Source organism: Jannaschia donghaensis (genome assembly GCF_001403795.1).
In the GTDB taxonomy this organism is placed as follows: domain Bacteria; phylum Pseudomonadota; class Alphaproteobacteria; order Rhodobacterales; family Rhodobacteraceae; genus Jannaschia; species Jannaschia donghaensis.
Map to the genome: position 1 here is coordinate 936,477 of NZ_CXSU01000012.1, position 55,076 is coordinate 991,552.

Genomic DNA, 55,076 nt, shown 5'->3' on the forward strand with positions numbered 1-55,076 from the left:
AAACCAACCCGGCCTGATCTTGTGACCAACCTCGTCATCAACACAGACCGGCGCACCTATCATCTCGAACTGCGCGCGACGCCGCAGGCCTATATGGCCTCGGTCTCTTGGCAGTACCCCGAAGACGAGTTGATTGCGCTGCGTCGCGAAAACGATCGCGCGGAGGCGAGCCTTCCGATCGGGCGCAATGTCGATCTCGACGATCTCAACTTCCGCTACCGGATCACCGGTGACCGCGCGCCCTGGCGACCGCGCCGCGCCTTCGATGACGGGCGGCAGGTCTTCATCGAGTTTCCGCGCGGGATCGGCCAGGGCGAGATGCCGCCGCTCTTCGTGATCGGACCGGAAGGGGACGGCCAGCTCGTCAATTACCGCATTCGGCGCAATTACATGATCGTCGACCGGCTCTTCGCCGCCGCCGAGCTGCGTCTTGGAGACCGCCAGCGGGTCGTCCGGATCGTGCGGACTGATGGGGTCCGGCGCAGCGAGCGAAGTGAGGAGCGCGTGGTTTCCGCGTGGCGGCCCGATGAGGACCGTTGAGCCATGACCGGGACCGAAAATCAGCAAACGGACGAACCCGCCGACAGTGTGTCTCGCACCGAACAGGACATCGCGAAAGAACTGCGCCTGCGACCCGATCCGCCTCGCGTCATGCGGCTTTCGCGCAAGGCCATTACGGTCCTGACCGTCGCAGGTGGGCTCGGCATCGGCGCGATCCTGATCGTCGCCTTGCAAGGTTCCGATCCGGGCGATGGGCCGTCAGAACTCTTCTCAACGGACCGGGTCCAGGAGGCCGAGGGTCTTTTGGGTCTGCCACGCGACTATGCGTCGGTCCCGCAGCTTGGGCCACCACTTCCGGGAGAACTGGGACGCCCGGTTCTGTCGGCGCAGCGTCGCGGTGAGCCAGTGCCCGTCGTGCCCGCGACCGGCCCCGCCGTCGATCCGGAAGTACAACTGCGCTTGCAGGAGGCGGAAGCCGCGCGGCTCGCAACGCTCTTTGCCGACGCGAGATCGAGTGGCGTGGGTGCTGCGCGCCCACAGGCAGTATCCGGAACATCTCCGGCGCCTGCGCTGCAAGGTCTGTTTCCGGCATCTGCCGGCCAGGCACGGCAACCGGACACGACGGAGCGACAGGAAGCCTTCTTGGATCGCGAGGTTGACCGAAGGACCACTGCGGCGGACCGGCTCCAATCGCTGCCGAGCCCTTACGTCCTGCAGGCCGGATCGGTCATCGAGGCAGCGCTCCTGACCGGTCTACGCTCCGATCTTCCCGGGCAGATCACGGCGCAGGTCACCGCGAATGTCTATGACAGCCCAACCGGTCAGTTCCTGTTGATCCCGCAAGGCGCGCGCCTCGTCGGTGAATATGATAGCCGCGTCGAAACCGGTCAGCGGCGCGTCCTCTTGGCGTGGACCCGATTGATCCTACCCGATGGACGCTCCGTCGTGCTCGAACGCCAGCTCGGCACCGATCAGGCGGGATATGCCGGGCTCGAAGACGGTGTCGATAATCACTGGGGCCAGTTGTTCCGTGCCGCCGGTCTCGCCACGATTCTCAATATCGGCCTCGAAACCGGCGAGGATGGCGGCGACGAGATCGCCGAAGCGATCCGAGACGGCACGCAAGACACGATCGGGCGCGCAGGCGAAGCCATCGTCCAGCGTCAGCTTAACATTCCGCCGACGCTGACGATCCGGCCAGGATTTCCAGTGCGGGTGATGGTCACGCGCGATTTGATCCTCGAACCGCAAGGAGATGACCAATGAGCAAGTTAAAGCTCGGCAACATCAGGGATGACAAGCCAGTCAAGCTCACTGTGGATCTGCCAGCGCAGGTGCATCGGGATCTCGCGGCTTATGCGGAGATCCTTGGACAGGAGAACGGGCAGAAGCTTGAACCTGCAAAGCTGATCGCACCTATGCTGGAGCGCTTCATGAAGACCGATCGAGGCTTCGCAAAGCTCAGGAAAGAACGCCGTTTCGCTTCGCCTCAATCCGCGCCAGAGAGATAAACCGACGGAGCGCTGGATTATCGTTTTCAGGACGCCAAGTCAGTGAAAAGGGAACTCGGTCATTCCCGTCGCCGATGGGTACGAGGGTTACATTGGGATATTTTGCGCCGGCTGCGTGATCGTCAACCACAGTTATGCCAAATCCAAGACCGACAAGATTCATAATTCCATCGCGACACAGATGATGTTGTGTGATCGACACGCCGCGACCGAAACCGGTGACTTGACGAACAATATAGTCACGAACGTCCGGGCCGGACTCGCGAGCGCTAATCAGGAACTCCTCCTCAGACACGTCTTGCCATTTCAATCGGTCATTGCTCGCCAAAGGCCCGTCGCTAGCAACCGCGAGATACACGGGCGCATATACCAAGACTAGGCTGTCGCCATTCTCTTTCCAGTTCTCACCAATGGTGATCACGACGTCTAGCGTCCGGTGTCCAAGCATGGTCATCATCTGGCGACGCTCGCATTCGAGAAAGTTCAAACGCACGGATGGATGACGTTCAACGAACGCCTTGATCAAGGCACGTTGAGGGCCATTGGAAAACGAAGACATCGTCCCTATTCGAAGTTCTCCTAGATCGGCGATAGCGCTGGATCGTGCCCGTGCGACCGCCGCATTCAAGTTCTCATAAACAGCGCTAGCACAGGCAATAAATTCCGCCCCAGCGACCGTCATGCGCGCTCCCGTGGGTCGGCGTCCAAATAGCGATACACCAAGTAACTCTTCGAGTTTCTGAATGCGCCGAGATACTGCTGACTGGCCAACATTGAGACGATCGCCAGCCTTGCGAAAACTGCAAGTCTCGGCGACCGTCAATAGGATCTCCAAATCGCGGACATCGATCTTCCGTGAGATATCTGTTGTTGGCGCTTTCATGGGAGATGCACGCTGATGAGGCCATACTGGGCGCAAGTTGGCGAACCCCTAGGATCTGTAGGTGTCAGACTCCTCCGAGATCACTGACCAGGAGGTGAGAAAAAGCCTCGGAGCAGGGTGATCTGACCATCTTCATTGAAGGTGAAATGGTTGATCCCCTCGAAAGTAATCTCCACGCCGTCGGGCGTCGTGCCGCGACCTTGCCATTTGGCGACGGCCTCATTTCCAACGACATGGACAAAGCTCTCGTAGAGACCAATCTCTTGGAAGGCGCTGACGAAGCCCTCGCCTTGCGCAAGGATTTCCTCGGGTGTGGTCTTCACCGGGACGCCGACTGGGTCGTCTAGAACCGCATTGGGTGCGAAGGCGGATGCCCATTGGCCAGCGTCCATGCTGCGGGTTCCCTCAAAGTAATCCTCAACCCAGCCATGGACCGTGGCGGCATCATAGGTGCTGCCTTCCGGAGAAATCTGTGTCTGTATGACCTCTTGGGCCTGAACGGCAGTTGCCATGGTGGCGATGGCTGCGGCTAAAATTGTCTTGCGCAAAATGATATGTCCTTTCTGTTTGCGATTGTGGGAAGTATTCAGTGGTTGTCAGCGAGGATCAGTTGACCACCGCCGGTATCGAAGCCGTTGATGGATGTGACGCGCAGGGTTCCCGTCGCGCCTTCGAAGCGACCGGTTCCGCCTACGAACGAGCCTTCGACGACGAAGCGCGTGCTGCTGCCCTCGAACTCAAGCTCTGTTGCGTCATAGGATAGGTACAACCACCCGGTTCCAGGTGCGCTGCCGTCGATCTCATGCATGTGAAACCGCATAATGCCGCTCAGGTTTGGACCGCTGGGTGTCAAGCGGAACAAGGTAGCTGCATCCAAATGAGCGTTGCCGCTTGGTCCCTCTTCGTCCTCAAAACGAAACTGCCAAGCGCCTGTTAGATGTCCCGCACGGGCGATCACGGACTGCTCTAAATCCATGATGTCATGCGTTTCTCCGAAGGCGTAGCCGCCTGATATTTCGAATTTCATCTCAGTTTCCTGTGCTGTGGCGGCGCTTGTCATAAGCGCCGTGGCTACAAGTGCTGTCGCAAGTCTCTTCATACGCACCTCTTTTTCGCAACGCTGCGTCTCGTATATAGGTGTCTCGCATGCCTTGTCAATACGCAACGTTGCGTTTATTAAATTGCGAAAGGAGAACGTCATGACCGACCAGACATCGAGCGCCAGAGGGCGGCCACGTGACACCAAGAGCCACACCGCCGTGTTAGACGCGGCGTTCCGAGTGCTTCAGCGAGAGGGATATGCGGCCGCTACGATAGAACGAATCGCCGCGGAAGCCGGGGTTGCTAAGCAGACCATTTATCGATGGTGGAAAGGTAAGGCGCCGCTGTTCATGGAGGTTCTTGCCCACAAAGCAGGTCAAGCGGTCGGCTTGCCGGATACGGGGACATTCGATGGAGACGTAGCGGCGCTATTGGGCGGCACTTTTTCCGCAGTATCTACAACCTTGAGGCCGCTTATGCGCGCTCTTGCCGTCGAGCTCTTACAAGACGAAGACTTTGCAGAGTCGATGCGTGAGGTCTTTGTGGAGCGTCGACGAGCAAACGTGAGATCTTTAATTCAGAAAGCTATCGGACGGGGTGAATTACCTATCGAAACAGATGTCGAACTAGTCTGTGACCTGTTATTCGGGCCAATGTGGTATCGGCTGATGTTTGACCATGCTCCTTTGGACAGAAGAGCAGCCGACGACCTGGCGAAAGTTGCGTTGCTAGCGGCTCAGAAACAGCATCTCCCCTAAGGAAACGTTCAGAGCGACGATGGCCTGTCGCCCACATCTTTGGGAAGGCATCGACACCTTGGTTGGGCGCGCAGCGCTTGCAGGCGCACCAAGCGTTCAATCGCAGCAAGATGCAATCGACGCCTTCGGACGCACGTCGTGCCAAACCCGATGCGCGCCGTAGGGTGGATCCGACTGATCGCGCCTCCTGGCATGACACTACCCTGCCAAATAGACTGCTTGCGTGACAAACCGCCCATCATTTTGAAAGCACTGAGATATTTCATCGCGACCGATGCGCAGCGCTTACGTCAGACTTTCGAATGACCACTGGTCGATTTCGATTTTTAGCACTATATAACTGATTTTATTGAATTAAATGGCGCACCCGAGAGGATTCGAACCTCTGGCCTCCGCCTTCGGAGGGCGGCGCTCTATCCAGCTGAGCTACGGGTGCATACCGTTCGCGAGATGCTTACGTCATGCTTACGCGAGATTTTCGACTTCTTGAAGAGCGAACCCGATATCCGCCCAAGCCGTTGTTTAGTCACTTCTTTCTTCCAGCACCTTTCGACATCGCCAGACTTGACATCCGCCTTCGGAGGGCAGCGCTCTATCCAGCTGAGCTATGGTTGCCTGCGGCTCGCAGATAGCTGCGAACCCGCAGCGCCGCAAGTCACTTCGGCATCTGCGCCAAGACGGATTTTGCGGCGCGCAGCCCCGGTGCTTCCCCCCCACGGCCCAACCGCTCCATGGTGCGCCCCAAGGCTTCGGCTTGCCGCTCGCGTTCGGACGGCACGGTCAACAGACGGGCAAAGGCGGTGCCGACCGGGCCGGGCCTGCAATCGGGACCAAGGAACTCCGGCACGACTTTCGCTTCGGCCACCAGATTGACCAGTGTCACGGTGTCGATCTTCATCATGCGGCTGATAATCTGCCAGCTTAGCCAGGACATGTCATAGGCGATGACCATAGGCGTGCCGCTGGCTGCCAGTTCCAGACTGACGGTGCCCGACGCGGCCAGCGCCGCCGTCGCCGCCCCAAAGGCGCATCGTTTCTCGGATGCATCCACCAACACCACCGGGTCGCCCGGCCAGCTTCGCACCATGTCGCGCACGGCATCGGCCAGATGCGGGACGGTCGGCACGACCACGCGGGCGTCGCGCGGAATACGGGCCAAGGCCTCGCCGAACATGGGCCCGAGGCGGGAAATCTCGCCCTGCCGCGATCCGGGAAGAACCAGCGCGATCTTGTCGCCGTGCTGCGTTTTGAACGCGGCGATCTCCGCAGCGGTCGCCTGCGGCTCTGCCACCACCGGGTGACCGACAAAATCGCAGGTCATTCCGGCGGCTTTCATATATGGCGGCTCGAACGGCAGCAGCGCCAAAACATGATCCACGCTGCGCGCCATTTTGGACGCGCGCCCTTCCCGCCAGGCCCAGACCGAGGGTGCCACGTAATGCACGACCTTCAACGTCGGATTTTCCGCCTTCGCCCGCGATGCGACGCGCAGACAGAAATCCGGGCTGTCGATCGTCACCAGGATGTCCGGCCCGGTCTGTGCGATGGCCGCGACCGCCTGATCGCGCCGTCGCAGAAGGTCGGGCAAGCGTGGCAGGACTTCCGTCAGTCCCATGACCGACAGGATTTCCATTTCGAACAAGCTGTCGAGGCCTTCAGCAATCATCTCCGCCCCGCCGATCCCGTCGATTGCGATGCCCGGCTCCAACTCTTGCAAGCCACGCATCAAGGCTGCGCCCAGACGGTCGCCCGACGGCTCCCCTGCGATGACGAAGATGCGGGTCATGCCGGCAGCGCGGTCAGGAACAGACCCGTTTTCTCCAACCGGGTGCGAACGACGTCAGGTTGCAGGACAAGAACCGCGTCCTGTACGACCGTGATGCCGTTCAATCCTACGGCCGCCGCCTGATCGACAGTCTCCGGTCCGATGGTTGCCATGTCGATCCGGCGGTCTTGTCCCGCCTTCGCCGCCTTGAAGAATACGCCGCCATCGGGTTTCGCATCGAAGTGGGTCAGACTGGCCAGCATCCACTGCGTTCCGGGCATTGCCTCAATCGCAAGGACCTGTCCGCGCGCCACGACACATCCCTGCCCCACGTCCATATTGGACAGCGCGGCGTGGACCATCTTGGCCCGTTCGATGTCGGCATAATCCCGGTCGGACGGCGCGCCGACTGTCGGCACCCGAAGCAGCGACGGTGCCACATCCTGCGCGGCGACGACATTCAGCCCCGCCTCCTCGAACAGCGACAGGACCAGGCGTAGGGCCGCGTCATCGCCAGCCTGCAACGCCTGCATCATCCGGGGCACCAGCGGCAGTGTCGCCGCGTCTATGGCGGTCGGGTCCAATTTGGGTCGGCCGATCGCGCCGGCGAAGCAGACATCGGTGATGCCCTGCGCCGTCAGCCCGGCGATAAAACTGCCCAGGTGTTCGACGCGAAACGGCTCCGACGTCTTATCGTCAGGCTCGAACCCCTTGAGGTGGAACGCTTTCCAATGTCGATCACCAATCTCCGAGACAACCGCTTGCGGTAATGCCCCCTGCCCGGCGATCAACGCCAAGGTCACTTGGGCACCAGGAAACTGCGATCGGATGCGCCGGTGATGAAGGTGACCATGCGATGCACATAATCGCTTTCGGTCTCATCCCCCAACCGCTTGGCCCGTTCCAGAAACGTGCCCTCGCCTTGCTTGAGCGTCAGGAGTGCGACGCGAAGCGCCTGAATATCCGATCGCGCCACGCCCTTGCGCTTGAGCCCGACGAGGTTGAGCCCGTCCAGCTCCGCCCTCGGCCCGGCGACCAGACCATAGGGGACCACATCGTTCGTCACCATCGACAGCGCGCCGATGATCGCGCCCTGCCCGATCCGCACCCATTGGTGAATGCCCGACAGGCCGCCGACGATCACGTCATCCTCGATCTGGCAATGGCCCGCGACGGCCGACTGGTTAACCACGATCACGCGGTTCCCGATGCGGCAATCATGCGCGATATGGCAGCCAGCCATGAACAACCCGTCGTCGCCGACGATCGTCTCGCCACCGCCTTGCGCGGTGCCCGTGTTCATCGTGACATGTTCGCGAATGCGATTGCGCGCGCCGATGGTCAATGACGTGTCCTCACCGCCGAACTTGAGATCCTGCGGCACCTCCCCGATGGAGGAAAACGGGAAAATCACCGTATCTTCGCCCACGCGGGTCCGACCGGTCAGCACGACATGGCTGCGAACGTCGACACCGGCGGCAAGGACGACATTTGGCCCGATCAGGGAAAAAGCACCGACCTTGGCACCCGGTCCAACGACGGCCCCGTCCTCCACCACGGCGGCAGGATGGATCGACGCGGTCGGATCGACGCTCATGCGTCGTCCTTCGACAAGTCCATCATTGCTGTGAAATCGGCTTCGGCGGCAACGTCCCCGCCGACGGTCGCGACGCCGTGAAACTTCCAGACTTTGGCACCGGGCTTGCCGCGCGTGACGTCGACCTTCAGCTCCAGAACGTCGCCGGGAACCACCTTTCGCCGGAACTTCGCGTTGTCGATGGCCATGAAATAGACGAGGAAATTCTTGTCGGCCAGATTGTTGGACACGCCCACCATGACCGCAGCCGTCTGGGCCATCGCCTCGACGATGGTGACGCCCGGCATGATCGGCGCGCCGGGAAAGTGACCCTGAAAATGCGGCTCGTTGAAGGTGACGTTCTTGATCCCGACGGCCGATACATTCGCCGCGATATCGCGAACCTTGTCGACCAGCAGGAACGGATAGCGGTGCGGAATGATCCGCTGGATCATGTGGATGTCGGCTTCGGTGGTCATGGCATTTCCTATCGTGTGCCCCGACTTAGCGTGCAGGCGCGGTGTGGGGCAAGCGCGGCTAGTCTTCGTCGGACCGTGTCCCGGATGATGGCGGGTCGGGTCGCGGCGCGGGCGGGCCCTGAAGCAGGCTGCCCCCGTCACCCAGAACCGCGTCGATCCGTTCCAGCGCCAAGTTCGTGATATCCACCTGATCGGCCGAGGCGATGACGATCCGACGGTCCAGAATGACCAGCGCCCCGGTGTCCCGGGCCAGTTGCACCAGCACCGGATTCGCCTGCTCCAGGAATATCTGCTGGGCGCGTTCGGTCTGTTGACTAATTGCGCGGGCTTTGGCGTCTTGCGTTTGCCGAATGCTGGTGACGCGATTGTCAAATTCCGCAGCCAGAACTCGGAAGTCCGCCATATCCATTGCATCGCGCCGTTCGGTCAGTGCCCGCTCCTCCGCCTCTAGATCGGCCTCGATCTGACGGTTTTCGGCGGCCAGGTCGGCGGATGCGGCCTCGATGTCGCGGGCGATCCGTTGTCCGAAAAGACTTCCCGTAAACAGAAGATCACGGTCCAGAACGACGACGGCAGACGTTGGAATTCCGACCGAAGGTTCGACAGGGGTCTGTTGTGCCATGGCGGGCGACGCCGCCAGGCAGGCGGCCAGGGCCACCAGGCGCATCCCCATCAGAAGCGCGTCTGGATCGTCAGGTCGAAATTCTGCTCGACATCGAAATCGCGCTTGTTGATCGGACGCGTGAAGTTGAAGCGCAGCGGGCCGATCGCAGTTTCCCACAAGAACCCGACGCCGACGGCAGAGTTGAGATAGAAATCATCGTCCACATTCGCATCCGCGCCGCCAACGCCCAATGTCGTCGATGTATCATCCAGGCCCCAGACGGAGCCGACGTCGAGGAAGGTCGCGGCGGTGATGCCGTATTCTTCGGGGATGAACCCCAGCGGGAACTGCGCCTCAAACCGCGCGGCCACGAAATAATTGCCGCCCAACGACGCATCGTCGAAGTTCAGGTCGCGCGGCCCGATGCCGCCCGCCTCGAACCCGCGGATGATGTTAGGGCGATTGAAGAACCGGTTCGACTGACGGGACGCATCATCGTTGAGTGTGTTGATGACGCCGCCTTCAAACGTCGCGTTCAGCGTAATCTCATCGTTGCGCACGGTCCGCTGCGCCGCGGCAAGGAAGGTGGTCTTGATGAATTCTTCGTCCCCGCCGACACCCGCAAACTGCTGACCGAAGCGCAGGCGCACGCCCCGCGTCGGGTCCAACCCGACCCCGATCGTGTTGTAATTGTACGTGTACCCGACGAACGACGTGATCGACTTGCCTTCGTCCGCAAGCAGAATCGGCGACAATTCGACATCGTCGCGCGCCTCCAGCTTGTCCTGACTGATACCGTAGAACAGCCCCAGACGGCTGTATTCGCCCGCCGGAAATTCAATCCCGGTCTGGAAGCCGACGCTTTGCGTGTTGAACGTAAACGTGTCTTCGGAACTTTCGCTCGCAAAGACCGAGAACGACAGCGCCAGGTCGCGGTTCAGGAAATAGGGTTCGACGAAGCTCAGACTGGTCGATCCCGTCTCGCTGCCGGTGTCGATCGAGAAATTCAGCGTCTGGCCACGACCCAGGAAGTTGCTCTCCGAGAAGCTGAGCGAAACGCCCACGCCGCTCTGGACGGAGTAGTTCACCCCGAAGCCAAGCGCGCCGGTCGGCTGCTCCTCTACGTCGACGTCGACGATGACTTGGTCGGCGGCCGTGCCTTCGCGGGCAGTGACTTCAGCCTCGCTGAAATAGCCCAACGCGCGGATACGTTCGGCCGCGGCGCGGATTTCGCGCGGGTTGAACGGGTCGCCTTCCACCGTGTCGAATTCGCGCCGGATAACGCGGTCAAGCGTGGTGCCGTTGCCTTCGATATCGATACGCTCGACGAAGAGACGCTCGCCGCGTTCCAGCACGAAATCCACGTCCAGTGTCAGGGTCGCATTGTTGCGACGGATCTGCGGCGTAACACGCACGAATGTCAGGCCCTGCCGCGTCGCCAGCAGTTCAAGACGACGGATCTGCCGCTCCAGCGTTTGCGGATTGAAGATATCGCCGGGGTCGATGCGGATCTCGGATTGATACGCCGCGACGTCGATTTCGGGCAGGGTCGAGACGGCGGCGGCCTGCCCAAAGCGGAACTGCTGACCTTCCTGCACGCGGAACGTCAGGAAATACGCATCGCGGTTCGGCGAAAGCTCCGGCGTGGCGGACAGCACCTGAATATCGGCATAGCCACGCGACAGATAGAAGTCGCGCAAAAGCTGCGTGTCGAGGGCGACGCGGTCGGCCACGAACGTATCCGACCCGACCAACGCCCGGAACAGACCGGCCTGCTTGGTCTCCAGAACACGGCGCAGGCGGCGGTCGGAATAGGCGCGATTGCCGACGAAGCTCAGCCGCTCAACCTCGGACACGCGGCCTTCCGCGACTTCGAACACCAGATCGACGCGGTTGTCGCTGCGGCGGATGATCTTGGGTTGCACCGTCGCTGCCAGACGACCCCCGGTCGCATATGCATCCGATATCGCGGCCGCATCGCTTTCGGCCTGCCGAGGGGAGTATACCCGGCGAACCTGGCTTCCGATCACGGTCTGCAGGTCATCGTCCGACAGCCGTGCATTGCCCTCGATCGAGATGCGGTTGATCGTCGGAAACTCGTTGACGATCACCAGCAGCTTGGACCCCTGCGGCACGATTTCCACGGTTTCAAACAGACCCGATGCCTGCAGGCGCTGGAACCCGTCGTTGAGCTGTCCCGCGCTGATCGTCTGACCGGGCGTGACGCCCAGCGTCGACAGGATCGATGCGGTTTCGATGCGGGTGTTGCCCTGCACCTCGAAGGTCTGGAACCGGAAACTCTGCGCCTCGGCAGACAGTGTCACACCCAGGCCAAGCGTGCCCGCGGCGGTCACGAGACCAAGGCGCAATCCAACAAATCCGGCAGCGATCAGGGTCTTTGCGCCCCGACCCGCCCGCGCGCCGTCGTGATCCATCATGTCCATCCGCCCCGTTTCGATCGTCTTTGATCGTCACTAGCGAACGGCATGAAGCATGTCAAAGCGGCAGACCCCCAAAATCTGGGGTCCGCCGCCTATAAAAATTGAAGGTGTAAAAGCCGCGGGGGCGGCTCAGAGAGACTGGATCCAGCTTGCCAGCAGGATCGCACCGCCGATCGAGAAGGCGGCCAAGAAACGGTCGATGTTCAGGCCCATGAAGACCGAAAGACCGCGATATCCATTCTGTACATGACGCATTGCAGAAACCTCACTAGTTCAAGTTCGGTAGATGCCGTCCGAATGGGGCGGGAATTGGGCGGTTATGCGACGATTCTGGACCGTTTCGCCCCCGCCGCGCAAACAGCCCCTCGCCCGGTCAGGTGCAGGTAACGTCGTTGAACAGCACGAAAATCATCAACGCGCCCATGATCGACAAACCGAAGATCATCAGGACCTTGACCGCCCCGTCCGACGGCGGCTTGCCGCGCACAGCCTCGTAGGCGTGAAACACCAGATGCCCCCCGTCCAGAACGGGGATCGGGAAAAGGTTGAGCAGACCAACGCCCGCCGACAGCAGCGCGATAAAGCCGACGAAGCTGGCCAAACCATGGCTGGCCGCGACCGCGCTGGTCTGTGCGATACCAATAGGGCCGGACATATTGCAGGTGCTGATCTGGCCGGTCGCGATGTATCCCAGCGTCGAGATCGACCGTCCCAAAATCGTCCAGAGCTGCGTCGCCCCGAAGGTCACGGCCTCGATCGGGCCAGACCGCTCGGTCGCCCCTTCGAACGCCAGGCTAGACGTGATGCCGATCAGGGGGCGCGTTTCGAACCCGCCGTCTGGCAGGGGAATGTCGCGCATCCGCGGCTGCAGGGCGAACTCCAGAACTTCTCCGTCACCGCCGCTGTCGCGCCAGACGGTCAGCGCGACCGTGCCGTCGCCCACCGCGGCCACGGCGGCCTGCAGATCGGCGAAGGAGTGCAGGTCTTCCCCGTCGGCGGTCAAAATGACATCACCGGGCCGCATTCCGATGTCCCAGGCCGCCGAACGCGGCTGCACGGTCGATGCGCGGGCGGGCACCGGCGCGATGGCGTCGACCTCGATCAGGTTGCCGTCGCGTTCGACTTCGTAGGGCAGCGTCGGGGCCGACGGCAGCTGATCGATCAGCGCGCCCAGATCGGCGATGTCCGTCACGTCGAAGCCCGCGACCGACACGATTTCGTCACCGGGTTGAAGCGTCTGCATATCCGCCGGCAGCGGCACCGGGTCCCCCACGGTCGGCGTGTCGGTGCCGCGACCCAAGATCATCGCAAGACCGGCATAGAGCACGATGGCCAGGATGAAGTTGAAGATCGGCCCCGCGGCGACGGTCGCCGCACGCCGCCAGAGCGAAGCCCCGGTCATCGTTTCGGCCCGCTCGGACGCGGTCATCTCGGCCACGGTCCCGTCATCGCCAACGGACGCGGCGTTGCCGTCGCCCCGGAACTTGACGTAGCCGCCCAAGGGCAACGCGGCGACCTGCCAACGGGTGCCGTGCCGGTCGACCTTGGACGCAAGGATCGGGCCGAACCCGATGGAGAAGACATCCGCCTTGATCCCGCACCAGCGGCCGACGATATAATGGCCGTATTCGTGGATGGCGACGATGATCGACAGCGCGATGACGAAGGCCAGGATCATCCAGGCGAAGCCGCCGAACTGCGTTGCGATATCTGCCATCGGGGATCTTTCCTTCTGCCTTCAGAGCGTGGGGGCGATGTCGCGCGCGACGTCGCGGGCCTGCCGGTCCGTTTGAAGCACCATATCGAGGTTCAACGTGGCGGCATCAAGGCATCCCGTCGCGTACATACCCTCCAGCGTCCGCTCCACCAGCGGGGCCATGTCGGTAAAGCGGATGTCGCGGTCCAGAAACAGGTCCAGCGCCGCCTCCTTGGCCGCGTTGAACACCGCCCCCGACAGGCCGCCCCGCTCCATCACGCCGCGCGCGATGGCCAGCGCCGGATAGCGCGCGGGGTCGGGCGCGTGGAAATCCAGTCGCGCCACTTCCGCCAGATCAAGTCGCGCCACCGGTACATGCGCGCGGTCGGGCCAGTTGAGCGCGTACCCGATGGCGTGGCGCATGTCGGGCGCGCCCAGATGCGCCATCAGCGCGCCATCGTCGAACTGCACCAGCGCGTGGATCAGGCTTTGCGGATGAATGACCGTGTCGATCTTCGACGCCGGCAGGCCGAAGAACTCCTTCGTCTCGATCAACTCCATCCCCTTGTTGAACATCGACGCGGAATCCACCGTGATCCGTGCGCCCATATCCCAGTTGGGGTGCGTGCCGGCCTGTTCGGGTGTGGCATCGTGCAGCCGGTCCAGCGGAACATCGCGCAGGCCGCCGCCCGATCCGGTGATGATGACCTTCTCGACCGCGCGCATATCCTCGCCCACCAGCGCTTGAAAGACGGCGGAATGTTCGCTGTCGACCGGCAGGATCGTCGTGCCATGGCGATGCGCCTCCGCCAACAACAGAGGGCCGGCACAGACCAGGCTTTCCTTGTTCGCCAACGCCAGCGTCGTGCCGTGACGCGCGGCGCGCAGGGAAGGGACCAGCCCCGCGCTGCCCACGATGGCCGACATGATCCAATCGGCGGGACAGTCTGCCGCGTCCGCCAATGCCCCCTGCCCCGCCGCCGCCTCGACCCCGCTGCCGGCAAGGGCCGCGCGCAGGTCTGCCAGCCGGTCGTCGAAGGCCGTCACCGCCAGGTCCGCGCCAAACCGGATCGCGTCTTCGGCAAGGCGCGCGATATTGGCCCCCCCCGTCAAAACGACGATCTTGACCGAGCCGGGCGTCAGCAGGTCCAGCGTGTTCTGCCCGATGGAGCCGGTGGCCCCGAAGATCGATATGCGTCGCATCAGACGCCTGGGATCGGTGGGAATTCCGACAGACTCTCAATGACCAGCAGCATCAGGGCCGCTCCCAGCATCGCATCGAACCGGTCGAACAGGCCACCGTGACCCGGCAGGAGGTTGGAGCTGTCCTTGACGCCCATCTTCCGTTTGACGGCCGATTCCGCGATATCGCCCATCTGCGCCATCATGGCGAGGGCGACGGAGATCCCGACCGTTTCCCACCCCGCATCCTGCCAGACGGTCCAGATCAAGCCGACGATGGCGGCCCCGATCCAACCCGCGATCGTTCCCGACCACGTCTTCTTGGGGCTGACGCGGGGCCAGAATTTCGGACCGCCCAACGTCCGACCGGCGAAATACCCGGCGACGTCGGACATGACGACGACCGCGATCAGCCAGATCATCCAAACCAGCCCGAAATTCGTCAGATGCTGCGTCAGGCTCAACCCCGCCAGCACAATCGCCGCGGTGAAGCCGACCATGATACGACGGTGTTTACGGATGAAGGCGATACCCGCCATCGGCACCAGCATCAGAAGCGGCAGCCCGAACCCGATGGGAAGCACGTTCGCCGCGAACAACGTCCCACCCCCCATGATCGCCATCAGCATCGCGCGCTTTGGCCCGGTGCGCAGCATCGTCGCCAACTCCCAAAGCATCAGACCGACGCAGACCGAAATCAGGGTGACGAACCAAAGCCCCCCGCCCCAAATCGCCACGCCGCCGATCACGAACAGGAAGACGGCCGTGCCCAGCCGCGGGGCAAGGTCTTGAAAGCGTCCCGCGACCTGCGGCTCGATCGGCGGGTCCATGGTGAAATCGAACAGGGGCGGTTCTTCTTCGTCCTGTTCGGGGGTGGGATCGGGCCGGTCGTTCATATCGTCACCCCACCAAACCGCCGCTCGCGTCCGCCATACCGCCCCAGTATTTCTTCCAGCTTTTCGCGGGTGAAATCAGGCCAGAGGGTGTCGACGAACTCGTATTCCGCGTATGCTGATTGCCACAACAGGAAATTGGAAATCCGCGCCTCCCCGCTGGTGCGGATCACCAGATCGGGGTCCGGCAGGACGTGCGTGTCAAGATAGCGCGGCAGCGTCTGGTCGGTGATCGCGTCGGGGTCCAGCCGCCCGTCGGCCACGTCGCGGGCCAGACGCTTGGTCGCGCGCGCCACCTCATCCCGACCCCCGTAATTGAGCGCGATCGTCAGATGGCAGCGGGTGTTATGGGCTGTCAGCGCCTCGATCATATCCATCAGGCCGCGCAGCTTGGCATCCAGCCGAAGCCTGTCGCCAATGAACCGCACCCGCGTCCCCTGCTTGAGCAGCGTCTGCGCTTCGGTCTGGATATAGCGCCGGAACAGCGACATCAGACCCGACACCTCTGCCTGTGTGCGTTTCCAGTTTTCCGTCGAGAAGGCGAAGATCGTGCAATATTCGACACCCAGATCGGGGCAGGATTCCACAATCTCGCGCACCCGCCGGGCCCCGGCGCGGTGACCCAGAAGACGCGGCCTGCCGCGCATTTCCGCCCAGCGGCCGTTGCCATCCATGATGAAGGCAACGTGGCGCGGGCCCGTCGTGTCGCTGCTCTTGGTGTCGGCTGGCATCTGCGCCTCTCCCCGGTCGGCGGCGGGCCGGTCCGGCCCGTCCCTCACGTCACCCGGCGGACCGGGCGCGCATTGCTCAGACTTGCATGATCTCGGCTTGTTTCTCTTCCAGCGCCTGATCGATCTTCTTGATATAGGCGTTGGTCATATCCTGGACCTCCGTCTCCCACATCTTGGCCTCGTCCTCGGCCAGGCCGTCGGCTTTCTTGATCTTGTCCATTCCGTCGCGTCGAATGTTGCGGATGGCGACGCGGGTGCCTTCGGCGTATTGCCCGGCGACTTTGGTCAGGTCACGGCGCCGTTCCTCGTTCAACTCGGGGATGGGCAGCATGATGATGGTGCCGTTCAGCTGCGGGTTGATGCCCAACCCGCTCTCGCGGATGGCCTTCTCGACCTTGCCGACCAGGCCCTTGTCCCAGACGTTGACGGTGACCATCCGCGGCTCGGGCACGTTGACGGTGCCGACCTGGTTGATCGGGGTGGGGCTGCCGTAGGCGTCGACCATCACCGGCTCCAACATCGAAGCGGAGGCGCGGCCCGTTCGCAGCGATCCGAATTCGGTGCGCAGGCTGGCCATCGCGCCATCCATCCGGCGTTCCAGGTCTTTGGTGTCGAGGTCGAATTCGTCGGCCATATCTTGTCTCCCGCAGGCTTTGGCCGGGGTATATCCGGGGTTTGCTCGCAGGGAAAGGCGGTTGGAGTGCAGGCGTCGCGCAGGTGTGGCCTCAGCCGTCGACCCGCGTGCAAACGCCCGTGCCGGCAAGGATGGACTTGAAGCCGCCTTCCGCATCCAGGGAGAACACGATGATCGGCAGCCCGTTCTCGCGCGCCAGCGCTATGGCCGACGCATCCATGACCTTCAGGTGTTTCTGCAGCACCTCGTCATAGGTGATCGTGTCGTATCGTACCGCGTCGTCGTGTTTTTCGGGGTCCTTGTCGTAAACCCCGTCGACCTTAGTGCCCTTGAAGATCGCCTGACACGACATCTCGCTTGCCCGCAGCGTTGCCGCCGTGTCGGTCGTGAAATAGGGGTTTCCCGTACCGGCTGCGAAGATGACGACGCGCTTTTTTTCAAGGTGCCGCACCGCACGGCGCCGGATATAGGGTTCGCAGACCTGATCCATCGGAATGGCGGAAATGACACGGGTGTGGATGCCGAGGCTCTCCATCGCGCCCTGCATCGCCAGCGCGTTCATCACCGTCGCCAGCATCCCCATGTAATCGGCCGTCGTCCGCTCCATCCCCTGCGCGCTGCCCTGCAACCCGCGGAAAATGTTGCCGCCACCGATCACCATGCAGATCTCGACGCCCATCTCATGGACCGACTGCACTTCGCGGGCGATCCGTTCGACGGTGGGGGGATGCAGGCCGAAGCCCTGGGGTCCCATCAGCGCCTCGCCCGAAATCTTCAGCATTACGCGTCTAAGGGGTTTGCCGCCACCAGTGTCCTGATCCTGCATCGTGCTGCCCCTCATGTCCGTTGCGGTGCCGGGTATGGCGGAATACTCCAAGACGGGCAACCGCGAAGGCCGGTTGCGGGGCACATGGGAAGAACACCGCGCAAGATGCTGGAAGCACTGGACAACCTGTTACCTCGAACCCCCGTCCTGATCGCCGGTCCGACGGCATCGGGCAAGTCGGCCCTGGCACTGAGCATCGCGGAGCGGTCGGGCGGCACGATCATCAACGCCGATGCGCTCCAGGTCTTCGCCGACTGGCGCAGCTTGACCGCGCGCCCATCCCCGGCCGAGACGGCGCGCGCGCGCCACGCGCTGTATGGTCACGTCGCTTGGACCCGATCCTATTCCGTCGGTGATTGGCTGCGTGACGTGACACCGCTGCTGACCGGTGCGCGCCCAATCATCGTCGGCGGCACCGGGCTCTATTTCCGCGCGCTGACCGAGGGGCTGGCCGATATTCCGACAACGCCCCCCGACATCCGGGCCGAAGCGACGGCGCGCTTGGAGGTCATCGGGCTTGACGCCCTGGCCGCGGAACTGACCGACGACGTGCGCGCCGACATCGATCTGGCCAACCCGATGCGCGTGATGCGCGCATGGGAGGTGGCGCGCCATACCGGCCGATCCATCCGCGATTGGCAGGCCGACACCCCACCCCCATTGGTTCCGCTCACCACCGCCCTGCCCCTGCGCATCGACGCGCCCAAAGACTGGCTGGATCCACGGATCGAGAGCCGCTTCGACCAAATGCTCGACGATGGTGCCTTGGAGGAGGCGCGGGCCGTCCTGCCACGGTGGGACCCGACATTGAATGCGGCGCAGGCCATCGGCGCGCCCGAGCTGATCGCCCATCTGCGCGGCGAGATGACGTTGGACCAGGCCCGCGCCGCCGCCATCGTCGCCACCCGCCGCTATGCCAAGCGTCAGCGCACGTGGTTCCGCGCCCGCATGGCGGGATGGAGGGGTGTCGACGCGGCAACGCTCTGACGCTTTGACAGGGGTGCGGCGCGCGTGGTCCGATGGCCCATGTCACGCATTCGCCTTTTCGAGTCGCAAGGCCTGTCGGAAGCGGAGCGCCTGACCGGCCTTCGGCTGGAGATGGTCACCCCCCTGATCCGTCATGGGCGTTGGCGGCGGTCGGTGCCGCATGTCGAATCCCTGCCCGTCGTGATCTGGATGCAGCGCGGCCAGGGGCGCATCACGATACTGGGCCGAACACGCGGGTTCCAACCGTTGACCGCCATCTGCATTCCGCCCGGAACGCCCTTCGCCATCGAACCCGGCGCGATGACCGAAGGCACGTTGTTGCGTCTTCCTGCCCTGTTCGAAGCCCCCCTGCCGGACGCCCCCCGGATCCTGCGCCTGTCCGACGTCTCAACACAGGCGGAGTTGTCGGGCCTGATCGACCGGCTGGGCCGGCATGGCGACCTGTCCAATCCTGCCGAAGGGCGCGGCGCATTGGGGCGCATCATTCTCGTCTCCGCGCTGATCGAACGGGTGGCCAGCGCGCAGCCCCCCACGCCCCTGCCCCGCGCCGCAGCGCTCGCCGCGCGGTTTACGCGCCGGGTGGAAGACCGCTTGGGCAGTGGCGCGACGCTGGAAGACATCGGCGCGGACCTTGGCGTGACACCGACCCATCTGACCCGAACCTTGCGCGGCACCGCCGGGATGACCGCCGCCGCTTATATGCAGGCGCGTCTGATGCACGAGGCACGCCGCCGATTGGCCGATAAAGACGACACTGCCGCGACCATTGCCACAGAGCTTGGCTACTCCTCCGCCGCCTATTTCTCACGCGCGTTTCGTCGCGAAACCGGCCACACACCGTCGGCCTTCCGCGCCGAAGCCCGCCGCGTCGCGCAGACCTAAGGGGAACCGCGCGGCCCTCCCACGGTTGACATGCCAACAACCGGAGAACCTGCATTATGGCCGATCTTAAATGGACTATCCCCGTGATGCGGGCCGGCTATGCCGGTCGCGGCGTCACTTATCTGGCCGTCGCGGGCCTATCGCTTTGGGGAATCTGGCAAGGCGGCCAGGCCCAGGGCACGAGTTCCGCGCTCAAATCGCTGTCCGAAAGCACCTGGGGCGTCGCGGTGCTCTGGCTCATCGCGATCGGTCTCTTCGCCTATTGTATCTGGCGCGGTATCGACGCGGCGGAGGATCTCGAAGATGAGGGGTCCGATGCCAAGGGTATGGTGGCCCGTACCGGAATGATCGTCACGGGCCTGATCCACGGCGCGCTCGGCGCGCTCGCCCTGTCGCTCGCGCTCGGCCTCGGCCTGTCGTCGGGTGGTGGTGAAAGCGGCGGCGGCGGTGGTGGCATTTCCGGCATCGTCAGCACCGTTCTCGGCTGGCCGGGTGGTGCCTGGATCATCGGGTTGGGCGGGCTGGCGACGATCGGCGCTGGCATCTACTACGTGATAAAAGGCTGGAAAGCGAAGTATCGCCAGAAGCTGCGCGCCAACCACTTCACCCAGAACTGGGACTGGGCGTTGCGCGCCGGCGTCATCGCACAGGGGATCCTGATCGTCATCGTCGGATGCTTCTTAGTGGCCGCCGGCCTCAACGGCAACCCCGAGGAAGCCGGCGGCATGGGCAAGGCCTTCGAATGGCTCTACACCCAACCATTCGGCAAATTCCTCGTCATCGCGATCTGTGTCGGCCTGCTGGGCTTCGCGTTCTTCTGCTTCGTGAACGCCGCCTACCGCATCATCCCGAAGGTCGCCGGCGACGACATCGAAACGTTGGGCAAGAAGATGAAGGCCAAAGCGAAAAGCGCCGCGGCGTGAAAGACGGGGCGGTGATTTACACCGCCCCGATCCCCACAATTATCGACAGATAATGCAGGTTACTTCGTGTTTGGTCGCTGCGTCAGCGCCGACGCGGCTGCGGTCTTTGCGGCTTAGCTGGACGTCGGATTGCGAATAACCTTCGATGTAACGCTGGCAGCTTTGGTGCCCGTAACTTCGCTATTGCGTCTTTTCAAAATCTCACCCCTTCCAAGGTTATCCCCAAGCTGTGAAACGCGGGGACAATTGGAAGGCACGCTTTCAGCTCACCCGCTATTATAACCAAAGAAGGTCATCGACCCTAAGGGGGCGAAATTGCTGACCTCTGATGTGCCAGATACTCAGGGCAAGGCTGGGGCGCGGTGGTAGGACACCGCGCCTCAACCCAAGTTTCTTCAGCTACACCCAGACGTCCCGCCGCAGGTGTTGCACTTCATGCAGGTTCCGTTGCGCACAAGGGTGTAGTTGCCGCACTCGCCGCAGGCCTCGCCCTCATAACCCTGCATCTTGGCCTTGACCCGCGCATCCATGCCCGTCGCTTGCGCGGCGACCGTCGTGGTCGTCGTCGCGGCATAGGTGGCTTGCGTGCCCTCGGCAAAGCCCGTGGGCATCGCCGTCGATCCGGCCAGTTCGGCGGCGACCTGATCCATCCCACCGCGCAGTGCGACAAGATCCTGAGGGAGGCGTTTGCGCAGGTAGCCCGAGGATGTCACCGATTTGATGACCTCCAGCGACTTCGACGCCGCCGACTGACCGATGGGTGCGACGTTGCCGTCGTCCCCGGTCGGGGCCTCCGCCTCACCGATGCTGTCGAACGTGGTGCCCTGCGGCTTCACGTGGGCCAGGTCCTCGCGATCCAGATAGCTGACGGCGAGCTCCCGGAAGATGTAGTCCAACACCGACGTGGCGTTCTTGATGCTGTCGTTGCCCTGCACCATGCCGGCCGGTTCGAACTTGGTGAAGGTGAAGGCATCCACGAACTCCTCCAGCGGCACGCCGTATTGCAGGCCGACGCTGATCGCGATGGCGAAGTTGTTCATCATCGCGCGGAAGCCGGCCCCCTCCTTGTGCATGTCGATGAAGATCTCGCCCAGGTTGCCGTCGGCATATTCGCCGGTGCGCAGGTACACCTTGTGCCCGCCGACGACGGCCTTCTGGGTATAACCCTTGCGCCGTTCCGGCAGCTTCTCTCGGGCGGCCTTCAGGTATTCCTTGACCACGATCTTCTCGACGATCTTTTCGGCCATGACGGTGGCCTTCTCGTGCGGCGTCCCCGTCTCCAGGATCTCGGCGGCGTCGTCGTCGTCTTCCACCAGCGACGCGGCCAGCGGCTGCGACAGCTTGGAGCCGTCACGATAGAGCGCGTTGGCCTTCACGCCCAGGGACCAGGACAGCTCATACGATGCCTTGCAGTCCTCGATCGTGGCCGAGTTCGGCATGTTGATCGTCTTGGAGATCGCGCCCGAGATGAACGATTGCGCGGCGGCCATCATGTGGATGTGGCTTTCCACCGACAGGAAGCGCTTGCCCTTCTTGCCGCAGGGGTTGGCGCAATCGAACACCACCAGATGCTCGTCCTTGAGCGCCGGGGCCCCTTCCAGCGTCATCGTTCCGCAAACGTGGTCGTTCGCGGCCTCGATGTCCTTCTTGGAATACCCAAGATGGCGCAGCAGATCGAAGGTCGGGTCGTTCAGCTTGGCCGCCGGAATGCCCAGCGTCTTGGTGCAGAACTCCTCGCCCAGGGTCCACTGGTTGAACACGAAGCGGATGTCGAAGGCCGACGGCAGCGCCGCTTCGACTTTCTTCAACTCCTCCTGACCGAAGCCATGCCCGATCAGCGAGGTGTGGTTGATGCCCGGCGCATTTCCAAGCGACCCGTGACCCACGGCGTAAGAGATGATCTCCCCGATCTGCGCCTCGCCGTAGCCCAACTTGCGCAGGGCAGCAGGCACCGACTGGTTGATGATCTTGAAGTAACCACCCCCGGCCAGTTTCTTGAACTTCACCAGCGCGAAGTCCGGCTCGATCCCCGTGGTGTCGCAATCCATGACCAGACCGATCGTGCCGGTGGGCGCGATAACGGTGGATTGCGCGTTGCGGAAACCGTGCTTCTCACCCAGCGAAACCACGTCGTCCCAGATAGAGGCCGACAGGTCGGTCAGCGTCTTGTCGGGGCAGCCTTCGATGTCGAGCGCGACCGGCTTCACGGCCAGTTTCTCATAGCCGTCCGTCTTGCCCAACGCGGCCTGACGGTGGTTCCGCATCACGCGCTGCATGTGCTTGGCGTTCTTCTTGTAGCCCGGGAACGGCCCCAGCTCGCCGGCCATTTCGGCCGACGTGGCATAGGACACGCCGGTCATTACCGCCGTCAGGGCACCGCACAAAGCACGACCCTCGCGGCTATCATACCCCAGTCCCATGTTCATCAGCAGACCGCCGATATTGGCATAGCCCAGACCCAGCGTGCGGAAATCATACGACCGCTGCGCGATTTCCTTGGACGGGAACTGCGCCATGGCGACCGAAATCTCCAACGTGATCGTCCAGAACCGCGCGGCGTGCATATAGCCGTCGTGATCGAAGCTGCCGTCCTCGTTCAGGAACTTCAGCAGGTTCATCGACGCCAGGTTACAGGCCGTGTCGTCCAGGAACATATATTCCGAACAGGGGTTCGACCCCCGGATCGCGCCGTCTTCGGGGCAGGTGTGCCAGTCGTTGACAGTGTCGTGAAACTGGATGCCCGGATCGGCGCAGGCCCAGGCCGCGTGGCCCACCTTGTCCCACAAATCGCGCGCCTTGATGGTTTTGGCGACCTTGCCGTCACGGCGGTTCGTCAGCTCCCAATCGGCGTCTTTTTCGACGGCGTGCAGGAAGGCGTTGGTCACACGGACCGAGTTGTTGGAGTTCTGGCCCGAGACCGAGTTGTAGGCCTCCGAATCCCAGTCGGTGTCATAGACCGGGAATTCGATGCTATCATAGCCCTGCTTGGCGTATTGCAGCACGCGCAGGATGTAGGCTTCGGGAATCATGTGCTTCTTGGCGGCACGGATCACGCCCTTGAGTGTGTCGTTCACTGCCGGGTCGGTGGCATCGGCCAGCGTTCCGTCCCAGGCGCGCACGGCGTCCATGACTTTCGTCAGCTGTGCCTGGTGCGCCTTGCTGCCGGCCACGATGGCCGCGACCTTCTGCTCCTCGATGACCTTCCAGTCGATGAAGGCTTCGATGTCGGGGTGATCCATATCCACGATGACCATCTTGGCCGCGCGCCGCGTGGTGCCGCCCGATTTGATGGCACCCGCCGCGCGGTCACCGATCTTCAGGAACCCCATCAGACCGGAGGACTTGCCCCCGCCCGAAAGCGATTCGCCCGCCCCGCGCAGGTGGCTGAAGTTGGTGCCGGTGCCGGAGCCGTATTTGAACAGGCGCGCTTCGCGAACCCAGAGATCCATGATGCCGCCGTCGTTCACCAGGTCATCGGCCACCGATTGAATGAAGCAGGCGTGCGGCTGCGGATGCTCGTAAGACGACTTGGAGCGGACCAACTTGCCAGACTTGGGGTCGACATAGTGATGGCCCTGCGCCGGACCGTCGATGCCGTAGGCCCAATGCAGACCGGTGTTGAACCACTGCGGTGAATTCGGTGCGGCCATCTGACGGGCCAGCATCACGCGCATTTCGTCGAAGTAGGTCTGAGCGTCCGACTCGGACGTGAAATACCCACCTTTCCAACCCCAGTAGGCCCAGGCCCCGGCCAAGCGGTCGAACACCTGCTTGGACGACGTTTCGCCGCCGAAACGCGCATCCTCGTCCATCTTGGCCAGCGCATCCTCATCGGGGACGGAGCGCCAAAGGAACTCGGGCACGCCCTTCTCCTTGACGCGCTTGAGTGCGGCAGGAACGCCGGCCTTGCGGAAGTATTTCTGCGCGATCACGTCGGATGCGACCTGGCTCCAACCTTCGGGGATTTCCACGGCGTCCAGCTTGAAGACGGTGGTGCCGTCCGGGTTGCGAATTTCCGACGTCGTCGTCGTGAAGTTCAGCGCCGCGTAGGCATCCTGGCCGTCCTTCGTGAATTTCCGCTCAAGCCGCATGGTAATGCTCCCGTTCATGCTAACCGGACGGCCCACGGGCCCATCCGTTCAAAAATCATCGTCCCTGGTCGGGGCCGCCATGTGAGCCGTCCTGTTGCCGGTAAGGCATAAGGATCGCGTTGGATGACTGCTGCCCGCTCGGCGGTGTGGCCACTATATGTGGTAGCCTTCGCCGCCAGTCACACCACTACCTGCGCCATCCGCGCTCGGTCAATGTGGATAAGGGCGAACTTTCGTAATTCTTTGGCTTGACCGGATCCTTCGCCGATCCGCCAGATTCGCGCCGCAGACGTCACATCCGGGAAAGCCCTGTATTTCCTTGCCCGACATCTGCGAGTGCCCGGAATTCAATCGCAGCGGCAGCGTGACCAAGGCGCCACGGTACCGGTCATACAGATCGATCCACAGGTTGTTCATGCTCCGCACCGGCCTTCCCTAGTGGCGACCGGCGATATTTAACACCACATCTGGTGGCCGCTGGGAATCGGCACGGGAATCACCGGCCGCCGAAAATCGTCGGCACCACGTCTGCGAAGACATCGGACTGTGGGAAAATCGCCGGGTGCCGACGACCGTTCATTCCGGCTGTGCCGAAAGAACGGATTGGTCGGGGCGAGAGGATTCGAACCTCCGACCCCCTGTACCCAAAACAGGTGCGCTACCAGGCTGCGCCACGCCCCGACCTGAGGCGCGCATAGCAGGGGATCGAACCGGGGAAAAGCCTCAGTTGCAGGGCCAGGCCGCTTTGTCTTGCGGCAACGCAGGGCTGCGCAGCTGATCGCCGGCATCGATGCCAAGGCGCGCGGCCAGGCCACCGTTGATTTCCAGCACCGCCAACGTTGGGGCACCTGCCGGAATCGGCGTCTCGTCCAGTGGAATGGCTTCGGAGTGTACGCGAACGATCGTGCCTGTCTGGTCCACGAAGATCATGTCCAGCGGGATCAGCGTATTGCGCATCCAGAACGACACCGACGATTCGCGCGGATAGACGAACAGCATTCCGGCCATGCGCGGCAGACTTTCGCGAAACATGAGGCCCTGCGCCTGTTCCTGCGGTGTCATCGCCAGTTCGACCTTGAACCGGACCGACCCGAAGTCCCCACGCACCTCCACCCGGTTTTCGTCGCAAATCGGCGAAGTGGTTTTCGCGCCGGCCACACCCGGCAGAAGCAGCAGGGCCGTCAGCGCCCCGATCAGGGCACGCCGCGTCAGTCGTCCGTGAAGAATTCCCATCTGCGCACCTCGACCGCCAGCTTGCCCCGCGCACCTTCCAGGACGCGAACGCAAAATGCCTCACCGGCAAGCACGTCCGCAAGTCCGAAGCGGCGCAGAACCTCGACGTGAACGAAGATGTCATCGGTGCTGCCGAAGACGTTCACGAAGCCGAAGCCTTTGCTCTTGTCGAACCATTTTACCCGCGCCGGCAGATAGGGCGCATCGGGTGGCGGGTCGCGCATGTATTCAGGCGTCGCTTGAAGCGGGTCGATTTCGGGCGGACGCACGTCCAGCACCTGAATCGCCTGCAGACCACGTTCGCTGGTCTGATACGTCAGGACGACACGGCTTCCATCGAGGATGGAGCTTTGGCCAAACGCGCGCAGCACATTGGCATGAAGCAGGATGTCACGATCCAGGCCATCGCAGACCACAAAGCCGAATCCGCGCGTTGCGTCGAACCATTTGACGGTCCCGACGATCTGAAGCGCCTGTTCCGCGTCACTTGCCACGGGAATGTCTTTATTCTGATACATATGCAAATGCGATAGTGCGCCAGCGGCTACACATTCAACCCCCTGACGAGCCCAGTCTTTCCTTACCGTAGTGTCACATACGGTTAACAAGTCGTTAACTATTAATATAAGATCTTGCTGGCATTACACTGTTGTCGCGTGACCGGCCCGACCGGAAGTTGTGCGGAAATCCGCCGTCCGCCAAAAAAGGCGATCAAGGGTTGAGCCGGGTGGCCGTCCATCCGCCCGATGTGTCCGCTGCCGGGGTAAATCGAAACCGATCATGAAGCCGGAATGCGCCATCGGCCCACAGCTCGATCTCGACCGGACGAATCCGGAACCCGCCCCAATGCGGCGGACGCGACGGCAATGGCCCCTTGGTCGCCGTGACCTTGGCGACCTTCGCCATCAGCGCCGCACGACTGTCCAGCGGGCGCGACTGATCCGACGCCCAGGCCCCCAACCGCGACTGCAACGAGCGGGAGGCGTAATAGGCGTCGGCCTGCGCGTCCGACACCCGCTCCACATGCCCGCGCACCCGCACCTGCCGGCGCAGGCTCTTCCAGTGCATGACGAAGGCGGCTTTCGGCGTGGCCGCCAGCTCCTGACCCTTCTGACCTTCGAAGTTGGTATAGAAGACGAACGCCCCCTCCCCGACTTCGATTTCCTTCAGCAGAACCATCCGAACATTCGGCATGCCGTCGGTGTCCACCGTGGCGATGGCGATCGCGTTGGGGTCTTCCGGCTCGCTCGCCGTCGCTTCCTCCAGCCACCGCGCGGCGATGGCCACCGGGTCGTCGCCTGCGAAGATTCCGTCCCGTTCGTCGCCCATCTAGGCCCCCGATCCTGTAAACCTTGCTGCACAATCGCCTTTCGCCTAAAGCCGATGCCAAGGCAAGTCGGAGGGGACCCCATGGCAGGTATCATGGCAGGCAAACGCGGACTCATCATGGGGCTCGCGAACGATAAATCCATCGCATGGGGCATCGCAAAGGCCTGCGCCGCACAAGGGGCCGACCTGGCCTACAGCTACCAGGGGGAGGCGTTGAAGAAACGCGTCGTGCCCCTGGCCGCCCAGACCGGCAGCGATATCGTCATCCCGTGCGACGTTGGCGAAGGCGCGTCCATCGACGCGATGTTCGACGAACTTCGGACCCATTGGGACACTCTGGATTTCGTCGTCCACGCCATCGGGTTCTCGGACAAAAACGAACTCCGGGGCCGCTATCTCGACACATCGCTCGATAACTTCCTGATGACGATGAACATTTCGGTCTATTCCTTCACGGCCGTGATGCAGCGGGCCGAAAAGATGATGACGAACGGCGGCTCGGCCCTGACCCTCTCCTACTACGGCGCGGAAAAGGTCATGCCGCATTACAACGTCATGGGGTTGGCGAAGGCGGCGCTCGAATCTTCCGTGCAATACCTGGCCGAAGACCTGGGCCGCGACGGCATCCGCGTGAACGCCATCTCTGCCGGTACGATCAAGACATTGGCCGCGTCGGGCATCGGCGACTTCCGCTACATCCTGAAATGGAACGAGTATAATTCCCCGCTGCGCCGCACAGTCACCACCGACGAGGTGGGGGCCTCGGCCATGTATCTGCTGTCCGACCTGTCGTCCGCCGTCACCGGCACGATCCACCACGTCGACGCAGGCTACCACGTCGTCGGCATGAAGAACGTCGACGCCCCCGACATGACGCTGGACAAGAAGGGCGAATGATCCGGGCTGCGCTCCTGACGGTCTGGCTCATATGCACCGCCGGGTTTGCCTTTGCGCAGGAAAGCCTGCGCGACCGGTTCCAATCGGCGTCTGCCAATACGGCCACGAGCCGCATTCCCGATCGCATGAAGGATGACAGCTTCTGCGATCGCACCGATCTTGACACGATATCGGACAGTCCATGGGAAACGTCGACCTTGCTGGGCGTGACCGGGCTGTCGGGCATGATGGGCGGCGCGGTGCGTTTCGACCCGTCGAGACCTGGTGGTTACGACATCTCCGCGCCGGATCCGTCCGGCACGCGGACATTGACGCACCGCGAGGTGGACGGGTTTCGCCGCATCCTGAGGCCGATGTCCTTTGCGGATTTGAACATGGAAGAGCAAATCGACGGCGGACAGACGCTCGGGTATCTACTGGGTGATCTGTCGATCGAGACCGCATCCGGGTGCCCGGCCAACCGTCTGCCGGTCTTCGAAATCCTCGACGGACGGGACGGCGTGCATCCGGGGCGGATTGGATACGTCTTCTTCCTGACCTCCACGCTTGGATACGAGCTGTCGGGGGCGAGTTCCAGATCCGACGGCAGCGGACCGCCGCTCTACAAAAGCAGCATCCTGATGCGGTGATGCCGACCCTGACCCTCGCGCAACTCCTGGCGTTCAACGTCGCGGTGTTCTTCGCCTCCATCGGCCCTGGCCCGGCCTTCCTCGTCTGCACGCAGGCCAGCCTCACGGGCGGGCGCCGCGCTGGCGTCATGACGGGCCTGGGCCTCGCCCTCGTCGCCGGTCTCTGGACGCTGGCCGCGCTCCTCGGGCTCGACGCGCTCTTCGACAACGTCCCGGGGTCCTACACGATGATGCGCATCGGCGGCGCGGGCCTCGTCCTCGCCATCGCCGTCGCCACCTGGATCAACGCCGAAAGCCCCATCGCCGATGTGCCGCGCGTGTCCCGGCGGCGGGCGTTCCTGCAGGGCGCCCTCCTCAACCTCGCCAATCCAAAGAGCATTATCTTCTCCGCGGGTGTCCTCTTGGTCATCTTCCCACCCGGCCTGAACGCGACCGAAATGGCCGTCATCACCGCCAATCACATCGCGTTGGAGGCCGTGGTCTACGCCACCCTCGCCTGGCTGTTGAACAGACCCTCGGTGCGCGCGCGATACCTCGCCCTGAAACCCCGGATCATGCGCGCGATGGCAATAGTGCTGGCGCTGCTCGGTCTGCGCCTGCTTCTCTTCGGCTGATGGGCGATGTTGACCCCGCCCCATTCCCCGTGATCTAGCCAAGGCCCCGATGATCCGCAAAGACACCGCTTCGACCATGCGCCACCCGCTTTCCAATCCTTTGCCAATCCGGCCTGTCGCATGACGGCGCTGGCCTTCGCCTCGGTCGCGCTCGTCCACCTGCTCGCCGCCATCTCGCCGGGTCCGTCTTTCGTTCTTTCGATCAAGACGGCAGCCGCCGAAGGGTTCCGTCCCGCACTGGGCCTGGCCCTCGGCTTCGGGATCGGCGCGGCGATCTGGGCGCTCTTGGCGCTCGTCGGGCTGTCGCTGTTGTTTCAGGTCGTCCCGGTCCTCTTCACCGTCCTCAAACTTGGCGGTGCCCTTTTCCTAATCTGGATCGCCATCCTGATGTGGCGCCACGCCCCCGATCCGATGCCGCAGGCCGCCGACATCGCGCCGCGCAGTATGGCGTCGGCGATCCGGCTGGGCATCGTCACGATGTTCGCCAACCCCAAGCCGGCCATCTTCTTCGGCGCGGTCTTCCTTAGCTTCGTCCCGGCCGAGACGACCGTCCTGGCCAAGGCGATCATCGTCTTCAACATCTTCTGGGTCGAGGCGGCGTGGTACATCCTCGTTGCGCGCCTCTTCTCCCTGCCCGCCGCCCGTGCTGGCTATGCCCGCTTCAAGACCAAAATGGACCGGACCCTCGGCGTCGCCCTCGGCGCGCTGGGTGTCCGCCTCGCCCTGCCCTAGGAGTTACCGATGTCCACGCAATTGCCCCACGAAAAAGGCTTCCACATCAGCTGGGACCAGATCCACCGCGACAGCCGCGCTCTGGCCTGGCGGCTGGACGGCAACGGCCCCGGCGACAATGGCACCTGGAAGGCGATCGTCGCAATCACCCGCGGCGGTATGGCACCGGCGATGATCATCGCGCGCGAACTCGACGTCAGGCTGGTCGATACGATTTCGATCAAATCCTACGACCACCAGTCACAAGGCGAGGCCCAGGTCCTCTCCCGGCCTGACCCCGAAATGATGGGCGACGGCACCGGCGTCCTCGTCATCGACGATTTGGTCGACTCCGGCAAAACGCTGGAAGTCGTGCGCAGTCTCTACCCCCAGGCACATTTTGCCACCGTCTACGCCAAGCCCAAAGGGGAGCCGATGGTCGACACTTTCATCACCGGTGTCAGCCAGGACACCTGGATCTTCTTTCCGTGGGACATGGCGCTGCAATACGTCGAACCCTACCGCGGCAAAGACTGAGCGCCGCGCGCGTCAAGCGAAACGACGTCGGACGTAGATCACCCGTAGATCACCCGTCGGTCACCCGTGAAATGAACCGCAGACGGATGCCATCCTTCGCGCGCACCGTCAGATGCGCCACGGGGACCGGGACATCGTCCGTCGTCTCGACGCGGAACGCGCCGATCAGGCGCGACAACAGCAAGACGCCTTCGGCCATCGCAAACCCCGCACCCGTGCACACGCGCGGCCCCGCGCTGAAGGGCATATAGGCCAAGCGACTGCTTTCCTTACCTTCTGTCGTCGTCCAGCGGTTTGGATCGAAGTGGTCCGGCCGGTCCCACATCCGCTCGTGACGGTGCAGGTGCCAAGGGCTCAGCACGATCTGCGCGCCCTTCGGGGCGTCGCGCTTGCGAAACGTCTCCGCCTGCACCGTCTCGCGAACCATCATCGGAACGGGCGGATACAGCCGCAGCGTCTCGCGAAAGACATCGCGCGTGAAGGTCATCCTTGAAAGGTCGGAAAACGCGAAGGTTTTCCAATTTTGCCTCGCTTCCGCAGCGACGCGGTCTTGTGCCTCGGGGCTTGCTGCCAGCAGATACAATCCCCATGCCAGCGCGGACGCGCTCGTCTCGTGACCGGCTAGAAAGAAGATCGCGACCTGATCGACCATTTCCTCCGGACTGAACCGGTGCCCCGTCTCGGGATCGGCAAATGTCATGATCTTCGTTGCCAGATCGTCGGGGGCGGTCCCCGCCGGGATCTCTTCGGCCCGCCGATTGACCAGCGCGGTGATCGCGGCCCGGATCGACCTCGCCGCGATCAAGGTGCGACGCCTGTGAAACCGGGGCATCCAACGCGGCAGCGGGATCAAGGCGGCAATGTTCAGAAGGGGTTGCGTGCGTTGATAGGCACGAAACTCATGGAAGACGTTCGCCGCCAGCGCATCCTCGATCGGGACGGAAAACAGGGTGCGAAAGATGACGTCGGCCGCCGCATAGCTCGCAATCTCCTCGACCTCCTGCTCCCCCTCCCGAATCCGCGCAACTATCGCCGCCGCCGCATCCAGCATCCCTGGAAAGGCATCGCGGAGACGACCACCGGCGAAGGCCGGGTCGATGATCCGGCGCTGTCGCTTCCATTCGGCCCCGTTCGTCACGAAGACGGAGCGCCCGAGCAGCGGGGCCAATCCTTCGCGGATGCGATCCGATTTCGGAAAATCGTCGGGACGGGTTTTGAGAACCAGGTCAATGAGTTTCGGGTCGTTCATCATGTAACTTTGGAAGAACGGCGTTCGGAACTCGGCCATCCAAGCATGGTAGAGCCGCGCCGGCTGCGCGCTCAGGATATCGGCCCGAAATCGCCGCGCGTATCCCAGTGGACCAACGTGTCCGTCGCGGGATGCGGGTTTGGGCGGGATCATGGCGTCATGTCGGTGAACCGATTCACCGCCGTCCGCTTCGTCGACGGGCTGTCCGCGCGATCCGCGAACCGCGTCGCAAGCCGTTGCGGACCTGCGGTGACGCGAAAGTAGTCGTAGTCTCCTGGCGTGCCCGGCAAGTTATCGAAGGCGCAGAGATACTGAAAATGCAGACGAAAATACCGACGCTTCAGCGCGGTCCAGGTTTGCGGCGTCAGGGTTTGCGTGAAGGCCGCTGACAAGATCAGCGGCCCTGTTCTAACCGGTGGTTCGACCCCGCTGACCGCCACAGGATCGCACAACGCGAAGGCGCATCCATCGCCGGGGGCCGTGACGTCGACCCAAGGCACGATCCCCTGCCCGCCCGTGACATGAAGATCGCCACGTAAGCGACTGGCACAGGGCAGAAAACTGACCATTGGAACCACGTGGCCCAGGGTCAGAAGGCTGCATCGTCTCTCAGGGATCCGGCCTGCGCGGATCATGTCCGCCAAGACGGATATCGCCAGATGCGCCCCCGACGAATGGCCGACGATCAGGACCTCGTCCGCCTCCGTCGCGAAGGCTTCGGCGATATGATCGGCGAATTCCTCCATCCGCCTTTCAAGCTCTGGCGGGTTGGCGCCGTTCCACCGGGCCGAGAAGGCATAATCGTGCATCAGATAATAGGCGAAGACCTTGGAATCCTTGGTTTTGAACCACCGAAGACACGCCCGCAATGTCGCCACCGCGAAAATGATCGACACGATGGTTGCAGTGACCTCCCCCGCCGGCCAAATCGCGCGCAGGCCCCATACCGTCAAGGCGGCCACGGCCCATCCGGCCAGCACAGCAACCCCAAGTTGCAGGAGCAGAAGCACGATCGGATACAGCGCGGCGATCACTGGACCCTGCCGCAGCCGCATCAGGCGAAACAAAGCACCCGATCCGATATAGGTCCACGCCGTTCGGACCAATTGGGCATAGGTCGCCGGGATCGATGCAGCCATCGACGATGACACGATGTCCGACCAGACCAGAACCTCGATCTCCGTTTCGACATCGACCCCTTCGATATGGGCCGAGACGTGCCAGGAATAGGCACTGTCGCCCTTGGTCTGCGCAATTTCGAAGCCCGATAATTCAGCCTGTTGCAGGCTTTCCTTGCGGTACAGCTCGCGATAGCGCCGGGGGTGGAACGGATCGTATCCCGGAATATAAAGGACGCGGCGGCGCGTCACGGCATGTGTCATCTTGGCGCTCGCAGCTTCCGGTCGTTCAGGGCAGGATGACAGAAAGCTCGGGCAAGATTAAGGACGTTGCATGAATATCGACCTGGAGATCGACGCCCGCGGCCTGCTGTGCCCCCTGCCGGTGCTGCGCATGAAGAAGCGGATGCAGGCGCTGCCGGCCGGTGCGATCGTCCGTCTGCTGGCCGACGACCCGGCGGCGCATGTCGACGTGCCGCATTTCTGCGCCGAGGCCGGGCATGATTTCATCGGTGCGCGAGATTCTGCGTTCACGGTGCGCAAGGGCTGATCACTCGGCCGCCTGCGACAGGCTGGGCCCGCCGGATCGGATCGTTGCCAGCAATTCCTCGCGCCGCTTGGCGGCCTTTCGTTCGTTCGCTTCCTTCACAGGCCCGAAGCCCCGGATCGTAAGGGGCAACTCTGCCAGTGCCACGACGGCATCGCGGGTGGCGTCGTTCAGCAGCGGCAGGGCCTCGCCCAGGTCGGCCTCGTATTGCTTGATCAAGCCGCGCTCCATCCGCCGCTCGGCGGTGCGGCCGAAGGGATCGAAAAATGTGCCGCGCAGCCGCTTTCCCATAGCAAGAAGCGGATAGGCCCGCTCGATCCAAGAGCCGAAATCGCGTTTGCGCGGTCGGCCGTCCGGCCCGGTTTTCGACAGCATCGGCGGGGCAAGGTGATAGGTCAGTTTTAGATCGCCATCGAACGCTTCGGCCGCCTTGTCGCGCGTCGATTGCAGCAGCCGCGCAACCTCGTATTCGTCCTTATAGGTCAGTAATTTGTGATAGCCCTTTGCCACCGCCGCGCGAACGGTCGGCTCCTGAATGGTGTCGAGCATCCGCGTGTACCGCTTGGCATAGCGCTTCGACTGATAGGCCGTCAGATGCGCAGCTCTCGCAGCGATCCGCTGGTCAAGCGACTTGGGCAGGGACGTCACCGTATCGGTCAGCATCGCCTCGACCCGGTCGACGTTCATAACAGCCCAGCGACCCAGATCGAAGGCGCGCTGGTTCTTTTCCACCGCCGCGCCGTTCAACTCCACCGCTTTCAGGATCGCGTCGCGCGTCAGGGGGACCAACCCCTTCTGCCAGGCCGCCCCCATGATCATCATGTTCGAAAAAATCGTGTCGCCCAACAGCTTTTCGGCCAGACGCGATGCGTCGAATATCGTAAGCCGGTCGCGCAACCGGGCCTGCAGTGATAAAATCAGGCGGTCAACGGGCAGTTTGAAATCCGCGTTCAAGGTGAAGTCGCCGGTGACGATCTCGTGCCCATTGACGACCGCGCCGGTTCGACCCGAGGACGTCAAGGCCAAGGTTTTCGTATCCGCCGAGACGACCAGATCGCCGCCGATCAGGGCATCGGCTTCGCCCAATGCCACGCGGATCGCGCTGATATCGGACGGCGTGTCGGCAAGACGAACGTGCAACGCCACGGCGCCGCCCTTCTGCGCCAGGCCGGCCATTTCCATAAGGCCCGCGCCCTTGCCATCCAGATGGGCGGCCATCGCCATGACCGCCCCGATGGTCACGACACCCGTGCCGCCGACACCCGTGATGACGGTGTTCCATGTCCCATTGATCACCGGCAAAACCGGGTCGGGAAGGTGACCTATATCGACGTCCTGCGTGGCTTTCTTCTTCAACTGCGCCCCTTCCACGGACACGAAACTGGGGCAGAACCCCTTGATGCAGCTGAAATCCTTGTTGCACGACGATTGGTCGATCGCGCGCTTGGTGCCGAACTCCGTCTCGACGGGCACGAGGGAGACGCAGTTCGATTGCACCCCGCAATCGCCGCAGCCCTCGCAGACGTCGGTGTTTATGAAAATACGGCGGTCCGGGTCGGGGAACAGGCCGCGCTTGCGGCGGCGGCGTTTTTCGGCGGCGCAGGTCTGGATGAAGACGATGGCCGATACGCCCTCGATCTCGCGCATGCGTTTTTGAACCTGCTCCATCTCCTCACGCTCGTGCCATTGCAGGCCGGCGGGGAAACGTGATTTCTGCACGTCTTCTTTTTCATCGTAGACGACGGCAATTTCCTTGACGCCCATGGCCTGCAATTCGCGGGTGATCTGCTCGGGGGCCAAATCGCCCTCGTTGTGCTGTCCGCCGGTCATGGCGACGGCGTCGTTGTACAGGATCTTGTAGGTGATGTTGGTCTTGGCGGCCAAGGCGGCGCGAATGGCAAGAATACCGGAGTGGTTGTAGGTGCCTTCCCCAAGGTTCTGAAACACGTGCCTACGCTTGGAAAACTGGCTTTCGCCGACCCAGTTCACGCCTTCGGCCCCCATGTGGGTATAACCTTCGGTCGACCGATCCATCCACAGCGCCATGACGTGACACCCGATACCCGCCCCCGCGCGCGACCCTTCGGGCACCTTCGTCGACGCATTGTGAGGACAGCCCGAGCAGAACCAGGGCGTGCGCTTGGCGATGTCGGGGGCATTGTCGGCGCGCTTGGCCTCCTCGATCCGAGTCATGCCGGCCGTCATGCGGTCGGTGCCGCAGCCCTCGTCGGTCAGGATGACGCCCAGCTTCTGCGCGATGTCGGTCGGGTCCAGCGCATAGGCCTGCTGAAACAGGATCGGGCCGTTCGACCCCTTGCGATAGCCCCAGACGCGGCGACCGTGGCGATCGTCGAAAATCGCCTCCTTCACCTGCACTTCGATCAGCTTACGCTTCTCCTCGACGCAGACGATCAAATCCAGACCCTCGGCCCAGTCGTGCAGGCCCTTCATGTCCATCGGCCAGACCTGTCCGACCTTGTAGGTTGTGATGCCCAGCCGCTCGCATTCCGTCTCGTCCAGCCCCAGCAGGTTGAGCGCGTGAACCAGATCCAGCCAGTTCTTGCCCGCCGCGACGAAGCCGATCTTGGCACCCGCCTTTCCGTGCATCCGCCTGTCCATCTTGTTGGCATGGCTGAACGCCTCGGCCGCCCACCGCTTGTAGCCCAGAAGGCGATCCTCCTGCGGGATCCAATGGTCGTTGAGACGGATATTCAGCCCGCCCTCCGGCATGTCGAAGTCCGGTGTCACGAACTCCATCCGGTCGGGGCGGCCATCGACAACGCTCGTCACCTCGACGGTGTCCTTCATCGTCTTGAGCCCGACCCAGACACCCGCATACCGCGACAGCGCCCAGCCATAGAGACCGTAGTCCAGGATTTCCTGCACCCCCGCCGGGGCCAGCACAGGCATGTGCACGTCCACCAGCGCCCAATCGGTCTGGTGACATGTGGTCGAGGATTCGCCCGTGTGATCGTCGCCCATCGCCATCAACACGCCGCCATATTTCGCGGTGCCGGCCATGTTGGCATGGCGCATCGCGTCACCCGACCGGTCGATCCCCGGCCCCTTGCCGTACCACAGGCCGAAAACGCCATCATGCGTCCCCTCGCCGCGCAGTTCCGCCTGCTGGCTGCCCCACATCGCCGTCGCGGCAAGATCTTCGTTCAGGCCTGGTTGGAACGTGACATCATTGGCCGTCAGCACCTTCGATGCCTTCGCCATGTTCAGGTCGACCGCGCCCAATGGTGATCCGCGGTATCCGGTGACGTATCCGGCGGTGTTCAGCCCGGCGCGCCGGTCCCGCTCCTTCTGCATCAACATCAGACGAACGAGCGCCTGCGTGCCGTTGAGCAGGACGTCCTTTTTTTTAAGATCGAACCGGTCGGACAAAGAAACGTCGTGGCGCATGATGAGCTCTCCCTCGGTTCATTTATAGGTCAAATAGACTGACCTATAAAGCGAAATCTTCTTCACACTTTCCCATCACCCTACCGTATAGGATTGTGCGGGGAGCGGCTATTCTGACGCGGGTGATTCATGGACTGGGATAAACTACGGATTTTCCACGCGGTCGCCGACGCTGGTTCCCTCACGCATGCCGGCGACGTGTTGCACCTGTCGCAATCGGCGGTCAGCCGCCAGATCCGCGCGCTCGAAGACAGCCTCAGCACCACGTTGTTTCACCGCCATGCGCGCGGCCTGATCCTGACCGAACAAGGGGAGCTTTTGTTCGACGCGACCCAGGCGATGACCAAGCGGCTGGATACCGCCAGCGCGCGCATCCGCGATTCCGAGGAAGAGGTGTTCGGCAATCTGCGGGTGACGACGACGATCGGCTTTGGGTCCATTTGGCTGGCCCCGCGTCTGTCGAAACTCTACGCGAAATATCCCGATCTCAGCCTCGATCTTATGCTGGAAGAACGCGTTCTGGATTTGCCCATGCGGGAGGCGGATGTCGCCATCCGGATGAAGGAGCCGAGCCAGGCCGATCTTGTCCGCAAACGTCTGATGGACATACGCATGCAGCTTTTCGCCTCCCCCGCGTATCTGGAGGCGAATGGCACGCCGAAATCGCTGCACGATCTGGCGGCGCACCGTCTGTTGTGCCAGTCGCTCGACGTCACGCAGGTCAGTGCGGGGGCCACGCTGGTCCGGGAATTGATGACCTACGACGTGGGGCGGACGCTCAAGGTCAATAACTATTTCGGCGTGCTGCAGGGCGTGCTGTCGGATTTAGGGATCGGGGTTCTCCCCGATTATCTGAGCCAGGATTTCCCGCAATTGGTCCGGGTTCTGCCGGCGGTGGAATCGAACGAAGTGCCGGTGTTCCTCGCCTTCCCCGAAGAGCTTCGCGGCTCCAAACGGGTGGAAGCCTTCCGCGATTTCGTGGTGGAGGAGGTCGTGGCCTATCGCAAAGCCAGGCAAGACGCGGCCTAGGAAAGCAGGCCGCTTTTTTGCCCAGCCATGTGCCGAACGCATAGCGGGAATGCACCGATCGGTTCAGTTTCTGCCTTGTCGGAAGGCATCGTGCGTAATATTTATTCAGTCGAAGGACGACATCTGATGTCCCTTCACCTCCCTGTTGGACTTCGGACGAGCCTTGAGCTCGGCCTTTTTTTATTCCGCGTCGGCCAAGTGGGCCTGCAACGCGCCGTAATGTCCCAATCCAGGCATCTCGGTCAGGCCAGCATTCGGCAACGCGTCCAGCAAAGCATGGGCCATCGCGGGTGGAACCCAGGCATCTTCGGTTCCCTGCCGAATTTCGATACGACACTGCACATCGCGCAAGATCGGTCGCCAGTCTGAGACGTAAAGCCGAAGCCAGGCCGCATAGGCTGCCCGCTGTGTCAGGGCCTGGCGCAAACCGCGCGTGACGATCCGGCGTGCGGGATCGTTCCGAAACAGGGCGCGCTCCGCAGGCTGGGCCGTCGAGATCATCGCGCGGAGCACGATGCCGGGTGCCACACGTGTCGCAGCCGCCTGCATGGACAAAAGGAACCGCAGGCGCGCGGCGGAGGATCTGGCCACGCGGAACACCTGCGCGCCCGCCATGTCCGGCAGGAACTGCCCCAGGGTCAGCGGTGCGGCCGGCGCGATCAGATGCAGGTCAGTCACCATATCGGGCCGCCGCGCCGCCAGATGCAGCGCCGCCATTGCGCCCAGCGAAAACCCCGTCACGCGCATTAAGCCGGACGTGGCGCACTGCGCGTCGAACCTGTTCAGCAGATCGCCGATGGGGTCGCCGGGGTCGCAGCCAAGCAGATCAGCGCAGGCCCAGCCCTTTGGACGGTGCCCCGCAAGTTCGATTTCGCCCGGCCACCCCGGCAGTCCGTGACAGTAGAACGTGCCCAGGCTCACCCGGTGGCGGCCGTCGCAGTCGCCTGAATACGCTCCACCATCGCGCGCAATCCGTTGGACCGCTGCGACGACAGGTGATCGTTCAGGCCCAGCCGCGCCAGTTCCGCGCGCGCATCGACCTTAGTCACCTCGCCTACGCGCAAACCGCCATACAACTCGTGCAGGATGGCGATCAGGCCACGCACGATCATCGCGTCGGATTCTCCTGCAAAATCGAAGGTCGCGTCAGCCCCCTGCCCGTCGATACGCGGATGGATCCAGACCTGACTGGCGCAGCCATCCACCTTCGTCGCATCGACCTTCAACGCGTCGTCCAGCGGCGGAAACGCCTTGCCCAGCTCGATCACGTGGCGGTAGCGATCTTCCCAGTCGTCCAGAAACTCGAACGTCTCGACCAGATCTTCAAAGCGGTCCTGTGCCATCGAAAATTCCCTTCGTTGCCGATCACGTAGGCGCGCGACACCGCAAGGTCCAGCCCGCTTCCCAAAGGCGCGGCAATCGGCTAGCCCGTTGTCCAACGACGGTACGGGGGAATTCACCATGTTCGCACGCATCACCGCGGTTCTTGCAATCGGCGCGCTGTCGGCCTGTGGCGTGGGACAGACCCGTTTGAACCCGCTCAACTGGTTCGGATCGGATCGGGAGGAACGGATCGAACAGGTCCGCGCTGAAGCCGCGCGCCCCGTCGTCCAGCAGGTCGTGTCGCTCAAGGCGGAGCCGACGCCGGGCGGGGTGATCGTGACGGCCGTGGGCCTGCCGCCGACGCAAGGCTTCTGGGAGGCGGAGCTGGTGCGCGTCGCTTCCAGCGACCCGTCGGTCCTGGTCCTCGATTTCGGTATCCTGGACCCCCTCACGCCGGAACCCGTCGGGACGCAACCATCGCGTGAAGTGTTGGCCGGTGCCTTCTTCTCCACGCAGGATCTGGCGGGCATTCGAACGATCGCGGTGCAGGGCCTGACCAATCGCCGCTCCGTCAGTCGTCAGTAAAACTCTGAACCAACATGGCTTTGCGGTGCGACGTTAAACCCGTTCAGACCCGCGAGTTGGCCAGCGCCGCACCCTCAGACAAAGATCCCAACTTGGCGTAGGCGATCTCCGGGTCGACGGACCCGAAACCGGCGAAGGTGCCGAAGCCACAGTCGCTGCTGGCGATGACGCGGCCGGACCCGACGATACCCGCAAACCGGAGCAACCGTTCCGCCACGACTTCGGGGTGTTCGACGAAATTCGACGTGGTGTCGACGACCCCCGGCACCAGGATCTTTCGGTCGGGGATTTCGGCTTTTCGGTCACGGAACACCTGCCATTCGTGGGCGTGTCGCGGGTTCGACGTCTCGAACAGCAGCTGGTCGGCGTTCACCCCGAGAAAGGTGGAAAACACCGTATCCATCGGGATATCGCACACATGCGGGCCTTCGTAGTTGCCCCAGCAGATGTGAACCCGAATGCGTGACGGATCAATGCCTTGCAGGGCGTTGTTAAGTGCCTCCACATGACTGGCGGCGATCTTGAGGAATTCCGCGTCGCTCAGATCCGCGAACAGCATGTGCCGCGACAGCGCCAGATCGGGGCAATCCAACTGCAGGTAAAGACCGGCGTCCACGATGGTGCGGTATTCCGCGGCCATCGCATCCGACAGCGCCGCAAGGTATTCGTCACGGCTGCCATAGTGTTCGTTCTGCAGGAACAGGCTGATGACGCCGGGACTGGCCGCGTTCATGAAGCCTTGCGTCGCACCGTGATTGGCCATGGCGGCCTTCAGGTTGGCGATATCGGTCTTCAACTCGTCCTGCCCCTTGGACTTCACCGGGCCGGTGCACATGGGACGTGCGTATTTGGGCGTGCCGCCACCTTCTGCCAGACGTTTGAGAAAGCTGGGAAATTTCTTTAGATCCGCGGGGGCATTGCGCGGGGAGTCGCCCGAAAACCCGGTATAGCGATCCTTGACGTAGGTCGCATAGCTGATCTTCGACGTCTCCCCGTCCGACACGATGTCGATCCCGGCCTCCACCTGGCGGCGCACCACCTCGTCGCAGGCGGCGGTCATCTGGGCCGCGAATGCCTGTTCGTCGTAGGGCTCTTCTCGTTCGCGCGCGAAGATGAAATCGACGGTTTCCTGCGTGCGCGGAAGGCTTCCGACGTGGGTGACGCGAATGGTCATGGGCGGCTCCTCTCGGGTTCGTGATGGCGTGCCATGCGGCGGTGCCAAGGGCAAGGCAGGGGACGTGCGAAGCGCCGGCATCCGTTCCGGTCGCATCAGATCAATGGCGTCGAATGTGTCAGGAAGGACCGGGGTGATCGGCGTCCGCCAAATCGTACCCTAAGACCGCGAAACCGCTGGCCGCAGCGGGGCGTGCCTGCCCAGACCCCGCCAAAGGCCACGATCACCCTAACCAGCTGGCCCCCGGTGCATCCCCTGTGGCGACGATGTGGTACAGGCTGGCGTCGCCCGTCATCGACGGCACGGCGCTGTGCATCAGATCGGCGGGAACCGACATCGTATCGCCGGGGGCCAGGACGTCCGATCCACCGTCCCACTCCACGCGCCAGTGGCCGCGCATCGGCATCAGGACAGAAGGCCGATCATGGCAGTGCCTTGTATCCGTCGCCGACGCCCGGGTGATCAGGTCGACCTCGAACCCCGGCTTGTCCCGTATGATGCCGGTCTCCCCGATGACCTTGCAGGGTTTCGTCCCGGCCAATGCCACCATGTCGTTGTAGCGGCGCACGCCCCAACCCACGACCTGCATCGGCGTCATCTCGGGGTAGTTGGCCAACTCAATATCGGTCAGTTTGCGCATCGGCTTGACGCCTTCGGGCAAGGTCTGCCCCGCCTTCGTATCGTAAAGCGTGCCCGTTTCGGCCAGGACAAGACCGTGATCGGCGGCATCCTCGATAACCTCCGGGGCCCAGATCACGCCGCCGCCCGCATCGTCGCCGCCCAGGATCGCCATGATCATCCCATAGTCGGTCCCGATATTCTCGAACCCTCGGAAAATGCCGGTCGGGATGTCGATGATGTCGCCTTCCTCCAACACAACCTCCCCGGCGGTGCCGCGGCGCCCCCAGAAGAAACGCCAGCGTCCTTTGAGCACGAAGAACACCTCGGCTGTGCGGTGGGAATGCAGGGAGTTGCGGCATTTGGGCGGCTGGCCGGCCGCACCAATGTTAAAGCCGTGGGGGGTGGTGATGTGGACATGCTGATCGTGGCTTTCGGAAACGCCACCGCCGATGATGGTGAAATTCTCCTTCTGATCGCTGCCCGGCGTATGGGCGTCGATGAAGGCGGTCTTGCAGGGCTGGAGTTCGCCGTAGCGGACGATTTGCGGTGCATTGGTCCGGCCGTTCATTGCGTCAATCCTCTTGTGAAGTTCGTTCAAGTACCCCGGCGAAGCGATCCAGCATGTCGTCCCAGCCCCGCGCCACGTCAGCCTCGGTCGGCTGTTCGCCCAAGACAACCATCTGACTGGTGCCGGTGAAGGTGCAGCCGTCGCCGTCGGGCGTGACGTCGAATACATTCTGCATGGTCATCGCGGGGTTTCCGCCGAAGACGCCCCAGCCGTGCACGACCGCCAGACGTCCGGGTTGCAAAATGCGGATGGTATCGAACATGCGACCCACCTCCGTGTCGCCCGGCGCGATCAGGATTTCGCCGCTCTCGCCCTCCTGTGTCGCCAGGGTGACGTGAGACATGCCGGACCCTTCGGGCGTCTCGAACTGCGCGCGCAAAGCCGGGTCGAGCCAGGCATCGAAAACACGGGACGGACGCTGGGCGAACCGACGACTGCGGCGGACGGTGAAGACCTGCATCATGGTGCCCCTAGATGGATCTGCTTCCAGATCGCCGTCTCGTCGTAGACGGTCCATTCACGGCGGATGGACCAGCCGTTCGGCCCCCAGGGGCCGAATTCGGCGTGGGTGATGCCCATGACATAGACCATCGCCCCCGTAGGTGTGCCAAAGCCGCCCCACCCCTTGTGCCGCCCCCACAGCGACCAGCGGACGGCGGCGCGGGGTGGCATCATCGGGTCGTCCCGACCAATAACGTGATCGACGGTGAACTCCGCATCCGGGAACGCGGCGCGCAGTTGCATCCAGAAACGATCGGCGGCCCCATGACTGTGCCCCGTCACACCGCCAGGATATTCCAGCTGCGCGGCGCGGTCGTAGTTTTCGCGAATAACGCGCAGGTCGGCCCCCATGATCCGGGTCAGCGTTTCGGCCAGTCGCACGCCCCATTCGTTGTCGTTACCGCGTCCGCCGTAGGGCCCGCTGCGATCGGTTTCCGGCGTCAGGGGTCGGGTCGCCGTGTCCCGCCCGCCTTCGCGTTCGATCAGGTCGGCGGCATAGGCTTCGGGTGTCCAGCCCAATTGCCGCACGATGGCCCCCTGATCGCGGATCAGCCATTCGTCGTCGATGGTGATGCCCGTCGCGTGGCAATCGGCCATGATGCGATAGGTCAGCTTCTTGCCCGTCGCCTTGCCATAGACGCCGTCGCCCAGATGCGTCGCGGTCGACAGCAGGCGATGCGACGATAGAAGACCGGTCTCGCTGCTTTCCCCGCTCCAGATCACATCTTCGCCCAACAGGGTTCGGTCGGGAAACTCCGCCAAGGTCGCCATGGTCGCGCCGATCACCGACTGGTTGCCGATCACCACGCTGGCCGGCGACCGCACCACGATTTGCGGCGCGTAGTAATCGTGCAGGGTCGAGATGCCCCGATCCTCCCAGATCTCTTTGGTGATGCCGATGATGTAGTCGGGAAAATCGGACCAGCGGTCGTTGAAGGTCATGTCACGTATCCTTGGGGTATCCGGGCCGAGGATCGCACGACCAGGGGGCCGTCGATTTCGATTCGGCGGGCGGCGCGGGTCGGGTTTTCCAATTGTGCGAACAATTCTTCCACGGTGGCCTGTACCATGCGGCGGGTCGGTTGGCGCAGCGTGGTCAGATCATAGGCGGGCCAGGCGGCCATTGGTACGTCGTCGTACCCCAGGATGCTGACATCGCCCGGCACGTCCAGTTTCAGATCGAAGCGCAGCACATCCATCACCGCCAGCGCCATGTGGTCGTTCGCCACGAAGATCGCATCGGGCGGATCGGGCCTGTCCATCAGGCGGCGTGCGGCTTCGCAGGCGGTGGCACGGTCGTATTTGCCATCCTCGATCGCGTGGACGTCGTGACCCGCCTCTGCCAGCGCGGCGCGGAATCCTTCCAGCCGGTCCTGGCTGGTAGACGCATCGCGAAAGCCGCTGATGTGCGCCAAACGTTTGTGGCCGCCCGCCAGCAGGAACTCCGCCGCCTTGCGCCCGCCCGCCAGATTGTCGGAGGTGACGGCGGACAACCCCGATCCCGGTATGCCACGATTGAACAGGACCACCGGAATCCCGGCGGCCGCACAGCGTTTCGTCAGCTTGCCAGACAGGTTGATGGACGCGGTGATGATGCCGTCGACCTGATAATCCAGCAGCTCGGAGATCACCCGGTCTGTGTCGATACCATGCCGCCCGGTCGTGAAGATCAGCAGGTGATAGCCCTGTTTTTGCAGCGCGGTCGACAGTTTCTCGATCGCATCTGGATAGAACGGATTGTCCAGATACGCGACGACCAACCCGATGATCCGCGTGCGCCCCGTGATCAGACCACGGGCCAGCGCATTGGGCCGGTAGCCCAGGGTGTCGGCAGCGACGCGCACCCGTTCGGCCATGTCGGGGCTGACGGATGCCCCCTTGGTGAAGACGCGGCTGACGGCGGACTGGCTGACCCCCGCCAGCTTGGCCACATCCTGAGAGGTGATCTTGCGCGCCATCCGCCTACCCCGCCGTCCAGCCGCCATCGACCAGCAGATGCGTGCCGGTGACCATCGCCGACGCATCGCTGGCCAGGAACACGACGGCGCCCATCAGATCCTCCACCTCAGCCACGCGGGGCAGCTTGATCTTCTCGTCGATCCAGGCGCGGCGCATGGGGTCGTTGAACGTCGCTTCGGTCAGGGGCGTGCGCACGAAGGTCGGGCAGATCGTGTTGACGCGGATATTCATCGGCCCCCATTCGATCGCCATGGCCTTGGTCATGCCTTCGACCCCGTGCTTGGTCGCGCAATAAACGGCGCGGTCGATGCCGCCGACGTGGCCCATCTGGCTGCTGATCTGAAGGATCGAACCACCGTTCGTCATGCGTCGGGCCACCCCCTGCGCCATGAAATACGCGGCCCGCAGATTTAGTCCGGTCACGACGTCGAAATCCTGCGGCGTGGTGTCGAGCGATGGGCCGTGCCGGGCGACGCCCGCGGAATTGCACAGCACGTCGAACGGGGCCTGCGCGTCCAGAAAGGCGGTCAGCGCGTCCAGATCAGCCACGTCCAGCGCTTGCCCTTCGGCGGAAAACCCGGCTTGTCTCAGGTCCGCCACGGCCTGTTCGACCCCGTCGACCCCGCGCGCGACGATGACGACATGCGCCCCCGCCTCGGCAAGGGCCGTCGCGCAAGCCAAGCCGATCCCGCGCGATCCGCCGGGGACGAAGGCACGACGTCCGTCGAGGCGAAAGCTGGGGGTCCGGGGCAACGGCATGACGATCTCCGATGGCGTGCATAGGTATGCAAACACCCGTTGGTCCAATCGATCAAGGCGTTTTTATATGAACCGATCCGGGCCCACGCGCATTTGTCCCACAGCCACGGAGAGCGCGCATGACCAAACCGACCGAAATCGTCGAAGGATTGGAAGAGGCGGTCGAAGGGGATGACAAAGTCACCGTCGGCGAAGTCAACGAGGAGTTGGGCAATCGCGGGATCGGCGCGCTTCTGATGGTGCCCGCGTCGCTCGAACTGACGCCGGTCGGCGGGATCCCCGGTGTCCCAACCCTTCTAGCCGTGATCGTCGCGCTGGTCGCGGCACAGATCCTCTTTGGTCGCGATCGCATCTGGCTGCCGGATGTCCTGTCGCGTCGCAGCATCGAACAGGACAAGTTCACCACCGCCGTCGGCAAGTTGCGCCCGGCCGCCCGTTGGGCGGACGACCATCTGGGCCGGCATATTCCGCTTCTGGTCGACCCGCCGGCACCGCGCATCGTGTCGGTCGCGATTCTTCTGCTTTGCGCCACGGTGCCGGGGCTGGAATTGGTGCCCTTCGCCTCGTCGATCCCGATGGGCACGATCGTGCTTTTCGGACTGGCGCTCGTGACGCGGGACGGTCGGGTGATGGCGCTGGCCTGGGCGGCCTTCGCCGCTGCCTGCTTGGGTGTCTGGGCGCTCTGGCCCTAGGTCACTCCGCCGCGTCGCGGTACGGTGCCCCTTCGCCGTAGGGCACATTAATGCCGCCGTAACGCCGGACACGTACATTGCACTGCTCGGCGTGGCCCACGAACCCTTCCAGCATGCAAAGCCGCGAGCCGTATTCCCCGATCAGCGTCGCCGCCTCGTCCGTCGTGATCTTCTGATAGCTGTGGGTCTTGAGGAACTTACCCACCCAAAGCCCGCCGGTATAGCGCCCGGCCTTCCTCGTGGGCAGGGTGTGGTTGGTGCCGATCACCTTGTCGCCGTTGGCCACATTGGTGCGCGGCCCCAGGAACAATGCGCCGTAGCTGTGCATATGCTCCAGATACCAATCGTCACGGTCGGTCATCACCTGCACATGCTCGGACGCGATGTGGTTGGCCTGCGCCAGCATTTCGTCGTGGCCGTCGCACAGGATGATCTCGCCGTAATCCTCCCAGGATTTGCGGGCCGTGTCGGCAGTGGGCAGAATGGTCAGGATACGCTCGATCTCGGCCGTGGTATCGTCGGCCAGCTTGCGCGACGTGGTCAGCAGGACAGCCGGGGAATTATATCCATGCTCGGCCTGGCCCAGCAGATCGGTGGCCACCAATTCCCCGTCGACGGTATCGTCGGCGATGACCATCGTCTCCGTCGGACCGGCGAAGAGGTCGATCCCGACCCGTCCGTAAAGTTGCCGCTTGGCCTCTGCCACATAAGCGTTTCCGGGGCCGACCAGCATATCGACCGGCGTGATGGTCTGGGTGCCGATGGCCATGGCACCGACGGCCTGTATCCCGCCCATGACATAGATTTCATGCGCCCCGCCCAAGTGCATCGCGGCGATGACGGCGGCATTGGGCCGGCCTTTGAATGGTGGGGTGCAGGCGATGATGCGCGGCACGCCCGCAACGGACGCGGTGGCGACCGACATATGCGCGCTGGCGACCATCGGAAACTTGCCGCCGGGGACATAGCAGCCGACCGATTGGACCGGGATATTCTTGTGGCCCAGGATGACGCCGGGCATCGTCTCCACCTCGATATCCAGCATCGAGTCGCGCTGTGCCTGGGCGAAATTGCGGACCTGCTCCTGCGCGAACTTGATGTCCGCCAACTCCCTGTCGGACAGCTCCGCGACCAGGGCGTCGATCTGCGATTGGGTCAGGCGGAAGCTGTCGGGCGTGTAGCCATCGAATTTCTCCGACAGGTCGCGAACGGCCGCATCGCCCCGTTCCTCGATGTCGCGCAGGATCGCCTCGACCGAGGTGCGGACCTTGGCGTCGTCTTCGGCGCGCTCGGTCTCGGATTTCGCTGTTTTCAGATGCTTGGCCATGTCTGCCTCCGGATCCTGACGATTGGGTCTGCGGCGGGGCCGCCGGTTCGGATCAATAGAGCCGCGTTTGCATACGTTTGCAAGAACGGCGTCAGAGGGTGCGCAGCCAATCGGCCATCGCCTGGATCGCGGCGGCTGTGCCCGCCGGGCTGAGGATGTCGCCGGCGATGACGTGGAAATAGGGATCGTCCCCTTCCGGTACCTTCACCTCGACGATCGTGGCCTCCCCACCCCAGGTTTCCGCCACCGCCCGCGTCGCCGATGCGTCCACGACGCGGTCCTGCGGGGAATACCAGAAAAGCGCAGGAACATCGGGTCGCGCAAAGTCCAACGCGGCGGCGTGGTCGATGGTGGCCTGCATCGGCAGAAGCGCGATGGTCGGGTACCGCGTCGTCCAATGCCGCGCGTGGCGCGCGTTGACGGCTTCGAAGCTGCGGCTTTCGCCCGCCACCAAGGGGGCCCAGTACCGGGCCGCGGGCAGCGACAGCAATTTGGCCGCCGGGTTGGCCACGCGAAAATTCGGCGAGATGAAGATCAGCCCCGCCACGTCCGTCATCAGGTCCGCAAGGTCAGGATCGGCGGCCAGGATCGCGGCCAACGTCCCGCCGGTGGAGGTCCCGATGACGACGACGCAGTCGCCCAGCTTCAACGCCACCGCCATCGCTTCGGCCATGTCCTCGATCCAGTCGCCCGCCGTCGCCGTCGCCATGGCGGCCCCGTCCCGGCCGTGGCCCGTCAGCCGGGTGTAGAAGACATTCGCCCCCAGATCCGCGCCCAGCCGATCGACCAAGGGGCGTGTTTCCCAAAGGGTTGCCGAAAAGCCGTGAACATAGACGAGGACCAGATCGGTGCGCGTGCCCGGCGCCCCGGCCCAGACGACGCGCTTGGCGGCTTCGGGCGCGACATCCGGAACCTGACTTTCGCGGTCGGCCAGCCAACCGTCGATGTCGTCCGGTACAGCCGATGCATCGAAGGAAACATCGGTGTCCACCGGCTCGTAGGGTCCGAAAGTCCATAGCGCGGCCCCAACGACCACGACGATGCCAAACAGCCAGCCGAGACCCCTGAAAACTCTGCGCATCACATCCTCCCCAACGAACGCGATGAAGGACCCGAGTGGCGGATCAGGTCAAGGTTTCACGCGTTTGAGCACCTCGACGACACTGCGTCGGATAAGGGCAAGATCGTCCTTTTCCGAAAACCGATGATCCGCGCCGCGGACGAGTGTCAGGCGAATGTCGTCGCACGCCACGTGGTTCAGCAGACGCAGGGCGGTCGTGGTCGTGACCGACGCATCCTCGGTCCCCTGCACCATGCGGACGGGAAACGGCAGGGGCAGCGGCGCACGCAGGACCAGACGATCGCGCCCTTCCTCGATCAGGCGCCGCGTGATGACATAAGGCTCGCCATAGTCGGACGGCACCGCCGTTTGCCCCTGCTCCATCACTTCGGTCCGCCGGTCGTCGGTGAAATCGGTCCAGAACCCATCCTCGGTGAAGTCGGGCGCCGCAGCGATCGTGACAAGGCCCGCGACGCGGTCGGGATGGTCCCGCGCGATCAGCAGCGCGATCCAGCCGCCCATGGACGACCCGATCAGAACCTGCGGCCCGGTCGTCGCGGCGGCGATCACCGCCATTGCGTCCTCGAACCAGTCGCCGATGCAGCCATCGGTGAAATCACCGCCCGATTTGCCATGTCCCGAATAATCCAGGCGCAGAAAGGCGCGGCCCTGCTTGATGGCCCAGCGTTCCAGCTCCAGCGCCTTGGTTCCTTCCATGTCGGATTTGAACCCGCCCAGAAAGACGAGGCCCGGTCCCTGTCCCGGCGTGACGTGATAGGCCAGATCGTTGCCTGCGCGCGTGATGGTGTCCATATGCCCCCCTTGGTCCGCCCTGCCCTAGCGACAAGTGCAAAGGGACGCAAATAGGTGACCATCTGGTTACCTACCTTGACAGGTGACTTTATGGTCACCTAACGTTGATCCATGGATTCGGTCTTCAAGGCCCTTGCCGACCCTCATCGGCGCGATCTGCTGGACGCCCTGCGTCGGCAAGATGGACAGTCGCTGTCTGAGCTTCAGGCGGCCCTGCCCCTGTCGCGGTTCGGTGTGGCCAAGCATCTGGGGGTTCTGGAGGATGCCGGGCTGGTGACACGGGTGAAACGTGGGCGGTTCACGGACCACTACCTGAACGCCGTCCCCCTGACCGAGGCGCTGGCACGCTGGATCGAACCCTATGCTGTGGCCCCCGCTGTCCTGGGGGTCCTGGACCTCAAGGCTCGATTGGAGGGCACGAAGATGACCGATACGAAACCCGATTATGTCCTGCGGACCTATATCCGCTGCACGCAGGATGCGCTGTGGGAGGCGTTGACCGATGCGGATGCGGCCGCAAACTATCATCCGTTCACGCCAACGGCCGTCCGCGACGGCGATACGATCGTCTACAAGCTGCCCGATGGGGCAGACATGCTGATCTGTCGGGAAATGGCGAAGACCCCGAAAACCCGGATCGAAAGCGAATTCGTACCGAAATGGGCCCCGGACATCCCCGTGTCCCGCTTCGTCTGGACGATCGACCCGCAGGGCGATGCCTGTCGGCTGACGCTGGAACACTATGACATCCCGCCGGGCGGCGAAGGGTATGCCGAAGGGTGGGAACGCCTGACCGCGGGCCTCAAGACCTGGTTGGAGACGGGAACACCGACGCGCATCACCGCACCGCAGCCGGAGGAGGCACGATGACCCCCGAGCTGGGGTGGATGGCATGGACCGCCATTCTGGCCGGGTCGCTTTGGATTCCATATATCGTGGGGATCAACACCGCCGCCGATGGCACGTTGCCCGACGGGGCGGACCCGTTTCGGCGCCCCCAAGATCCTAACTTGCAACGGCCCTGGGTGGCCCGCGCGTTTCGGGCCCACCTGAACCTGTTGGAGCAGTTTCTGCCGATGCTTGCGCTGGTGCTGATTGCGGATGCCGCCGGGATCAAGTCGCCGGTGACGGTCTGGGCTACGGGTTTGTTTTTCGGATTGCGATTGATCCATGCGGTCGGAATGATCACCGGCACGGCCCGGATGCCGCTGCGCCCGCTGGTGTTCACGACAGGCTGGCTTTGCATCATGGCGGTGGGTGCGACCATCGTGACATCGGTATGAATGAAACCGTCGTGCGGTCGGGGCGTTGGGAGCTGACTCAAAGGAGACATCCCATGTCAAACGACCGCACGCCGAAATCCGATCCGCCGCACAGCGACCGCGACGCGCCCGTGCAGCCCATCCCCGAGCGTCCGCATCCGTCGGGCGACCCCAAGAGTGACAACTACGCCCCGGTCGACGTGGAGCCGAAGCCCGAGGGTGGCAAGACGAAGTACGACAAGCCGACCGACGGGGCGGATGATTTCGCCATCGACGAGCAGCGGGACAAGCGGATCCGGGGCAACGAGGCACCCAAGGATGTGGCCGACCCGCCGAAGCCCTAGACCCCGGGTGCCGCCCTGCCCTTGAACCCCTGGGCCACCACGAACTTCTCGGAGCTGTCGGAGCGGCTGGCCCCCGGCTTGAAGTTGGCGACCTTGGCGAAGTTGTTCTTGAGCTGCTTTTGCAGGTCGCCCTCCGCCCCGCCAGCAAGGACCTTGGCGACGAAGGTTCCACCAGGGGCCAGGATGTCGAAGGCCAGATGGGCCGCCGCTTCGCACAGCATCATGATCCGCAGGTGATCGGTCTGCTTGTGACCCGAACTTGCCGCGGCCATGTCGGACATCACGACATCCGCTTCGCCGTCCAGCCAGGTCTTGATGGCGTCGTCGGCCCCTTCGGACAGAAAGTCGAGAACGTGGATCTCCGACCCCGGGATCGGCTCCACGTCCTGCAGGTCGATGCCGATGATGCGCCCGACTTTCTTTTTCGGGTTCTCGCCCAGCGAGTTGATGCGCGGCACGGCAACCTGGATCCAGCCCCCGGGCGCACAGCCCAGATCGACAACCCGGGCACCGGGCGTCAGGAAGTGATACTTGTCGTCCAGATCCATGATCTTGAAGGCCGCGCGTCCGCGATAACCTTCGGCCTTGGCGCGCGCAACGTACGGATCGTTGAGCTGACGTTCCAGCCACAGCTTGGACGACATCGTGCGCCCCCGCGCCGTCTTCACCTTCACGGTGAGATCGCGGTAGCCGCGTCCCGACGCATTGCCGGACCCCAGACCTTTGACGGGTTTCTTGACCATATATTTGCCTTACGCCCCTTCGGACCGGATCGGAAGGCCCGCTAGAACGGGCCGTCGTCCAGCACACCATCCGCCGACATCTGCGCATAAAGCAGACCTTCCCGCAGGCCCCGGTCTGCGACCGACAGTCGGTCCGTCGGCCAGACCCGCAAAAGCGCCTGAAGAATCGCAGCCCCCGACATGATGAGCGCGTGGCGATCCCGCCCGATCCGCGGATCGTTGCGCCGACCGTCCGGCCCCTGCGCCAGATACCCCCGGATCACCCGGTCGATCTGCTGTGTCGTCATGCGCAGGCCGTCGACCTTGTTGCGATCGTAGCGGCGCAGGTTCAGGTGGGTGGCCGCCACGGTCGTGACCGTGCCTGACGTGCCGACGATCTGAAAACCGGGGTCTGCGTCGCCCTCGGCATCGGCGTAGGGGCTGAATTCCGCAAGGCATTCCTCGAAATGCCAGGACATCAGCGCAAAGCGGGCCGCATCATCCGTCACATCGCGGAACTGGTCCTTGAGGGTGGCGACGCCCAGCGGAATGCTGATCCAGTCAACCACCTTGGCGCGGGGGAACGGATCTTCGGCGGCCCCCTTGAACCCGGCGTGCAGGCGCATGATGGCGCGGGCGCGGTCGTGGCGGGGCACGCGGGTCAGATCGATCCAGACCAGCTCGGTCGATCCGCCGCCGATATCGACGACCAGAAGTTGTTCGGTCTTGGCCGACACCAGCGGCGCGCAGGACACGACGGCCAGCCGCGCCTCCTCCTCGGGCTGGATGATCTCCAACGGCAATTCAGTCTCGCGGTGGACGAGGTCGATGAACTCGGTCGCGTTGCTGGCGCGGCGGCAGGCTTCGGTCGCGACAAGGCGCATCCGGCGCACGTCATGCGTTTCCAGTTTGCGGCGGCAGATCTTGAGCGCCCCGATGGTGCGGGCCATGGACGACCGCGAAAGCCGCCCCGACTGCTCTAACCCGTTGCCCAGTTGGACGGACTTGGAAAAGCTGTCGACGACGTGCAACTGCGAGCCCTTGGGCTGTGCGATCAGCATCCGGCACGAATTCGTCCCCAGATCCAGCGCCGCATAAAGCTCCGCCGGGTCGGGTCGATTGTCAGCCACGCGTGCGTGGGGTGTCGGCCGTATCACGGGGGTTGGTCCGGCGATGCGCGTTGCACCGGCGTCGGACCTCGGCCCCCCGGCCGGGTCTTCCGGTGGCATCGCCGCCTCCGCATTCAGGGTTGGTCTCACGCTACAAGTCGGGGGGCCTTCGCACAAGCCGCGTTCATGTCCGTGTTGAAGGATTCGATGCTTTGCCCCCCTCGTGTCGGGTGACACGGACGGGTATCCCCGACGTGTGTCGCCATCGGAAGGTGCCGTGTCGCCATCGGGCCGTTTGCCCGACAAGGCCGCCCCTATATCTTGGGGGCAATGAGGGAGGGTCCCGATGGGTCAGATCACGGTCGTCTATTGGCGGGACATCCCCGCCCAGGTTATCGCGGGCAAGGGTCGCCGCGCCGCGAAGGTGCAGTTGTCGGAACGGTTCGAGCAGGCCATCGACCGCGCCGCCATGCGCTCGGGCGCGTCGGAGACCGACGCCTATCTGGCCGATTGGCGCAAGGTCCCCGAAGAAATGGAGGGCGAGGATGCAGACAACGCCGCCGCCCGCGCCGCCGCATTGGAAGATGCCTGGACGCCGGACCGTCTGAAGGCCGTCGCCCTGGCCGGAGGGCACGAGGCATGAGCATTCTGGGATTCCGCAAGACCGAGGCCCCCGCCCCGAAGAACGACGATCTGGCCGCATTCCTGCAAGGCGCGTCGATCGAGGTGATGCCGCGCACGGCCGAAAAGGTGGACGACTTCGCCGCGATCCTGCCGCGCGGCACACGCGTTTACGTCGCCCATATCGAAGGCACGCCGATCGAAGAGATGGTGGCCACCGCCGCGCGCCTGCGCCGCGACGGCATGGAGCCGATGCCCCATTTCCCCGCGCGCCTCATCGCGGATCGAACCACGCTGAACGATTGGATCGCGCGTTATCGCAATGACGCGGACGTCGATCAGGCGTTGATCCTGGCCGGGGGCGTGGCCGCACCGCACGGCGACTACGCCACCTCGATGCAGCTGCTGGAAAGCGGAGCCTTCGACGGGTTCAAGCGCCTACATGTCGCGGGTCACCCCGAAGGCAACCGCGACATCGACATGGACGGGAGCATGAAGAACGTCTCGGATGCCCTTGCCTGGAAACAGAAGTTTTCAGAGCGTACCGATGCGGACATGGCCATCGCCACGCAGTTCTGCTTCGACGCGGGGCCGGTCATCGACTGGGCCAATGGCATCAAGGCGGCGGGGATCGACCTGCCCGTCCACATCGGCATCGCCGGGCCGGCCAAGCTGCAGACACTCATCAAGTTCGCCATCGCCTGTGGCGTCGGACCGTCGCTGAAGGTGCTGCAGAAACGGGCGATGGATGTCACCAAATTGCTGCTGCCCTACGAGCCGACGGAGGTTCTGACGGCGCTGGCGGCGCACAAGGCCGCGCACCCGGATTTCAACATCGAAGCCGTCCATATCTTCCCACTGGGCGGGATCAAGACATCGGCCACTTGGCTGGCGACCCACGCAAAGGATGAAGAATGACCCGCACCGTATTGGAATCCAAGACAAAGACGGTCGTGATCGGCTTCGACGATCCGTTCTGCGTCATCGGAGAGCGGATCAATCCGACCGGCCGCAAAAAGCTGGCCGCCGAATTGGAGCTCGATGATTTCTCGACCGTGGAGCGTGATGCGTTGGAGCAGGTCGCCTGCGGTGCCATGGTTCTCGATATCAATTCGGGCGCGGTTTTCACCAACAAGATGGCCGACGATCCGCGGTATGCCGACAACAACTTCGTCGAGCCGGCGCTGATGAAATCGCTGGTAGAGCGGGTTCAGGCGCTGGTCGATGTGCCGCTCTGCATCGACAGCTCGGTCCCCGGCGCGTTGGAGAATGGTCTTATGGCCGCCGAAGGGCGCCCCCTGCTCAATTCCGTCACCGGAGAGGAAGAGCGGCTGGAACTGGTCCTGCCATTGGTCAAGAAATACAATGTGCCCGTCGTCGCCATTTCCAACGATGACACTGGCATCAGCGAAGACCCGGATGTGCGCTTCGCCGTGGCCAAGAAGATCGTGGAGCGCGCCGCCGAATTCGGCATCCCGGCCCATGACATCGTGGTCGACCCGCTGGTCATGCCAATCGGTGCGATGGCGACGGCGGGGCAGCAGGTCTTTACCCTGGTCCGGCGGTTGCGCGACGAGTTGGGCGTGAACACCACCTGCGGCGCGTCGAACGTCAGTTTCGGCCTGCCCAACCGGCACGGCGTCAACGCGGCTTTCCTGCCCATGGCCATCGGTGCCGGCATGACGTCGGCGATCATGAATCCCGTGCGGTCGGTCGAGATGGAGGCCATTCACGCGGCCAACATGCTGATGAACCACGACCCCAACGGCGGTAACTGGATCGGGTTCAGCCGTGTTCTGGATGCCGTGAAAGACGGCGCGACGTTCGCCGAAGCCGCGCAGGCCGCGGCCGCGTCGGGCGCACGGTCGGGCGGGCGGCGCGGCGGGCGTCGCCGCGCCTGACATGACCGACCATCACGTCATCTTCATGCC

59 protein-coding genes and 2 tRNA genes (1 of these 61 only partly in view) are annotated in these 55,076 nt (G+C 63.4%); 23 read left to right on the forward strand and 38 right to left on the reverse strand.

The window, feature by feature from the left end; all coding sequences use genetic code 11:
• From trbG to JDO7802_RS13795, 3 genes are all read left to right on the forward strand, one after another.
• On the forward strand, positions 1-540 hold a 540-nt coding region (gene trbG, locus JDO7802_RS13785; RefSeq protein WP_083481173.1), incomplete at its 5' end, for a P-type conjugative transfer protein TrbG.
• Between the two features lie 3 nt (positions 541-543).
• Positions 544-1,767, forward strand: a complete 1,224-nt coding sequence (locus tag JDO7802_RS13790) for a TraB/TrbI/VirB10 family type IV secretion system protein (protein ID WP_055086486.1) — start codon at positions 544-546, stop codon at positions 1,765-1,767.
• Positions 1,764-2,012, forward strand: a complete 249-nt coding sequence (locus tag JDO7802_RS13795; RefSeq protein WP_055086488.1) for a DUF2274 domain-containing protein — start codon at positions 1,764-1,766, stop codon at positions 2,010-2,012. Before JDO7802_RS13790 ends, JDO7802_RS13795 begins: the two co-directional genes overlap by 4 nt.
• On the opposite strand, the gene JDO7802_RS17720 is transcribed toward JDO7802_RS13795, so the two are convergent.
• The 3 genes from JDO7802_RS17720 to JDO7802_RS13805 form a co-directional block, all read right to left on the reverse strand.
• Positions 1,963-2,895, reverse strand: a complete 933-nt coding sequence (locus tag JDO7802_RS17720; RefSeq protein WP_083481174.1) for a LysR family transcriptional regulator — start codon at positions 2,893-2,895, stop codon at positions 1,963-1,965. The two genes, JDO7802_RS13795 and JDO7802_RS17720, sit on opposite strands and share 50 nt — an antisense overlap.
• 80 nt (positions 2,896-2,975) lie before the next feature.
• Positions 2,976-3,443, reverse strand: a complete 468-nt coding sequence (locus JDO7802_RS13800; protein WP_055086490.1) for a nuclear transport factor 2 family protein — start codon at positions 3,441-3,443, stop codon at positions 2,976-2,978.
• 38 nt (positions 3,444-3,481) lie between these two features.
• A complete protein-coding gene (locus JDO7802_RS13805) occupies positions 3,482-4,096 on the reverse strand; it encodes a hypothetical protein (RefSeq protein ID WP_144430622.1) in 615 nt (204 codons plus the stop codon).
• On the opposite strand from JDO7802_RS13805, the gene JDO7802_RS13810 reads away from it, so the two are divergent.
• Positions 4,095-4,694: a TetR/AcrR family transcriptional regulator gene (locus tag JDO7802_RS13810; RefSeq protein WP_055086494.1), complete on the forward strand. Its 600-nt coding sequence runs from the start codon at positions 4,095-4,097 to the stop codon at positions 4,692-4,694. The two genes, JDO7802_RS13805 and JDO7802_RS13810, sit on opposite strands and share 2 nt — an antisense overlap.
• 359 nt (positions 4,695-5,053) lie before the next feature.
• On the opposite strand, the gene JDO7802_RS13815 is transcribed toward JDO7802_RS13810, so the two are convergent.
• The 14 genes from JDO7802_RS13815 to pyrH form a co-directional block, all read right to left on the reverse strand.
• A tRNA-Arg gene (locus tag JDO7802_RS13815) sits at positions 5,054-5,130 on the reverse strand.
• 219 nt (positions 5,131-5,349) lie between these two features.
• Entirely contained in the window at positions 5,350-6,480 is a 1,131-nt protein-coding gene (gene lpxB, locus JDO7802_RS13820; protein WP_055086496.1) for a lipid-A-disaccharide synthase, read from the reverse strand.
• Positions 6,477-7,256: an LpxI family protein gene (locus JDO7802_RS13825; RefSeq protein WP_055087260.1), complete on the reverse strand. Its 780-nt coding sequence runs from the start codon at positions 7,254-7,256 to the stop codon at positions 6,477-6,479. The genes lpxB and JDO7802_RS13825 overlap by 4 nt, the downstream gene beginning before the upstream one ends.
• A gap of 2 nt (positions 7,257-7,258) precedes the next feature.
• On the reverse strand, positions 7,259-8,056 hold the full coding sequence (gene lpxA / locus JDO7802_RS13830) for an acyl-ACP--UDP-N-acetylglucosamine O-acyltransferase (RefSeq protein ID WP_055086498.1): 798 nt from the start codon (positions 8,054-8,056) through the stop codon (positions 7,259-7,261).
• The gene (gene fabZ, locus JDO7802_RS13835; protein ID WP_055086500.1) at positions 8,053-8,514 is read right to left on the reverse strand and encodes a 3-hydroxyacyl-ACP dehydratase FabZ; all 462 of its coding nucleotides are present in this window, start codon (positions 8,512-8,514) and stop codon (positions 8,053-8,055) included. The genes lpxA and fabZ overlap by 4 nt, the downstream gene beginning before the upstream one ends.
• Before the next feature lie 58 nt (positions 8,515-8,572).
• Complete coding sequence (locus JDO7802_RS13840; RefSeq protein ID WP_187298147.1) at positions 8,573-9,181, reverse strand: OmpH/Skp family outer membrane protein; 609 nt, start codon at positions 9,179-9,181, stop codon at positions 8,573-8,575.
• Positions 9,182-9,186: 5 nt separating this feature from the next.
• The gene (gene bamA, locus JDO7802_RS13845) at positions 9,187-11,556 is read right to left on the reverse strand and encodes an outer membrane protein assembly factor BamA (RefSeq protein WP_083481253.1); all 2,370 of its coding nucleotides are present in this window, start codon (positions 11,554-11,556) and stop codon (positions 9,187-9,189) included.
• A gap of 132 nt (positions 11,557-11,688) precedes the next feature.
• Entirely contained in the window at positions 11,689-11,814 is a 126-nt protein-coding gene (locus JDO7802_RS18720) for a hypothetical protein (RefSeq protein ID WP_275934861.1), read from the reverse strand.
• 118 nt (positions 11,815-11,932) lie between these two features.
• Positions 11,933-13,276: an RIP metalloprotease RseP gene (gene rseP, locus JDO7802_RS13850; protein ID WP_055086502.1), complete on the reverse strand. Its 1,344-nt coding sequence runs from the start codon at positions 13,274-13,276 to the stop codon at positions 11,933-11,935.
• A 21-nt stretch (positions 13,277-13,297) separates the two neighbouring features.
• A complete protein-coding gene (gene dxr / locus JDO7802_RS13855) occupies positions 13,298-14,458 on the reverse strand; it encodes a 1-deoxy-D-xylulose-5-phosphate reductoisomerase (protein ID WP_055086504.1) in 1,161 nt (386 codons plus the stop codon).
• Entirely contained in the window at positions 14,458-15,333 is an 876-nt protein-coding gene (locus JDO7802_RS13860) for a phosphatidate cytidylyltransferase (protein WP_245624197.1), read from the reverse strand. Before JDO7802_RS13860 ends, dxr begins: the two co-directional genes overlap by 1 nt.
• On the reverse strand, positions 15,330-16,061 hold the full coding sequence (gene uppS, locus JDO7802_RS13865) for a polyprenyl diphosphate synthase (RefSeq protein WP_055086506.1): 732 nt from the start codon (positions 16,059-16,061) through the stop codon (positions 15,330-15,332). Before uppS ends, JDO7802_RS13860 begins: the two co-directional genes overlap by 4 nt.
• Positions 16,062-16,137: 76 nt before the next feature.
• A complete protein-coding gene (gene frr, locus JDO7802_RS13870) occupies positions 16,138-16,695 on the reverse strand; it encodes a ribosome recycling factor (protein ID WP_055086508.1) in 558 nt (185 codons plus the stop codon).
• 91 nt (positions 16,696-16,786) lie between these two features.
• Positions 16,787-17,521, reverse strand: coding sequence for a UMP kinase (gene pyrH / locus JDO7802_RS13875; RefSeq protein ID WP_055086510.1), 735 nt, complete (start codon positions 17,519-17,521; stop codon positions 16,787-16,789).
• An 84-nt stretch (positions 17,522-17,605) separates the two neighbouring features.
• Here pyrH and miaA point away from each other — a divergent pair, with 84 nt between their 5' ends.
• From miaA to JDO7802_RS13890, 3 genes are read left to right on the forward strand one after another with little or no spacing between them, the layout of a single operon-like run.
• On the forward strand, positions 17,606-18,508 hold the full coding sequence (gene miaA / locus JDO7802_RS13880) for a tRNA (adenosine(37)-N6)-dimethylallyltransferase MiaA (RefSeq protein WP_055086512.1): 903 nt from the start codon (positions 17,606-17,608) through the stop codon (positions 18,506-18,508).
• Between the two features lie 39 nt (positions 18,509-18,547).
• The gene (locus JDO7802_RS13885; RefSeq protein WP_055086514.1) at positions 18,548-19,390 is read left to right on the forward strand and encodes an AraC family transcriptional regulator; all 843 of its coding nucleotides are present in this window, start codon (positions 18,548-18,550) and stop codon (positions 19,388-19,390) included.
• A gap of 56 nt (positions 19,391-19,446) precedes the next feature.
• A complete protein-coding gene (locus tag JDO7802_RS13890) occupies positions 19,447-20,313 on the forward strand; it encodes a DUF1206 domain-containing protein (protein WP_055086516.1) in 867 nt (288 codons plus the stop codon).
• 395 nt (positions 20,314-20,708) lie between these two features.
• Here JDO7802_RS13890 and JDO7802_RS13895 read toward each other — a convergent pair whose 3' ends face one another.
• The 5 genes from JDO7802_RS13895 to pdxH all read right to left on the reverse strand — a co-directional run bounded on the left by JDO7802_RS13895 (position 20,709) and on the right by pdxH (position 26,966).
• Complete coding sequence (locus JDO7802_RS13895) at positions 20,709-24,404, reverse strand: vitamin B12-dependent ribonucleotide reductase (protein ID WP_055086518.1); 3,696 nt, start codon at positions 24,402-24,404, stop codon at positions 20,709-20,711.
• Positions 24,405-25,008: 604 nt separating this feature from the next.
• A tRNA-Pro gene (locus tag JDO7802_RS13900) sits at positions 25,009-25,085 on the reverse strand.
• Positions 25,086-25,127: 42 nt separating this feature from the next.
• Positions 25,128-25,637, reverse strand: coding sequence for a DUF192 domain-containing protein (locus JDO7802_RS13905; RefSeq protein ID WP_055086520.1), 510 nt, complete (start codon positions 25,635-25,637; stop codon positions 25,128-25,130).
• Positions 25,613-26,155, reverse strand: a complete 543-nt coding sequence (locus JDO7802_RS13910) for a cold-shock protein (protein ID WP_055086522.1) — start codon at positions 26,153-26,155, stop codon at positions 25,613-25,615. Before JDO7802_RS13910 ends, JDO7802_RS13905 begins: the two co-directional genes overlap by 25 nt.
• A gap of 193 nt (positions 26,156-26,348) precedes the next feature.
• On the reverse strand, positions 26,349-26,966 hold the full coding sequence (gene pdxH / locus JDO7802_RS13915) for a pyridoxamine 5'-phosphate oxidase (RefSeq protein ID WP_055086524.1): 618 nt from the start codon (positions 26,964-26,966) through the stop codon (positions 26,349-26,351).
• An 81-nt stretch (positions 26,967-27,047) separates the two neighbouring features.
• On the opposite strand from pdxH, the gene fabI reads away from it, so the two are divergent.
• The 5 genes from fabI to gpt all read left to right on the forward strand — a co-directional run bounded on the left by fabI (position 27,048) and on the right by gpt (position 30,354).
• Positions 27,048-27,863, forward strand: coding sequence for an enoyl-ACP reductase FabI (fabI, locus tag JDO7802_RS13920; protein ID WP_055086526.1), 816 nt, complete (start codon positions 27,048-27,050; stop codon positions 27,861-27,863).
• On the forward strand, positions 27,860-28,492 hold the full coding sequence (locus JDO7802_RS13925) for a hypothetical protein (RefSeq protein ID WP_055086528.1): 633 nt from the start codon (positions 27,860-27,862) through the stop codon (positions 28,490-28,492). Before fabI ends, JDO7802_RS13925 begins: the two co-directional genes overlap by 4 nt.
• Positions 28,492-29,106 carry a LysE family translocator gene (locus JDO7802_RS13930; RefSeq protein WP_245624198.1) on the forward strand — a complete coding sequence of 205 codons (615 nt, stop codon included), beginning with the start codon at positions 28,492-28,494 and terminating at the stop codon, positions 29,104-29,106. The genes JDO7802_RS13925 and JDO7802_RS13930 overlap by 1 nt, the downstream gene beginning before the upstream one ends.
• 120 nt (positions 29,107-29,226) lie before the next feature.
• Positions 29,227-29,838, forward strand: coding sequence for a LysE family translocator (locus JDO7802_RS13935; protein WP_055086530.1), 612 nt, complete (start codon positions 29,227-29,229; stop codon positions 29,836-29,838).
• 9 nt (positions 29,839-29,847) lie between these two features.
• Positions 29,848-30,354 (forward strand): xanthine phosphoribosyltransferase, encoded by a 507-nt coding sequence (gene gpt / locus JDO7802_RS13940; RefSeq protein ID WP_055086532.1) that lies wholly within the window; start codon positions 29,848-29,850, stop codon positions 30,352-30,354.
• A 49-nt stretch (positions 30,355-30,403) separates the two neighbouring features.
• Here gpt and JDO7802_RS13945 read toward each other — a convergent pair whose 3' ends face one another.
• Positions 30,404-31,756 carry a cytochrome P450 gene (locus tag JDO7802_RS13945; protein ID WP_055086534.1) on the reverse strand — a complete coding sequence of 451 codons (1,353 nt, stop codon included), beginning with the start codon at positions 31,754-31,756 and terminating at the stop codon, positions 30,404-30,406.
• Positions 31,753-32,985 carry a hypothetical protein gene (locus tag JDO7802_RS13950; protein WP_055086536.1) on the reverse strand — a complete coding sequence of 411 codons (1,233 nt, stop codon included), beginning with the start codon at positions 32,983-32,985 and terminating at the stop codon, positions 31,753-31,755. Before JDO7802_RS13950 ends, JDO7802_RS13945 begins: the two co-directional genes overlap by 4 nt.
• A 70-nt stretch (positions 32,986-33,055) precedes the next feature.
• Between JDO7802_RS13950 and JDO7802_RS13955 the strand changes: the two genes are divergently transcribed.
• Positions 33,056-33,271 carry a sulfurtransferase TusA family protein gene (locus JDO7802_RS13955; protein WP_055086538.1) on the forward strand — a complete coding sequence of 72 codons (216 nt, stop codon included), beginning with the start codon at positions 33,056-33,058 and terminating at the stop codon, positions 33,269-33,271.
• Here JDO7802_RS13955 and JDO7802_RS13960 read toward each other — a convergent pair whose 3' ends face one another.
• Entirely contained in the window at positions 33,272-36,679 is a 3,408-nt protein-coding gene (locus JDO7802_RS13960; RefSeq protein WP_438501649.1) for an indolepyruvate ferredoxin oxidoreductase family protein, read from the reverse strand. It abuts the gene before it with no gap.
• Between the two features lie 126 nt (positions 36,680-36,805).
• Here JDO7802_RS13960 and JDO7802_RS13965 point away from each other — a divergent pair, with 126 nt between their 5' ends.
• Positions 36,806-37,705 (forward strand): LysR family transcriptional regulator, encoded by a 900-nt coding sequence (locus tag JDO7802_RS13965; protein ID WP_055086541.1) that lies wholly within the window; start codon positions 36,806-36,808, stop codon positions 37,703-37,705.
• Positions 37,706-37,885: 180 nt separating this feature from the next.
• Here the strand turns inward: JDO7802_RS13965 and JDO7802_RS13970 are convergent, their stop codons facing one another.
• Both JDO7802_RS13970 and JDO7802_RS13975 read right to left on the reverse strand, forming a co-directional pair.
• On the reverse strand, positions 37,886-38,626 hold the full coding sequence (locus JDO7802_RS13970; RefSeq protein WP_055086542.1) for an alpha/beta fold hydrolase: 741 nt from the start codon (positions 38,624-38,626) through the stop codon (positions 37,886-37,888).
• Positions 38,623-39,048 carry a SufE family protein gene (locus tag JDO7802_RS13975; protein WP_055086543.1) on the reverse strand — a complete coding sequence of 142 codons (426 nt, stop codon included), beginning with the start codon at positions 39,046-39,048 and terminating at the stop codon, positions 38,623-38,625. The genes JDO7802_RS13970 and JDO7802_RS13975 overlap by 4 nt, the downstream gene beginning before the upstream one ends.
• 118 nt (positions 39,049-39,166) lie before the next feature.
• Between JDO7802_RS13975 and JDO7802_RS13980 the strand changes: the two genes are divergently transcribed.
• On the forward strand, positions 39,167-39,613 hold the full coding sequence (locus JDO7802_RS13980; RefSeq protein WP_144430623.1) for a hypothetical protein: 447 nt from the start codon (positions 39,167-39,169) through the stop codon (positions 39,611-39,613).
• 43 nt (positions 39,614-39,656) lie between these two features.
• Here the strand turns inward: JDO7802_RS13980 and JDO7802_RS13985 are convergent, their stop codons facing one another.
• From JDO7802_RS13985 to JDO7802_RS14010, 6 genes are all read right to left on the reverse strand, one after another.
• The gene (locus JDO7802_RS13985; RefSeq protein WP_055086548.1) at positions 39,657-40,787 is read right to left on the reverse strand and encodes a cobalamin-independent methionine synthase II family protein; all 1,131 of its coding nucleotides are present in this window, start codon (positions 40,785-40,787) and stop codon (positions 39,657-39,659) included.
• A 223-nt stretch (positions 40,788-41,010) separates the two neighbouring features.
• Positions 41,011-41,976, reverse strand: a complete 966-nt coding sequence (locus JDO7802_RS13990; RefSeq protein WP_055086550.1) for a cupin domain-containing protein — start codon at positions 41,974-41,976, stop codon at positions 41,011-41,013.
• A 4-nt stretch (positions 41,977-41,980) separates the two neighbouring features.
• Positions 41,981-42,436 (reverse strand): SRPBCC family protein, encoded by a 456-nt coding sequence (locus JDO7802_RS13995; RefSeq protein WP_055086553.1) that lies wholly within the window; start codon positions 42,434-42,436, stop codon positions 41,981-41,983.
• Positions 42,436-43,419 (reverse strand): nuclear transport factor 2 family protein, encoded by a 984-nt coding sequence (locus tag JDO7802_RS14000; RefSeq protein WP_055086555.1) that lies wholly within the window; start codon positions 43,417-43,419, stop codon positions 42,436-42,438. The genes JDO7802_RS13995 and JDO7802_RS14000 overlap by 1 nt, the downstream gene beginning before the upstream one ends.
• A complete protein-coding gene (locus JDO7802_RS14005) occupies positions 43,416-44,435 on the reverse strand; it encodes a LacI family DNA-binding transcriptional regulator (RefSeq protein ID WP_055086557.1) in 1,020 nt (339 codons plus the stop codon). Before JDO7802_RS14005 ends, JDO7802_RS14000 begins: the two co-directional genes overlap by 4 nt.
• A 4-nt stretch (positions 44,436-44,439) precedes the next feature.
• A complete protein-coding gene (locus tag JDO7802_RS14010; RefSeq protein WP_055086559.1) occupies positions 44,440-45,195 on the reverse strand; it encodes an SDR family NAD(P)-dependent oxidoreductase in 756 nt (251 codons plus the stop codon).
• Positions 45,196-45,314: 119 nt separating this feature from the next.
• Between JDO7802_RS14010 and JDO7802_RS14015 the strand changes: the two genes are divergently transcribed.
• The gene (locus JDO7802_RS14015) at positions 45,315-45,887 is read left to right on the forward strand and encodes an exopolysaccharide biosynthesis protein (RefSeq protein WP_055086562.1); all 573 of its coding nucleotides are present in this window, start codon (positions 45,315-45,317) and stop codon (positions 45,885-45,887) included.
• 1 nt (position 45,888) lies between these two features.
• On the opposite strand, the gene hisD is transcribed toward JDO7802_RS14015, so the two are convergent.
• The 3 genes from hisD to JDO7802_RS14030 all read right to left on the reverse strand — a co-directional run bounded on the left by hisD (position 45,889) and on the right by JDO7802_RS14030 (position 49,087).
• Positions 45,889-47,214 carry a histidinol dehydrogenase gene (gene hisD / locus JDO7802_RS14020; protein ID WP_055086564.1) on the reverse strand — a complete coding sequence of 442 codons (1,326 nt, stop codon included), beginning with the start codon at positions 47,212-47,214 and terminating at the stop codon, positions 45,889-45,891.
• Positions 47,215-47,305: 91 nt separating this feature from the next.
• Positions 47,306-48,295 carry an alpha/beta hydrolase gene (locus tag JDO7802_RS14025; RefSeq protein ID WP_055086566.1) on the reverse strand — a complete coding sequence of 330 codons (990 nt, stop codon included), beginning with the start codon at positions 48,293-48,295 and terminating at the stop codon, positions 47,306-47,308.
• 48 nt (positions 48,296-48,343) lie between these two features.
• Positions 48,344-49,087: an alpha/beta hydrolase gene (locus JDO7802_RS14030; protein ID WP_055086568.1), complete on the reverse strand. Its 744-nt coding sequence runs from the start codon at positions 49,085-49,087 to the stop codon at positions 48,344-48,346.
• Between the two features lie 111 nt (positions 49,088-49,198).
• On the opposite strand from JDO7802_RS14030, the gene JDO7802_RS14035 reads away from it, so the two are divergent.
• The 3 genes from JDO7802_RS14035 to JDO7802_RS14045 are packed head-to-tail and all read left to right on the forward strand — an operon-like array spanning position 49,199 to position 50,693.
• Positions 49,199-49,957, forward strand: a complete 759-nt coding sequence (locus tag JDO7802_RS14035) for an ArsR/SmtB family transcription factor (protein ID WP_055086570.1) — start codon at positions 49,199-49,201, stop codon at positions 49,955-49,957.
• On the forward strand, positions 49,954-50,370 hold the full coding sequence (locus JDO7802_RS14040; protein WP_055086572.1) for an MAPEG family protein: 417 nt from the start codon (positions 49,954-49,956) through the stop codon (positions 50,368-50,370). Before JDO7802_RS14035 ends, JDO7802_RS14040 begins: the two co-directional genes overlap by 4 nt.
• Positions 50,371-50,423: 53 nt before the next feature.
• Positions 50,424-50,693 (forward strand): hypothetical protein, encoded by a 270-nt coding sequence (locus JDO7802_RS14045; RefSeq protein WP_055086574.1) that lies wholly within the window; start codon positions 50,424-50,426, stop codon positions 50,691-50,693.
• On the opposite strand, the gene JDO7802_RS14050 is transcribed toward JDO7802_RS14045, so the two are convergent.
• Entirely contained in the window at positions 50,690-51,436 is a 747-nt protein-coding gene (locus JDO7802_RS14050) for an RlmE family RNA methyltransferase (protein ID WP_055086576.1), read from the reverse strand. The genes JDO7802_RS14045 and JDO7802_RS14050 overlap by 4 nt on opposite strands.
• A gap of 41 nt (positions 51,437-51,477) precedes the next feature.
• Complete coding sequence (locus tag JDO7802_RS14055) at positions 51,478-52,644, reverse strand: Ppx/GppA phosphatase family protein (protein WP_083481177.1); 1,167 nt, start codon at positions 52,642-52,644, stop codon at positions 51,478-51,480.
• Positions 52,645-52,870: 226 nt separating this feature from the next.
• On the opposite strand from JDO7802_RS14055, the gene JDO7802_RS14060 reads away from it, so the two are divergent.
• The 4 genes in view from JDO7802_RS14060 to JDO7802_RS14075 are tightly spaced (at most 1 nt apart) and all read left to right on the forward strand, a layout consistent with a single transcriptional unit that may run on beyond the window.
• Positions 52,871-53,167: a virulence factor gene (locus JDO7802_RS14060; protein WP_055086578.1), complete on the forward strand. Its 297-nt coding sequence runs from the start codon at positions 52,871-52,873 to the stop codon at positions 53,165-53,167.
• Entirely contained in the window at positions 53,164-54,063 is a 900-nt protein-coding gene (locus JDO7802_RS14065; protein ID WP_055086580.1) for a methylenetetrahydrofolate reductase, read from the forward strand. The genes JDO7802_RS14060 and JDO7802_RS14065 overlap by 4 nt, the downstream gene beginning before the upstream one ends.
• A complete protein-coding gene (locus JDO7802_RS14070) occupies positions 54,060-55,046 on the forward strand; it encodes a methyltetrahydrofolate cobalamin methyltransferase (RefSeq protein WP_055086582.1) in 987 nt (328 codons plus the stop codon). The genes JDO7802_RS14065 and JDO7802_RS14070 overlap by 4 nt, the downstream gene beginning before the upstream one ends.
• Position 55,047: 1 nt before the next feature.
• On the forward strand, positions 55,048-55,076 hold the beginning of the coding sequence (locus JDO7802_RS14075) for an ASKHA domain-containing protein (RefSeq protein WP_055086584.1). It continues 1,972 nt past the right edge of the window; the window shows 29 of its 2,001 coding nt (coding positions 1-29); its start codon is at positions 55,048-55,050; its stop codon lies beyond the right edge, outside the window.

Bases quoted from the DNA above. Each gene is read 5' to 3' on its own strand.
- JDO7802_RS18720 (WP_275934861.1), bottom strand. From the start codon at position 11,814: ATGCGTCATGTACAGAATGGATATCGCGGTCTTTCGGTCTTCATGGGC.
- JDO7802_RS13905 (WP_055086520.1), bottom strand. From the start codon at position 25,637: ATGGGAATTCTTCACGGACGACTGACGCGGCGTGCCCTGATCGGGGCG.
- JDO7802_RS13945 (WP_055086534.1), bottom strand. From the start codon at position 31,756: ATGATCCCGCCCAAACCCGCATCCCGCGACGGACACGTTGGTCCACTG.
- JDO7802_RS14010 (WP_055086559.1), bottom strand. From the start codon at position 45,195: ATGCCGTTGCCCCGGACCCCCAGCTTTCGCCTCGACGGACGTCGTGCC.
- JDO7802_RS14000 (WP_055086555.1), bottom strand. From the start codon at position 43,419: ATGACCTTCAACGACCGCTGGTCCGATTTTCCCGACTACATCATCGGC.
- JDO7802_RS14005 (WP_055086557.1), bottom strand. From the start codon at position 44,435: ATGGCGCGCAAGATCACCTCTCAGGATGTGGCCAAGCTGGCGGGGGTC.
- miaA (WP_055086512.1), top strand. From the start codon at position 17,606: ATGGGAAGAACACCGCGCAAGATGCTGGAAGCACTGGACAACCTGTTA.
- JDO7802_RS13790 (WP_055086486.1), top strand. From the start codon at position 544: ATGACCGGGACCGAAAATCAGCAAACGGACGAACCCGCCGACAGTGTG.
- JDO7802_RS13795 (WP_055086488.1), top strand. From the start codon at position 1,764: ATGAGCAAGTTAAAGCTCGGCAACATCAGGGATGACAAGCCAGTCAAG.
- JDO7802_RS13975 (WP_055086543.1), bottom strand. From the start codon at position 39,048: ATGGCACAGGACCGCTTTGAAGATCTGGTCGAGACGTTCGAGTTTCTG.
- fabZ (WP_055086500.1), bottom strand. From the start codon at position 8,514: ATGACCACCGAAGCCGACATCCACATGATCCAGCGGATCATTCCGCAC.
- gpt (WP_055086532.1), top strand. From the start codon at position 29,848: ATGTCCACGCAATTGCCCCACGAAAAAGGCTTCCACATCAGCTGGGAC.
- fabI (WP_055086526.1), top strand. From the start codon at position 27,048: ATGGCAGGTATCATGGCAGGCAAACGCGGACTCATCATGGGGCTCGCG.
- JDO7802_RS14030 (WP_055086568.1), bottom strand. From the start codon at position 49,087: ATGGACACCATCACGCGCGCAGGCAACGATCTGGCCTATCACGTCACG.
- JDO7802_RS14065 (WP_055086580.1), top strand. From the start codon at position 53,164: ATGAGCATTCTGGGATTCCGCAAGACCGAGGCCCCCGCCCCGAAGAAC.
- rseP (WP_055086502.1), bottom strand. From the start codon at position 13,276: ATGGCAGATATCGCAACGCAGTTCGGCGGCTTCGCCTGGATGATCCTG.
- JDO7802_RS14025 (WP_055086566.1), bottom strand. From the start codon at position 48,295: ATGCGCAGAGTTTTCAGGGGTCTCGGCTGGCTGTTTGGCATCGTCGTG.
- JDO7802_RS13955 (WP_055086538.1), top strand. From the start codon at position 33,056: ATGAATATCGACCTGGAGATCGACGCCCGCGGCCTGCTGTGCCCCCTG.
- JDO7802_RS13805 (WP_144430622.1), bottom strand. From the start codon at position 4,096: ATGACGTTCTCCTTTCGCAATTTAATAAACGCAACGTTGCGTATTGAC.
- JDO7802_RS14055 (WP_083481177.1), bottom strand. From the start codon at position 52,644: ATGCCACCGGAAGACCCGGCCGGGGGGCCGAGGTCCGACGCCGGTGCA.
- JDO7802_RS13995 (WP_055086553.1), bottom strand. From the start codon at position 42,436: ATGCAGGTCTTCACCGTCCGCCGCAGTCGTCGGTTCGCCCAGCGTCCG.
- JDO7802_RS13885 (WP_055086514.1), top strand. From the start codon at position 18,548: ATGTCACGCATTCGCCTTTTCGAGTCGCAAGGCCTGTCGGAAGCGGAG.
- JDO7802_RS13925 (WP_055086528.1), top strand. From the start codon at position 27,860: ATGATCCGGGCTGCGCTCCTGACGGTCTGGCTCATATGCACCGCCGGG.
- lpxA (WP_055086498.1), bottom strand. From the start codon at position 8,056: ATGAGCGTCGATCCGACCGCGTCGATCCATCCTGCCGCCGTGGTGGAG.
- lpxB (WP_055086496.1), bottom strand. From the start codon at position 6,480: ATGACCCGCATCTTCGTCATCGCAGGGGAGCCGTCGGGCGACCGTCTG.
- JDO7802_RS13990 (WP_055086550.1), bottom strand. From the start codon at position 41,976: ATGAACGGCCGGACCAATGCACCGCAAATCGTCCGCTACGGCGAACTC.
- JDO7802_RS13935 (WP_055086530.1), top strand. From the start codon at position 29,227: ATGACGGCGCTGGCCTTCGCCTCGGTCGCGCTCGTCCACCTGCTCGCC.
- JDO7802_RS13895 (WP_055086518.1), bottom strand. From the start codon at position 24,404: ATGCGGCTTGAGCGGAAATTCACGAAGGACGGCCAGGATGCCTACGCG.
- JDO7802_RS14035 (WP_055086570.1), top strand. From the start codon at position 49,199: ATGGATTCGGTCTTCAAGGCCCTTGCCGACCCTCATCGGCGCGATCTG.
- uppS (WP_055086506.1), bottom strand. From the start codon at position 16,061: ATGCCAGCCGACACCAAGAGCAGCGACACGACGGGCCCGCGCCACGTT.
- JDO7802_RS17720 (WP_083481174.1), bottom strand. From the start codon at position 2,895: ATGAAAGCGCCAACAACAGATATCTCACGGAAGATCGATGTCCGCGAT.
- JDO7802_RS14045 (WP_055086574.1), top strand. From the start codon at position 50,424: ATGTCAAACGACCGCACGCCGAAATCCGATCCGCCGCACAGCGACCGC.
- pdxH (WP_055086524.1), bottom strand. From the start codon at position 26,966: ATGGGCGACGAACGGGACGGAATCTTCGCAGGCGACGACCCGGTGGCC.
- dxr (WP_055086504.1), bottom strand. From the start codon at position 14,458: ATGCGACGCATATCGATCTTCGGGGCCACCGGCTCCATCGGGCAGAAC.
- JDO7802_RS13810 (WP_055086494.1), top strand. From the start codon at position 4,095: ATGACCGACCAGACATCGAGCGCCAGAGGGCGGCCACGTGACACCAAG.
- JDO7802_RS13985 (WP_055086548.1), bottom strand. From the start codon at position 40,787: ATGACCATTCGCGTCACCCACGTCGGAAGCCTTCCGCGCACGCAGGAA.
- JDO7802_RS14040 (WP_055086572.1), top strand. From the start codon at position 49,954: ATGACCCCCGAGCTGGGGTGGATGGCATGGACCGCCATTCTGGCCGGG.
- JDO7802_RS14060 (WP_055086578.1), top strand. From the start codon at position 52,871: ATGGGTCAGATCACGGTCGTCTATTGGCGGGACATCCCCGCCCAGGTT.
- bamA (WP_083481253.1), bottom strand. From the start codon at position 11,556: ATGATGGATCACGACGGCGCGCGGGCGGGTCGGGGCGCAAAGACCCTG.
- JDO7802_RS13910 (WP_055086522.1), bottom strand. From the start codon at position 26,155: ATGTATCAGAATAAAGACATTCCCGTGGCAAGTGACGCGGAACAGGCG.
- JDO7802_RS14015 (WP_055086562.1), top strand. From the start codon at position 45,315: ATGACCAAACCGACCGAAATCGTCGAAGGATTGGAAGAGGCGGTCGAA.
- pyrH (WP_055086510.1), bottom strand. From the start codon at position 17,521: ATGCAGGATCAGGACACTGGTGGCGGCAAACCCCTTAGACGCGTAATG.
- JDO7802_RS13860 (WP_245624197.1), bottom strand. From the start codon at position 15,333: ATGAACGACCGGCCCGATCCCACCCCCGAACAGGACGAAGAAGAACCG.
- JDO7802_RS14070 (WP_055086582.1), top strand. From the start codon at position 54,060: ATGACCCGCACCGTATTGGAATCCAAGACAAAGACGGTCGTGATCGGC.
- hisD (WP_055086564.1), bottom strand. From the start codon at position 47,214: ATGGCCAAGCATCTGAAAACAGCGAAATCCGAGACCGAGCGCGCCGAA.
- JDO7802_RS13890 (WP_055086516.1), top strand. From the start codon at position 19,447: ATGGCCGATCTTAAATGGACTATCCCCGTGATGCGGGCCGGCTATGCC.
- JDO7802_RS13965 (WP_055086541.1), top strand. From the start codon at position 36,806: ATGGACTGGGATAAACTACGGATTTTCCACGCGGTCGCCGACGCTGGT.
- frr (WP_055086508.1), bottom strand. From the start codon at position 16,695: ATGGCCGACGAATTCGACCTCGACACCAAAGACCTGGAACGCCGGATG.
- JDO7802_RS13930 (WP_245624198.1), top strand. From the start codon at position 28,492: ATGCCGACCCTGACCCTCGCGCAACTCCTGGCGTTCAACGTCGCGGTG.
- JDO7802_RS14050 (WP_055086576.1), bottom strand. From the start codon at position 51,436: ATGGTCAAGAAACCCGTCAAAGGTCTGGGGTCCGGCAATGCGTCGGGA.
- JDO7802_RS13980 (WP_144430623.1), top strand. From the start codon at position 39,167: ATGTTCGCACGCATCACCGCGGTTCTTGCAATCGGCGCGCTGTCGGCC.
- JDO7802_RS13950 (WP_055086536.1), bottom strand. From the start codon at position 32,985: ATGACACATGCCGTGACGCGCCGCCGCGTCCTTTATATTCCGGGATAC.
- JDO7802_RS13840 (WP_187298147.1), bottom strand. From the start codon at position 9,181: ATGCGCCTGGTGGCCCTGGCCGCCTGCCTGGCGGCGTCGCCCGCCATG.